Source organism: Sulfitobacter sp. NFXS29 (genome assembly GCF_040148765.1).
In the GTDB taxonomy this organism is placed as follows: domain Bacteria; phylum Pseudomonadota; class Alphaproteobacteria; order Rhodobacterales; family Rhodobacteraceae; genus Sulfitobacter.
Genome location: NZ_JAGDED010000019.1, coordinates 1 through 40,771, shown reverse-complemented (window position 1 = coordinate 40,771; position 40,771 = coordinate 1). Strand labels below are relative to the sequence as shown.

The following is a 40,771-nucleotide window of genomic DNA, read 5'->3' as shown; positions in this document are numbered from 1 at the left end:
ACACAGGGCGTAACGCCCCGCTGTAACAGACCAACTCATTGTAAATAAATGATTTCTTCAGGTCGGAAAACGCCAAAATGGGCATTTTACACCCTCTGTTACAAACATATTGAATGATTTCAATACCTTAGGCTTTGTAACGCATTACGCCCACATATGTCTTAATATCGGCGCACAATGATCAATAGACCTGTCTGTCTCGTATATACACTTTTTCTATATTTCTGTTACAGATAGATAAATATGTATAAATGATAGCTATTTCAGATGCTTACAGGTGTTACTTAAAGTGTTACAAGGCCGTTACAGCGTTACACCGTTGTTTTTAAAGGGTATTTTTTCACTTGCCCCCCTTCAGAAGCCAGATCTGCCCCTCCGCCGGTCGCAAATGGACTTTTTGCTTCCCACACCTCCACCCTCGATGCCATGAACTCGGTGCGTAAACTGAGGTCCCCCGATGGATGTCAGACCCCGCCCTTCCGAATTTGCGCTCTGCAGGACGGGTATCCGGCAGGAGCGAAAGGCTAGCACCCCGTCATTGCCATCGCCGAATTCCGCAGACGTCCGCGACTACATCAGAAATTTCGAGTAGGGACTGCCCAAGCACTGGAAGACGTGAAAAACAGAATCGCGCAGTCAAACCGAGCAGAGCATGGCCCCAAAGGGTCGTTACTCCGGAAGGCCCTTGGAGCGCACCTCCGTTTCAGAAGAATTCAGGGCAGGGAAATCTACGATGAAGGTCGTCCCCTCCCCTTCGGCAGTCTCAAATGTGATCTCCCCAAGATGCTGGTCAACGATCGCTTTCACAATGCTCATTCCCAGCCCATAGCCCTGGAGCGTGAACGTGAGTCTTTCGACACGCTACACCCCATATCTCTACGTGAGCTTCGACTTCGCTGATGAAGGCTCCAACTTCGATCTGAGCGCGGACCAGAAAGCGGCCTTCGAAAAAGCCATTGAGACCGCGTCAAAGGCCGATGCCATCGCGGCCCAGGCCGCCCTGATCGAAGATGTGATGGGGTGGTTTGAAAAATATTGGCTTGAGGCGACCACCGCAGATATCTGCAATCTGCAGCGCCTCGAGTTGGGCATCAAAGATGAAGACCTCTTTTGGTGCCGCCCTGACATTGGCGAAGATGAGCAGTGTATCGCGGTCTATGACGCCGGTGACGGCGAAATGCTGGTGTGCATCGAAGGGTCCAATCTTATTGAAGAGGAAGAGGACCCTTACGGCTACATCACCTACGAACAGTACAATGACGTTCCGGACACGCCGGACGATTATGCGCTGATGAAAGAGGCCTTTCTGGTCGCGGCGGGCATCCAGGCCCCCTTTGCGGGCAGCCGCTCGAATATGGATCAGCCCTGGTAAACAGGGGCTTTCTACGCTCCTGCCCCCGCTCTTTCTCTTTTTTTAGGCAGAGCGGGGTTTGCCCCAAGCCCCCCTGCCCCGATGCATCAGCACTGCGCGCACAGACCGTGACGTTATCCACATAAGAAGCCCCCTCCAAACCTATTCATCTCAAAACCAGCGCGTAGCTCCCCCCTAGACACCCCAATAAGGAGTAGGCGCAAATTGCCGAACATGCCCATGCCGGATCAGATCAAACACAAACGCCGCCGTTCAAAGGCGGAACGCCAGGAGAGCGCCGCAACCTCCCGCACCTATGATGCGAACAAACGCGCACAGGGCTTGGTGCGCACCAGTCACTGGGTGGCCAAAGAGGACCTTTCTGCCGTCAAATCCTTCATTGCCACCCGCGCGCAGCTGCGGCGCGACCGCCTGGCGCAGACACAGGTTTTTGCGGAGCTTGAAGCCTTGAAGCCCTTCAAAAAGACCCCGCGCAGCTCAAAACACGACCCCCGCCAGACAAGTTTCGACTTCGACTAGGAAAGCCCGGCAGCTTCTGGGGGGCTATTGGCGCCCGCACCTATGCCATAATTTGCCCGCATTCCCTTAATAAGGGAACTAAATGAGCCAGACCGAAGCGATCAACAGCAGCAACGTGAACCAGCGCCCCCGTCTTGGTCGCAGGCTGCGCATCGGTTTCTCAGGGGCGCTATTGGCGCTCACAATGTTTCTCGCCGGAAATCACTTGGCCGCTTTAGACAAAGCCTCTCACATGAGATCCTCGCGCGCCCATGCAGCAACGCCTATCGCAGCCACGGATTTGAGCAGCACAACCCAACTGGCCACCCCCTTTTGCACGGATAAGGGCGTGTTCAATTGACCCGCCCTCTCACCGATCTTATCTGCACGCAGGCCCCGTCACGCCCCCGGCCAATCCCAGCACGGGGTATGACGCCGCCAGATCAACGATAACATCAACGCCGCCGCAAAGATCGGTAACTTCAGGTAAACCGACAGGCCAGACGGAAAGGGTGAGATGCCCCCCGACACCCTCGGGTCTAGGCCAATCGTTAAGATATCCACGACGGACCCAGAAGGCAAAATGCGGCGACAGCGACAGCGCAAGTCTACCCTAACCACCCCACTTGACGGGGTTGGTGTACACTTAGCATATCTAAATGGTTCAGATGGCCACTCTCCTTTAGGAGAAACCATGGAAGGTGGACACAGTCATGGCACAGCACCACCGGCTTACGGGCGGGTCTAGAGACGATCACGAACTGATCCATCAGAAAGGACGACTGTATCCATCGGGATATCCCATGGCATCGGAAAAATTGTCGGAATGAGACAATTGGAAAATCCGACACCGATAACCTTCGGGAAAGGATCGAACTGCGCCAAAGTCCGGTCGTAATATCCCCCGCCATTGCCGAGCCGAAAACAGGCGTCGTCTACGCCCAACAAGGGCGAGATTACGACGTCCGGCACCCCTTCTGCGCCGCGCGCGGGCACCGGAATGTTCCAAACGCCGCGCGCCATCGCACAACCTGGCTGCCAAGCGCGAAAGCTCAATGGCGCACCTTTCTCCGCGACAACCGGGAGCAAAATAGTTGCGCCCGCGGCATGCGCCTTGGCCATCCAGTCGCGCAGGTCCGGTTCGCCTCGAATTGGCCAGTAGACTGCGATCCTCATACCCTGCTGCGGAGCAACGAGGGTTTCGAGCTTTGCGGCCAAATTTTGCGTCTCTTCGGCACGCCGCGGAACGGATAAGTGCCGCCGTGCCTCTAGCAGACGGGCACGCTCCGCCGCCCGAAACCGGGCCACATCCCGCATCCTTATTGGATCGACTGGGGTCCCATCGATCAGCAAATGCGCCATGCACGGGGCCGATCCGCCTGTCTCACCATCCTGCATGATCGTCCCCTCCCCGACCCAACATCAGTGATGCCTGATAGAAGATCGGGGTTTAGGTGCCGCCGCGCAAGGGCGTCGATCAAGTCCGTTCGCGGGAAAAAACCATCGTAGACATCACCTGCGCCACCGCGCGCAGTAACCACCGGCAATCAATATCTCTCCAATGTCACGTCCATCGGGCAGCCGGCAAACGCCGACTTCGCGATCATAGCTACGGCGTCCTTCCAAGCTGCATCGAAGCTGAACGCCTTTGACAAGCCTGGTGATGTGCCGCGTTGCGCGATCGCCAGATGCACTGCCGCGTTCAGCACAGTCGAGATTGGCAATCCGGATCGGGATGAGACCCACAACAATAGTATCACCGTCCCGGACACGGGTAACTGTGTCGACAAGCTGGCCGCCAGACGATGCAGCTGCAGGTTCTCGTATTCCATGACGACCCTTCCACGCGTTACCGCCAGTCCATGCGCCTCCCCCTCTTAGTATGCGCGGTTTGTTGGGCTCCTGCGACATGCCAATCTGCTGCTCAGGACGCAGCACGATCGCCGATAGCAAGACTGCGCATCCAATCATCGGCAGAAAAAATGACCAACCGTTTTTGCGGCGGCGGAAATTTGTGACCTTTAACATGCGGGCCAGTTTGCCGGGAAAATCGGGCAGAAATTCGGCCAAATAGGTTCAGGCGAAGTCCGGTTTGAAAGCGGTCATCCTCCCTCTGCGATGCAGCGCCCCCTTCTTGGAGATCAACGCGCCATAGCACGCGGCGGCTGAAGCTTAGGTTGTTTCACTGGCGTGCCGAGCAGTTCAATCAGGGGCCCCAAAAACTTGACTGGTGTCGAGTTTTACAGAACCCTTAAGTGGTAACACTCACTGGGAGGCGGCAATCCATCTAGGGGAGGTCTAACGTGAACAATTTCTTTCTCGGCTGCGCTGCCGTGCTCGCCTTTGCGAGTTCTGCTGCTGCACAGGATATCATGGCGATTTATGACGCGCGGCTCGATCCACATGATCTTGTCAACTCGAGCGGCCAGCCGTTGGGCAGCGTCTGCGCTGCAGTTCAACAAGACCGGGCCAATTACCACAGGTTCAAAAACCGCGGGCAGGTCGACGACTCCGATCCGATCTTTGCTGACAAAACAATGCGAGCGCGGATCGCCGGGAATTGTGTCATCAAGCCAGGTCATGAACACCTGCACACAGCCGTCTTCAGTGGCATTGGATACGGAATTATTGTGCGCGTAGAGGTGCTCAACGATGCTGGGACATTGAAAGTCCGGGTCAGTGAACGCGCCGGCTAGCTTTTACAGTTCAAAGAGCTTTGGAGCATCGATTGGCGCGTGAGCTGGCTGGCCATGACCTCCCCCGAAGCTCGGCGGCCCCTGGTTGGGCATGCTCGTGAAATGCCCCTCAAACCCAAAGCGATTACATGATATCATGTAATCTCCTTATCACCCCAGAAGACGAGGCGCGTTTGATCTTCTCTCAGCACCCTTTTGATAGGCCGTGCTGACATCAGCGCTCTCGTCAGCACTCACCCCATAAAACCAGGGAGCTATCGATCCCGCCTGCCTGCAGCCCATTCCTCCAAGATACGTCGTATCAATTCCGGCCGCGTTGGCAGATCCTCCTCCGCCCGGCGCGCTTCATCAAGCGTTTCTATCAGCGCTGTCGGCATCCGGACCATGACCGGAGCGGTGTCCGTTTTGGGTCTTCCACGTGATTTCATAATATTACTTATTGACAGGTTGATTTCTTAGTATCATATATAAACACATGGACGGCGGAGGCGCAACTCCACCGCCCATGCTCACCATTCTGACTACGAGGATATCATCATGGCTGCTAAAACCTCTACCACCCCTACCCGCGCGGCTGAACCGCTCAATCGCTTGATCCGGCTCGATCGGCTGGAATTCCGCAAGCTCTTGGACCTTTATTTTGAAGCCCTGCGGGCGGATTGGATGTATCACGAGACCCGGCAAAACCTCGGCGCCAAGGCAGCGACGGATCAAGGGCATGCCGCGGCTTCGGCTTGGAGCGCCTGCACAATGTCGCTTCTCCTCCTGCAGGACATGCGCACCGTCGACCCCGATCTCCGCGCGGCCGTCGACGTTCTGCTCAAGACTTGCCCCGATCAGATGCCAAGCAGCGGTGACCTCATGCGCTGCGGAACCGAGATGCTCGCGCTCGCAGACAAACACAAACGCAGCGGTTCAGACCTGCTCCCGCTTCTCGATGAGGCCTTTTGCTTGCTTGAAGCCTATCACGGCAATCAAGCGCTGATGTCAGCGCAGCAGGCTGCCGGTTCCGGGGCGGCTTAATCCGAGCGCCTTAATTTGTAGGCTCACGCGGCCCCCACCCCCAACTTTACGCATCTTCGCACACCGGGCGCTGCGCTCTGTGCCATTGGTCATGTCTTTTTCTTCGGAGTCCTTTATGCTCCTTAGCAAATTCACCTATCCCTTTCCCATCGATGGGAAGTTCCAGCACGTCTTCAAAGGTCCCCGCCCCGCACATTGGAAGGACGCTGCGACGCAAAAGGGTTTTGAGTTGATCGGCCGCGCTAAAGATCGATTGCACGTCGTGCTCGGCTGCAAGGTTTGCGGAGCTCCAACCCTAAAACGCGTCAGCGTTGTCCTCGGTCACAATCCAGAATGCCCGCATTGCATCCAAGCGCGGCGATCGGCGGCGGCCCGGGCCATCGGAGCCGAGCTAGTCGGGGCGGACCCCAAAGGTAATCGCCATTATGGCCTCTTCCGGTTTGGCGGCGGCCACACGGATCGGCGTCAGTATCATCGCATTGAAGCCGCTGCAGCGGGCGGGCATCAGGCAAGCTGCTCTGCATGCATTGAAGATCGGTACGCGGAAGAAGCGCAATGCCACGAGTGGCAACTCATTGGCCCCACGGTACGCAAGGGGCTGAATTATCGTCGTTATCAGCACGTCTGCGGTCATTGCCAAGACGTCGCAGTCGTCAATATGCGCAATGGCGATCTGGATTGCGCAGACTGCGGTGAAACCTGGGCCTCCAAGCCTAGCGAGATCTATATTCTCGCGTTCACGCTCCCTACTCTTCCAGTGATCAAGCTCGGCTACAGCAGCAACTCAACGTTCCGCATGCGACAAGTCCAACGTGATCCGGATCTGACGCGCGGCTCTCTCCTGCGCAAAATCGACGTTGAGACTGGGCACCGTGCGATCTGCGTCGAAAAGGCCCTTCACAGCCATATTCGCCGCAACCGCCCCGATCTCATCGTGCCGCCGGAGCTCTTCCGCGACCACATCCGCACCACCAGCGAGCTCTACCATCGCCACGGCAAGCCATACATCGAAGCGCTCCTAGATGCCGTCGACGGCGGCTGGGACCCCCGCGGTCAGAGTGCTGCAGCTTAAGCGCTCGCGGAGGTCGCAGACCGGCGGCCTCCCTTGCCCCTTTAATCCCGGGCTCTCGAGCAGGCTTCCCTGCCCTCCGACCACCCACGTCAACGCTCGCTGCGGCCACCTTTTGCGCTGCGTCGTTCTGGTGAGACATACCGAACCGCAAGCCGTGCAGTCGGCCCATGGATACTCTCATGGGCACTTCATTTCCCGCACCGATTGTCAATCGGCAGGCAATCGTGGGTCCGACTCAATTTCTGTGGCGTCTTTCATGCGGAATGCGGGCCAAGAGCAGGTCGATACCCGCGGCACCGTACAACTGTCGTTTCAGTATTTTCAGCCGGTTGATCTGGCCCTCTGTCTGACCGTTGGACCAGGGCTCTCGAAGCGCCGCCTCAACCGCGTCGAGATCCGCAGAGAGACCGCGCGAAAAAGCCGCCAGTCCAGACGCCTTTGCCTTATCCAACCAGTCAGCCAGCCCGTCTTCCGCGCCGTTGCGGACCATGGAGGTGAAGGCCTCAAGAAGCCGACGATCCTGCGCCAGTTGCGGGAGAGCGTGTTCAATCTGAGCGACCTGAGCGACGAAGATGCTGTCAGCTTTCGAGAGATGATGCCGACCAGAAGTCATCATGCGAGCGATCTTGCGACTTGGAGGGCATTTGCCTGAGCCCTGCGCGATGGCAGCTTCAGCTCGTCGCTGGCGTGTGACCCATTCGCCGACCACGCGGAGACTTCCTTGAAAACCGTCCGCTCGCAGCCGGCGCCAAAGTTCAGCGCCATTGCGACATCCGTCTTGCCAATACTGTTCGAGCTGCGGGAACCAAGGGGTCAGGCTGCTTTGCTGCAGCCTGAAGACGTCATCCCGTTCACCGCGCAGGACGCGCCGAACCAGACCTCGGCTTAGACCCGTGATCCGGACGATCCGCTTGAGGGGCACGCCTTCGGCTCCCATCCACTGGATCAGCACATTGGTTTTCTGACGCCGTTGAAAGCCTTCGAATTGCAGGCGTTCCGCCGCCGTCAGAATATCGGGATCCAGCTCGGCGCGGCAGACAGTTCTTCGTATGGCCGACATCGCTCGACGGACGCTGGCCAGAAACGCATCGCTCGCATTCTGCAGGAGATGCCAACGGTCAGCAACTTGGGTCGCATCAGGAAGTGCTTCGGAAATCGCTTGTCTGTATCCGCCATTCCGGTCTCGCGCGACGATTTCGATCTGCGGATGCTAGCGCAGCCAGGCGGCGACGGTCGCAGGCTCGCGATCCGGCAGTAGGTCGATGACGGCACGGCGTTCGAGATCGCAGATCAGCGTTCCATAGCGCTGTCCTTTGCGCCAAGCCCAGTCATCGATCCCGATGACGCGCGGTTCATGGCCCATGGTCCGCACACCTGACGCTGCCCCGCGGAGAAAGGTATCCTTGCTCACACAGAACCGAAGACGGCGTCCAAGTGCCTGAGCTGGCCGACCGCCCATCGCGCGCCCGAGGTAGGTGACGAGGTCCTGAAATCGACCGGTCCGACGACCATGACGACGCGCAAGGCGGTCTGGCACTTTCTCACTGAACGTCGTGAGAAAACAGTGCGGCGCAACACAACGGATTCTTCGCACCGACAAACGCACCTGAACTGTGCGACCATGCGCTGGAAAATCCATAAGGTGCCGGACGTAACGTCCATGCCGACGAAAAGACCGCTGCCCACAACCCGGACATATCACTTCAGCGTCCATAACTTCTGCATCAATCGCAAGGATCGCGCCGTTCACGTTATATCCGGTGGCGCGAAGACCTTCAGGCAACAGGCTGGTGTCAAAACGCATTGTCATGGTGATCATCCCCTTCAGCATCTACGCCAAATGTAGGAGTGGGGCCGTCAAACTTCACACAATGTGCGCCGGGGCCAAAATTGCATGCTTGTTCACACTCCGGGCGGGTTGCAACGGTTTGTGACATGCCAGTCTGCCGCCAGAAACCGCTTCTTGATATCTGCCCGCCACTGTTCCGCAAACGGCCCACGCTGTCACAGACTAGAGACCTTCGACGCTTGGAAGGAAGCCGCAAGCAGCTAACGCTCAATGACCGACCAATCCTTCGCTGCCGGCAAGTTAAGTTGACGACGCTGCCTGTACATTTCCCGCATATCTGGCACGTTCGTTATCCGTGATAATGTACAACATCGGCGCAAAAATCGCCGTATCACCCGGCACGGCTACGAGCAGGCAGATAGATTCGGTAAAAATCGATCCTGGTAACGCTTTTTACCGATTTACAGGTTCCAAATGTCCATGGATCCCACTTTCGGACGGTATGTAAGCTCTGCTTCAAGAACCGCTTTATGCCAATTTGCGCTTCGATCGCCGCACCAGACAAACTGACGCCCCACATTCAGGGACGGCAAACTCAAGCCAAAGTGAAGTGCCTGTGAATAAGACGACTGCGTGGTATTATTATATATTTCAAAGCACTTGCATCCGTTCTTTGTTCGTTACATTAACTTCTTGTGATGGCGCTCCTTGTTTATGTCTCCGGTTTTTCAGACACAAAATCCGTAATTCTTCTTGAGATTCAGATCTACCCGGGCCATAGCTTGTAACAAGATAAACACAAAAAGACCGCAAAAGCCGTTTCTTGATCCCTAAACACTCGAGAAACGCCAATTGAAGGTCGAGGTGACGGGCAGACAAGAATGATAAACGCACTTCATGATAAGCTACGCGCAGACTCCGGAAGGCTATCGCAGGCGCTCGACAATATGTCGAAGCTCTTTCTTGCTCCAAAGGAAGAGAAGACCCTCAGGGCCTTCTCGGCAGCGGAGGTTGCAGAGCTACTTCGGGTTAGCGGGGGCTACCTGCGCAAATCGCATTTTGAAGGCAAAATTCCTGAAGTTGCCCAGAGCACCGGGAACAAGCGCTCCTACACCGCTGAAGACGTTCTGAAGATCCGAAAGATCCTCGATAAGAACGCCAAGGATCCCCATCATTTTCTTCCAGGACGCAAACCTGGTGATAAGCTACAAGTCTGGTCGACCGTCAATTTCAAAGGGGGCAGTTCGAAAACGACCTCATCGGTTCATCTTGCATTTCGACTTGCGGCGCGTGGATATCGCGTTCTGTGCATTGATGCCGATCCCCAAGCTTCCCTGACAACCTTCTTCGGGTATCAGCCTGAGCTGGATTTCAAGGAAGGCGGAACGCTCTATGACGCGCTACGCTATACAGACGGTGATACGATCCGCGTCCCCATCACAGATGTGCTGCGCAAAACCTATGTGCCAAACCTTGACCTCGTACCGGGCGGCATCATGCTATCTGAGTTCGAGACCGAAACGCCAATGGCGCTCAGCCGCGGCGAACAGCCCGTTTTCTTCAACAGGCTGGGGGATAGCCTCCGTCAGGTCGAAGACGACTACGATATCGTCATCATCGATTGCCCGCCACAGCTGGGCTATCTGACTATGGCGGCCGTATGCGCGTCCACGTCTCTACTAATGACCGTGATCCCTGAACGGGTCGATCTTGCCTCGGCAAGCCAGTTTCTCAACATGGCCTCCGGTGTTCTCGAGGTCATTCATGGTAACGGTGGGATCGCAAACTACGATAATTTCGCCTATCTGCTGACCCGCTATGACACCGGAATCAGTACGCAGGTCGATCTTGCTGATTGGATTCGGCAACTGCTGGGCGATAGTGTGATCCCTACTCCTTTCGTAAAGTCCTCGGCAATCAGTGAAGCCGGGCTTTCGCAAAAGACGATCTTCGAGGTGGATTTGGCCGGCGCCAAGAACCGCAAGACCTATAACCGCGCGCTTGAAAGCGTCATCGGCTTTTCAAACGACGTCGAGAAGATGATCCAGGCCGCTTGGGGAAGGAATGTATCAAATGAGACGTGATCTGCTCGCTAAAAGCCTCAGTCAACTCAACGAGGAGCCTTCGCCATCCGAAGCTCTCGCGCAGCCCCCCTCCCCTATCGTGGAAGAGAAGACTAAAACGCCAAGCGGACCTAAGTCCTTACAAGCCATGTCCAATGTATTGAGCCAGGTCTCTTCCCAAGCCGCTCAAATGGTGGATACACGTGAGATCGCAAATTCCGCGCTGCAGGACCGTTTTGATACGAGCGATGGACTTGACGATCTGATTGGATCGATCAGGGCTTCCGGACAGGAGATCCCGGTTCTGCTACGTTATAGGCGCGGCGCCGGTCAGCGGTATGAAGTGGTCTATGGGCGGCGGCGTATCGCGGCTTGCCGTGAGCTTGGCATTCCGGTGCGCGCGCTCATCCGTGAGATGGAAGAGCGCGATGCCCTCATGTCGCTTGCACGTGAGAACTCCGCGCGCCTTCAGCGGAGCTTCATCGAACAGGCAGTTTTCGCTACGCGTCTGGAAGAGTACGGCTTCGATAAAGATGAGATTTGCGGGCTCCTGGCGGTCGATAAAACGACATTGAGCCGCCTCGCTACTGTGGCCCGTGATGTGCCAATCGAGGTTATCGAACGTATTGGCTCTGGCCATGATATTGGCCGTCGGCCATGGTTGGATCTTCGCAAGGCTCTCAAAGAAGCTAATGTTGTTGATACCAGCAAGCTGCTCGAGATGATCCCTGATGAGGAGGACCCCCTTAAAGCTCTGCAGGGTCTCATTGACGCGCTTCGCACAGCCACCTTGAGCGAAGAGGCGCAGCAACAAGGAGCAGCCGCGGTCAGGCGCACTGAACCGTTGACCGTGGGTGATAAGCCGGTTCGCTTCATCAGGAAGCGCGGGAAGATCACAATCGAGACAACTGAGGAATACGCAACTGATTTCATCGAGTATCTTGAGGACCAGCTTCCTCAAATATTTGACAGCTGGTCAAGCAAATTTCCCAGCGGCCAACAAGCTAAGTCATTGATTATAAAGGATTGACCATGGTCAACTCATCGCCCTGAACTGCAACAAGAGCCATAATGGCCACGTAACAACCATGGAGAAGAACAAAGAGAAAGGAGGCAGACGCAGCGCAAAAAGAAACCCCCCGAAACCGAAGTCTCGAAGGGTCCCATAAGATTTAAGCACCTCATGGATACCTTGCTAGAGAATCGTTTGCAACACCGTTTTCGGTGATTGGTATCTCTTTGCCGTCTGAAAATGTATGAGCTATGCTACAACCACGGTACTTCATGCCGGGGAGCGGAGGAGCCATGCCCCTACCCGCCCTGGACCAACCCCCCAAGTAACTCGGCGCGATCTCATGACCGCGGTCAAAAGCAGCTCACCGAGCTATGGAATGACGCCAAGTACAATCCTTGTTCTTGAAGCGCTATTGAGCTTCCTCCCCTGCCGGGATCGCCAAACAGGCCAAGAGGCCCCGCTTAGCTCCGACGAGCTTCTTGTGGTTTTTCCCTCGAATAAAGCCATCTGTGAACGCGCCAACCGCATGAACGATCGAGTGCTTCGACGCCACATTGCGAAGCTCTGCGATATCGGCTTCATCACGCGCAAAGACAGCGCCACCGGAAAGCGTTTCCCGCTCCGGGTCGGCGGGGTTGTGCGTGACGCCTTTGGCTTCGATCTGTCACCCCTCCTCCAAGTCTACCCCAAGCTGGTTGCCGAGGCAGCAAGGCTCGATCTTGAAGCCGAAGAGCTTCGCTCAGCGCGTTCCGTGGCGCTGGCAATTCGGGCTGATCTTCTGCGCGCACCTGAGCAGTTGAACGCAGGACAGATCGACTTTCTCGCTGAGGTGAAGAAGATACTACGCCGAACTTCATTAAAGAAAGAGGAGGTGTCAACTTTGGTCTACGAAATGCGCGCGCTGAAATCTGCCATTGAAGCGTCTCCTCCTGCCGTGGATGAAGACTGCCAGGTCTCTTCACCCCATCACAGCACCCACTGCCCTGCCCCGGCCGATCAGCTGCGGAATACAGGCCTCAATGAAACCACCCATCGTGAAATTGACCGCGGCCAAAGCTCTGCTGGTTATGAGCTAGAGCATGAATTTGCGCCGGCCCGGTCAGGCAGTTCACCACGCCGAAAAGTCAGCTTTCTGCGCGATGAATGCCCCCAAAGCGGGTTCGCGGAGACGCCGAAAGAGTCCGGCAAGAACGGTCAAATTGTCCGCCAAGTAGAGTCCATAAAAATAGATCCTACTATGAAAGCACCCAACGAATATACACAGCTTGTCGATGCATGGGAGCGTTGTCCAAATATTGCCAGCCTCTACCCGAACGCAGTCCAATCACCGTCTCGTCTGCGGGAAGCGGTTTTTCTATTTGGATCTTTTTTGAGTTTGAAAAATGAAGCCTTGGCGAAAGGTGTCGCTTCAATCGGATGGGCGAACATGCTGAGAGCTTTGGAATATCTGGCTGAAAATGCGGTACGCATCAAATCACCGCCCGCCTATTTCACCTCGATGATCGATGGCTTCATCGCGGGCAAACCGGTCGCAGGCATGCGATGAGTCCGACATGAATATGGCCGTGGCCAAAATTGACCGCGGTCAATTTTCCTGAATTTGATACCATTCTGTCTTGGTATATCGCGTCCGACCTGAAACCTGACCGCAGCCATTCGGGATCAAATGTACATCCCGAAAACTTCGGTGTCCACGGAGAGTAGTTCAGAGGTCTCAGATATGATCGGAGCTTCGATGTCCCGATTGTCCAAAGGCACCGATCTACCGGGAATAAGCTTGCCGTCGACATTAACGTGTTCCGTCGATCAGATTCTCACAAATTTCGCGGCCCGAGCCGAAATGAATTTGCTTACCTGAACAACTACAACAGACATTCTAAATTCTTCTGAGTAGCTCCGATTGTTGCTATCTAGCTTGCGTGAAAAGGCTCAGCCTGTGAAAAAACAGATATTCTCCAAATCCCGAGCTTTAGCAATTCTCCGCCCTGCGGAATCTGGCTTGGCTCGCAGCGGCCCCATTGTTGAGCCAACCCGCATGTTTAAACCGGTTTTCGAATAGTCGGGCTACTTTGCAGATAGTAGATTCGCGAATTGCTGTTTCCGATTGCTGGTGGTCCCGCTCCAGGAGCTTCAACCGGATCAGCAGAAGGGAACGCCGCGTTGGCGAATTGACCGCGGACATTTTTAGATGCTGGGTAGATGACCGGCTCGGCATCCATCCTCAGCCACATGCAATCCGGGATATGATCCGACACGCTTTCACGCCCCTAAGCATGGGCGACGCCCAGAACTTGATGCGGGAACTCCACCCTAACGCTGGCCTGAATAGGAAGGCTCACGCCGCACGGCGTCCAGAAATTATCATAGAGGTTAGCGATGGTTCGTTTTCCGAGGTGCGTGTAGTGCCGCCTACGCTTATCAGAGGTGCCGCGTTTTGGCTGACTGGGCTCAATACCGGATTCGTCGGAGGCAGGTTGAAATCGCCCGCAAAGAAAGCCTGGTTGCCTTCAAAGCTCTCATTTAGCCAAACGAGGCAGGAACGAAGGGTAAGCGCTCCCTCCGCTCGTTCAGCAACCGATTTCTCATATTTTAAGTATACCGCGGCCAAGACGAACTTAAACCCATCGGCGGTCTCGAAGTGCGCAGAGATGGGATCTCGCACGAAGACTTCGCGATCATCCAGATAGAGAACGGCGTTATCGACCCAGTTTATTCGACCTGTGCACTAAAGGGAGGTGTAGAACGCTTTGTAGGAGGCATGGGATAATAGAGCGTCCCATCGCGCCGGTCTTAGCCTTGAGCGCCTAGGACAGTTGATCCGCGCCTTCGACGGTCATGACTTCTTGAACTGAGATCAAGCCAAATTGGCCCACGACCTGTACGACCGCGGTCAAATACTTTCCCTTATCCCATCCTAGAACTTCGATATTCTAACTTGCAACAATGGCGTCCGCGTAGACCGGGGAGGAAAGCTGAAATACAAAGTAGAGTCACAGAGAACTTTCTGATTGTAGTATCCAGTATTATTTTTCCCAGACGCGAGGTGACTTCTTCCTATCGTCTTCCGCGTGGGGCAGGGGCCGCAGAAACGAGATAGCGACGGGAGAAGAGGTTACATGACGGCTGTTCTTAGCCCAAGATCGGCCTCCATTGACCAAGACTTAGCGTTGGCATATATTGCCAACAAAGGAGACCTGTCCCATGGTGACACGCAACGTTGTCTTGACCGAAACCCAAGACCATCTGGTTCAAGCACTAGTGGCGTCCGGGCGCTACCAGAATGTGAGCGAAGCCATGCGCGCTGGCCTGAGGTTGCTCGAGCAGGAAGAGGCGCAGATCGCGGGCATCCGCCAAGGGCTTCTCGAAGGTCTGGCGCAGGCCAAGGCGGGTGATTTCGCTAAGGGCAGCGGCAAAGATGCGATCCGTAGGGCCTTTGCGACTGCGCGCGCGCGTTCATGAGCCGATCCTTCCGGCTGACCCGTCACGCGGAAGCCAGTCTCACCGAAATCGCCAGATGGACGATCGAAACTTTCGGACCGCGCCAAGCAGAGCTTTACGAGGCCGAATTGCTCAACCGCTGTGAAAGTATTCAGTTTGGCCAAGCGCATAGTCGGCGTTGCGAAGCTCTCGTTAATGATGTCGAAGACCTACGGTTCATAAGGGCAGAGGAGCATTTCTCGGTTTTTCTAGATCGCTCGGACGACGTCATCATCGTGGATATCCTCCATTCCCGCAGCGATCTCTCTCGCCATATTGCTTCACTTTCGGCTTTGAAGTCTGAAGACTGCTGATGCACGTTACAATCCGGCTGCCTTCGTCATGTTCACTCTGAACCGGTCGCGTCGACGTTGATAGTGGCGGGTCATTTCGGCCGTAGCGTGGCCGAGCTGCTTCTGGGCATAGCGTTCATCAACCTCTACCGAACTGGCGAGGCCGGCACGCAGCGAATGACCGGAAAATAGCGCGAGCCGGTCTCTTTCGGGCAGGTCGGAACGAATTCCGGCGTCTAGGACCGTGCGTTTGATCAGCCGCACAACATGCTTGTCGTTTAACCTCGCTTCGGATGCCCTTTTGCCATCCCGCGAGGTGCCGACAAAGACCGGACCGAAGTCGATCTTTGCGAAGTGCAACCATTGCTCGAGCGCATGCACGGGGCAGGTTTGATCCTTGGACCCGCGGCCAATCTCGACCTCACGCCAGCCAGTCTTGGCATCGAGGGTGAGCAGGGCGCCCTTGTCGAAGATCTCAATCCAGCCGCCCGAGTCCGGCGTGTTGTCCTGGTGAACGTCTAGGCTGACAATTTCCGACCGCCGCAGACCGCCCGAATATCCGATCAGCAGGATGGCCCGGTCTCGCAGACCGCGCAGGTCGTAGGCCAAGGTGGCCACCATCGCGAGAATGTCCTCGGCCAGGATCGCTTCCTTCTGCAGCGGCGGACAGGCGGGTTTGCGTTTGATCCCGGCCAGCACGGTGGCGATGTGGTGGTTCTTGCGATCGAGGGCAAAGCCGCGCTGCGTATAGTTCCAGGTGAGGCCCGACAGGCGGCGGTCGATGGTGCTGACCGATCGGGCAGGGGAGGGGCCCGCTCCGAATGCCAGGTCGGCGAGGTAGAGCCCGATCATTTCAGGCGATGGCGGCAGAAGCTCCGCGCCCTTCATCCGACACCATCGTGCGAAATGCGCCCAGTCCGCGGCATAGGCTTTCAGCGTGTTGTCAGAAGCCGCGGCGCGTGCGTAGTCGCGAGCGGTATCCGCCAGCCGGTCGAGGCTGCCAGAGCCAGCGACAGCGGGCCGGGCGATGCCGTCGCAATTTTCTTGATCGCTCTCGTCGACGCGAGCATCATCAAACTCATTGGGTGGCGCTGACGTCGATTTTTTGATCTCTGAGGGCATTCTTCACTGAGTCCGGCGATGAAATGGAACTGTTTCGCAGTATATCTTTTCATGTCCGATGATGTAAACTTATTGGACATAACTTTGACCAACAAGATGCGGCGGTTCAGGCGCTATTATCTGGAGATAAGCGCCGCGTAGGTTTAGGCTATCAGAATGAACGCGGCCGCCAAACTTATTATGGGCGATACCATGAGCCTACAGCTTCTTCCCCATTGGATCACTCTGCAAAGAGATGCAGACCCTGAAACTGTTGCTTTTTTATCTGGCGCGGCGCTGGCTACGCTAGATGCGGTGTTACGCGACCCAAACGGTACATTGCCCTGTGCCTTGTTGCGGGATCGAATGGCTCTGGATTCTGCTGTGGCTTGCTTGAAGATCGAGGGTCGCAATGAATCCGGGTCCGATATCCGTGACGCGGTGTGTTTAGCGAGGGCAGGAGATCGGCTGGGACCTGCGGGCGAGATGTTTATGGGGTGGCGTAAGCTGGCGCGGATCAACTTGGGTGTCAGTGGATGGAAGGGGCGGGTGGAGAATGCGCTACCAACAGCGCTGGCCCACGAGGCTGTGTCCATGCTTGGAACTCGATCGGGCACACCGGTGGGACAAGCAAGCGACATCTTAGCAGAGCTGTTGCCCCGGTTCCCACGAGAAGAAGCGGGAGCATTGATGTTGGCGGATGTTGCTTTGGCCCGTGCGGTCGGTTGGGTTCGGCCTGTGCCATTATTGGGGACGCATATGGCGCGCAGGGATATCCGCGCAATTGCGTCTGGGGCGGGTGAACCTAGGCTTTTTCTACATCGTGCGATGGTTGCTGCTTGCGACAATGCCATCCGTTTGGCGGCGGACCTAGACCTGCGCGTTGCAAAGTTGCGGTCCATTGCGCCAAAACTGCGGGCCAAAGGATCAGACGCTGCGTTGGCTTTGTTCCTGAGCCACGATGCGGTGTCACCGTCAGGCATGTTAAGCCCGATGATCCAGGGCACATTGATGCCGATGACGGATCGCGCGGCGCGCCGTCTGTGTGACCGTTTGGTGGAATTGGGCCTCGTGCGGGAACTGACTGGCAGGCCGACGTTCCGACTGTACGGGGTATAAGCATGGCCAAGGAAACCTCTGTGTTAGACACTGAATTAGACGACCTGCCCCCGGAATTGCGCTGGCGTGAATGGATGGGCCGGATTGAAGCGGTGATTTTTGCGAGCGCTTCGCCAGTGCCGCGCGGGGACTTGGCGCGCGTTGTGGGGCAGGGAGCCTCGGTTGACCTGTTGATCGAGGATATTCAGACTGATTTAAGCGATCGCCCCTATGAGTTGGTCGCTGTAGCAGACGGCTGGTTAATGCGAACGCGGACGCGATTTGCTGATGCCATTCGCGCGGCGGCCGATGTGGGCGACCAGCATCTGGATTTGGACGAATTTGAAGTCGCTGTGCTCGCATCGATTGCCTATCACCAGCCGCTGACGCGGGATGGGTTGAAGGATATTTTTGGCAAAGACATCAGCCGTGATCTGATCGGAAGGTTAAGGGCGCATGAGTTGATCGCCACGGGTCCGCGTAGTCCAAGGGCGGGGGCACCCTATACCTATGTGACGACGCAGAAGTTCCTGATGGCGTTTGGGATGGAAAGCCTCCGTGATTTGCCCGACCGCGGCGAGCTAGAGGATGCTGGCTTGGCAAGTTGACACACAGAAGCCTATGAGTGTGCAAATGGTGGGGCTTCTAATGAGCAAATGGTGGATGTTCTAATAGACAAATGGTGGGTTCTCTAATAAGCAACTAGCGGTAAGGAACCAGACCCCTCATACGAGGGGCGTTTTGCAAAGATCGAAAGGGAAGCGCCGGTCCATGAGTGATACAGAAGACTATCTGCCAAGACACCTCATTCCAGAGCTTGAAGACGCGATCGCATCAGCGCGTGTAGTTAACCTCGTCGGCCCGAGGCAGGTTGGTAAGACGACACTTGTAAGAGACCTGTTTGGCAATGGCCGTTTTATCACTTTGGATGACGCTGCAGTCTTAGCCGCCATTGAAGCTGACCCAGAAGGGCAGCTCACCAGTTTAATGGAAGACTTGGACCACGCACCGCTTATCATCGATGAGGCTCAGCGGTCTAAAAAGCTGGCTCTGGCAATTAAGAGGTTGGTCGATACCAATCGACGCAAAGGGCAATTTGTACTTACCGGATCCTCCAATGTATTTACGACCACTGATGTCGCGGACTCTCTCGCAGGCAGGATGCGCACACTCAAGCTCTGGCCCTTGTCAGTTGCGGAAATCAAAAGAGCACCTGTCAGCCGCCTAATGGATTGGGCGATGCAAAAAGACCCGAAGCTGGGACAAGTGGCCGATCCAAAGCCAATCACCCGAACTGATTACATTGATTTCATTCTGGAAGGTGGGTTTCCCGAAACCAGAACGTTGCCAATCAGATCCCGTCAGCGGCAGTATAGGGACTATATTGACGCGGTCGTTGAACGCGATGTGGCAGATATCACGCCGGTCCGAAAACCAGATGCGCTGCGTATCCTGATAGACCAAATGGCGACACGGTCGGCTCAAGAAATCAACGCGTCCGAACTTGCCAAACTGACCAAGCTGCAACGCGTTACGGTCGAGCAATATCTGGACATCCTGATACGATTATCGATGCTCACCAAACTGGGTGCCTGGACATCGGGTGAGGGCAAGCGGGAAATCAAGAACCCAAAATATCACTTCGCAGATTCAGGCATCGCTTGCGCCCTGCGTCGCTTCACTGAAGATACCTTTACCATCGACAACAATCCGCAAGCCCTCGGCGGTCTGCTGGAGAGCTTTGTTTTGAACGAACTGCTGAGAGCCGTCCCAATGCAGGATGCTGACTATCGGCTCTATCACTGGCGCAGTGCGGACCAGCGGGAGATTGACATCCTGATCGACGGCGGCAGCCACCTGGTCTGTGTCGAGGTTAAGGCCTCTGCATCGGTCAACGGTGATGACTTCAAACATCTCAAATGGTTCTCAAAAGATGGGCCTGGCTGCAGCAGGATATGTACTGGGATCGTATTCTATTTGGGCCAAGAAAAGCTCACCTTTGGTGACAGAAGTTTTGCCCTCCCGGTGAGCTCTCTTTGGAGCGACATTAATGTATGAGTTGCCATACCAAGTCACGATGTGACCTGCGTGAGTCTGCTCTCGTCGCGACGTGGCCAAGAGCCTAGTCATCGAAAAATTATAAAGATTTGAACTTCTACTATTGTGATGCTCACGCAAAGCGGCCCTGGCGTGTTCCGCGGCGACCTGAGCTTTTACACCAAGGATGACAGGCTGATCGGGCTGTCGCCGCAGCACGCCGGTGCATATCATTGCCGGAGCCTACGACATGACTTACACCCACGAGGACGCCGCACGTACTGCAAAGGCAATCCCGGGCGCGACCCTGTTCGTTATGGACGAACTTGGCCATTTTTCGATGACCGAACACTCGGAAGGGTTTAGTCCTTTCTTTGCAGGGTAATCCCCCATTTTAGCGGGGGCTTGGTCGTAGAAACTACGCGGCGAGGGGGGGGCGTTGGCCGCGTCGCGCCAGCAGCTTGATGTCATAGGCTTCGTATTTTCTGCCAACTTTACAGGGATCGGGTTTCCGTGGCCGCTCTCCGCTCTACGAATGAGACAGGCCAGTTTGAGTGTGGCACCCGCTGAGCTCATAGGCGTTAATCGCTGAGTTGAACCCGGAGATCCAATAGCCCTTATCGAAAGCGGTCGTCATCTCATCGCGCACGCGTTTTCTTTCGGAAAGCGCCTGATCGAGATCGTTTGAAAGCAGGTCGCCGATGTTTTCAGGGATTTTGATGTGGAGAGCCACGGTTGTATCTTCACTCTCGCCGCTCGATCCTTTGGCGAGGCCTGTCACTCGCTTAGAACCCAAAGTCCAGTCCGCCACGATACGGTCCGACGCGACACCTGCGTTGATGCCCTCCATTTTGCCATAGCAATCTGGCAAATAGGTGTCTGCCGTCGCTCCGAGCCGCGCGATGTTGAGGTTCGCGTTGATGCGACGCAGGGGGTCGAATGTCCAACGGACTGAGGTGATCCCGCGCGCCAGACACCAGTCGCGTTGATACCATTTCAGGTGTGCGCCCAGCCCCATCCCCCGGCTGTCGGGGTGGACGGCGAGGCGGAGGGAATGCTGCACCTGCGGATCCTTGTGTAGATTTCCACGCAGAAGTGAGCCGGGTAAGCAGATAATTTCCACTGAGATTTGAGCCACGGGGGGTGCGGACCAATCTTCTCATTCTCCTTAAGCTCGCTAGACGCCTCACGGTGGCGGACACTCTCCTGTCAAAGAGAACTTAATTTCTGCCTTGAAATCAGTAATGCGCCCACGGGCTATTACAGCTTCATCGGCAGCAAAAAACTGCCATCCTTCATCAACTCGGCCACGGCTTTCTAGCTTCGTTTGATCCTCGAGAATGGCCCGAGCCGAAACCCATTGCTCGTCTAACTTACTCATGGTGACTGTGACTCGCTCGCCAGGCGATGTTTCGAAATCTATTTCCACCCCCAAAAGCTCATCTGCATCGCTTCGCTCACAAGACAGAATGCGGGCAGGGACCACTTGCCCGCCACCGACATCAAGCTCTATCTGCCCCTCACCAAAGATCTCCGGCTGCGGCGCCTTATCATCTGTTGGCGGGTTTGCCGTTTCGCTTGGTTCAATCGGTAGTGCCGGTCCAGCCAGTGCCGCCTGAGTTTCCGGATCCCATGATGGAGCGTGCTCGTCAGGCTTCTTCGGCATGTCTGCCTGGAAGTCGATCCGGACAGGGTCCTCCAGGGACCGGCCGTCTTCAGCACGAAGCGTCGTATCCACGACGGCCGTGTAGTTCGCTTGAGCGTCTGGCAAGCGTGGGGAGATCGTCAAAACCCTCCCTGCGGAGATGAGCGTGATATCTGCGTCCACCTGTGCGCCATCGGCCAGCAGCGTAACGGCACCCAATGTGTCGGCGTCGATGGCCACGTTGAAGTCAAGGCTCGCCCCCTCTCCGGTGCCGGGCCAAGTGAAGAGTGGCAAAAGGGGGGCGTCAATCTCAACCGGCAAGCGCATGGCGCGCTCGGTCAGACCATCGTGGACAATAATCTCGAATGCCGCTCTGGGCCCTGGCATCAGCGCCTGCGGATCAGGCGTGAAGCTCGGCTGCGACAGGAGAACCGCAAGCTTTCGCCAAACCTTCCCGTCGGCGGTAAAGTTTACCGTATAGGTGACCGCGTCACCCGGGACAGGATCCCAAGCAAGGGTATCTCCTGCGCGAAAGGTTGAGCCGGGCCTATGCGAGGTGACCTCTGGAGTCGCCAAGGCGCTGTTGGTGCGGCTTTCGGCAAGTGCTTCATTCCCAAGCCGCAGGACAACACGAGCAGGCTCCCCGACCACCGGCACGGTGACGGCAAAGGGTTGCAACTCATCGCCGTCGAATCCTCCACCGACAGCAGCGCGCGCCAAAACATGACCGGCCGCATCTTCGACAAGGATTTCATGAGGGCCAGCGCCATAGAGTGCCGATCGTGGGCCTGGCGCATTGATGGTCGGCAAGAGCACAGGGCTCTCCTCATCAATCAAGCCGGACACCATCAGCCAGCGCTCATCAAGCGTTTCGGGGCTATCGCTCAACGAGGCGCGCCAAAGAAGCCCATCAGCTGAATGAGATGCTCTGGCATGACGGGTCCTCGATGGATCCAGATGTTGGGCGCGCTCACTGCGAAGTGTGTCAATCATTTGCGGCATTTTCTCGATCAGCCAGTCATATTGATTTTGGTCGATCCAGAACTCAGAGCGAGGCGTCACGATGCAAGGGAACATCAGATTGCGCAATGCCGAGGATTCCGCGTTGCCATCCTCGCTCGATTTCTGCCAGCCGGCCCCGCCATTCAAAGATATCCGCATTCCATCGATGCTTGCCGCTTCTGTGGTGTTTAAGGTTTTACAGATTTCAGCTCTATGAGACTCATTATCGGCGTAGGGCGTGTGAGGAAGCGCAAAAACATGGCCAACCTCATGAGCGATGAGCGGCACGGTGAGGACCGCGGGTTCCGTTCTGCCAAAAAGCGCAGCCGCTGGCATCAAGATCATATTTCGATTGCCACGATGAGATATGCGCAGTGACGACGGATCCGGATGATCCGCGTGTTGTGGATGAGGATCACCCGGGTGGCGGATCAACGTCTTAGGTTGCTCGTAGAGCGCAAAGGCCTGTCCCTCGCCACCCGAGCTCGCAGGGTGGAGAGTGACGAGGATGTCAGATGTGGTTGATGCGGTGAGGTATTCGTCGAAAAGCTCGAACAGCTTCCCTCTGTTGCCGTGGTTTTCGGGGCAGTCATACTCCCCCACACCAGGGAAAGAACAGATAGTCCTCGCAGGGTCGTAGCGGCCCTGGTAGTGACTGGCCACGTCCGCAACCGGATATATCTGATTGATGAATGCGCGCTCGATGCGCGCCGCCCTGTGCAAGGAGGCGGCCACCTCATCCGTCATACCACCGTCCGCCCATTCCAGATGTTCGGCAAAAAAATATGCGATACTCAGCTGATCGATATGCCGCGTGGCATAGTCGACCTCTTGCTCCATTACATCAGGCGCAACTTCGACGTCTTCAGGGTAAGGGTTGTCGGGATGGACCTCGGCCCGAAAGATAGTGGGATTCTGACTGCGCGAGGGCGACCAGTCAAATAGGTTGATCGTATGGAGGCCGTTCTGCCGATCCGCGTCGGTATATTGGTCCGTGCGCTCCACCTTATGCTTCTTCTCGGGAAAGATTGTTTGATCAGTTGCGCTCAGAACTTCGGCACGCACTTTATAATCAAGGACCTGCCAATCAGGGTGAATGTCCTCGAGTTCTTCCCACTCGAAATGGATCCGGGCCGCAGCTGGCTTATTGTAGACTAAGGGCGCGTTGCGCATCACCTGATAGATGCCAAGCCTGACCTCCTCCGGATCGACGATCGTGGAAATATAGAAGACGTGTGGCTCTTCCAGATATTGACGATCCCTCCCGCGGATACCCTCATCACCCCCCAGGATCGCGATCTGGTAAATCACGCCAGGACGCAGGCGATCTCGGGGCGTGATGCGAAGTGATTTGGTGTTTTCCGCGCCTGTTTCATCGACGAGACCGAGATCGACATCTACGAACATGAACTCATTCTCAGCATCACGGGTGAACATGGAAACAGAACCCGGCTCGAGACTTCCTTTTGCAAGCTCATCGCTGAACTCGACGAAAAACTCCGCGCCATCGAGGACGACGTTTTCCCGACCGTTCGCGGGGATCTGATCGACCACTTCGAATGTGTCCGGCTCATCGCACATCATTCGGTCAAAAATCTGCTCTGTTTCGGCGGTGCGATCCAGGGTGAAGTTGGCGCTCAGATTCACCCTGTCTTCATAGGCCTCATCCTGACGGTCGTAATCAAATGTTTGATCTTTGACCGGCGCCACCACGGTCATGAATTCGCCCTCTAGGCTGAGAGTAAAGCGATCATCGCTCCAACGCGTCACGATGCTTGCAGGGCTCTCAATCTCTGCCCCATAGGATCGATGAACCTGAAAGTCACTCCTTCCGGTATCTGCAATCTGGTTGATGAAGGTGACCCCGCCGAACCCGGCCGGCACATCCTCAATGCCGGTCTTTGTCACCATGCCATAGCCACCACCCTCAGGGCCGCAGGGGATGTCGCTGATCAGAATTTCCGAGAAGGTTTGGTCGTCACGATGCCGGTGATCATGCAATATGACGCCGAACATGCTGCTGTTCTCATAACCCCGGCGCGGAAAGACCGCCATTCCGGCCATCTGCCCGTCACCCTGCGAGATCGAGCTGCCGCTGATAGTTCCTTCCCAAGTCCCGACGAGATCGTCGCCATGGAGGACATCATAAGCATCCTCATAGGGCGCATTCGGATCCCCCGTCTGAGCCTTACTGCCCAGAGGAAGGATGGCGGCCGTCAAGGCGAAAACTGCCGCCTTCGACCATGAGATCTTCGTTTGATGGACCATCACATCTTCCCCCTTTTTACTGAAACCTTATAGGTCTTTTTGATCTACCCGCCCTGGACCAGGGGGGTGTCAAAAATCCCTTCGACCTGCTTGCAATCATCAGGATCGATTTCTGAGAAGAAGTCCTCTTTCCGACACATGAGCGCAGAGAAGCTGCCCGATGCGGCGGGGGCCTCACCTTCGAGGGAAAGGTTGTCGAAGTCGACCTGGACCTCTGCCTCATTGCCTTCGCTCATGTAAAACGGTGCGTTCATCCCTTCAGGCCACCAGGACACGGTCTTTTCCATTTGAGATGCGGAGGCGCTATCTCCCATGACGGAAACCTCGAGGGAGAGGACATTGTGCATCCTGCTTTCAGCGTCAGGGTCATGGGCCTGAATGGTCACCTTTGTCATAGGGCCGAAGGATTGGAAGGAGGCTGTTGCGCTTCCTTCACTGGGCACCGACAGGGTTTCTCCCTGATAGGCGGTCCCATCAATGCTTGCCTCAATCGCGCCGATTGGCTCGGCCGCCTGAGCCATGCCGGGCAGCGTGAGCGCGAGAGAGGCCCCTATGATGGCCCAAACCATCGCATTACGTCCTTTGGTCATGTCGGAAATCCTTTCTGTTGTCCGGCATTACGGGAATGACCAGTCGCCATGCTCGATACGGAAGATCCGGATCGGTGCTCCTGGCTGTCCGGGATCTGCCCGCAGATAAAACACCGCGGTATGTGTCTGACCGAAGTTTGTGATGTCCACGTTCAATGTGATCGTGCCCCGCAGCATCGGGTTCTCAGGATCCGGCTGGGGCTCATCCACAGAGCCGTTAAAGTCTTGAGCCCCATAGAGCGGGTCAGCCCCAAGCGGTTGAGCGTGTAGGGCCGCGGCTACTTCCGTCGTGAAATAGTTGGCCGCATTCTCCGGTGAGAGCGGCTGTGGTCCGCCCTTATCCGCAAAGTAATGCGCCTCGTAGAGTGCCCGCACCAGGTCCTGAGCGTGGGAGATCAACTGATCGGACGACACGGCGTCCGAGCCAACTGTCGGAGAATCCACCGGGATATAGCCGTCCGCAGCCAGGTATCGCTGGGACACCCAACCGGCCTTTGACAGATCGGCTGACCGCATCAGGCACCAAGGTGAGGGCAGGGCCTTGTATTCGGCATCGGTCATATTGATGTAATGTGCCATGGTAAAGTAAGGCACGCAGGTGACTTGGTGCAGTCCGCGCGCATCATGCGCAAAGGTCTCGATGATCGAATAATCGGTGCCGGGCCCCATTCTGGCATTCAGCACATCATTGGATGCTACGCCGCGAACCTGCCAGGCATCAGGCCCATGCCCATCAATCTCCGCGTGGGCTGCGGTCGATAACCCCAAACATACGACGGCGCTGACAATAATCTCGTAGGGTATAAATTCTTTGGCCATTATATAACCTCTGCGAATTTCTCTAAGCGAAGTGTTCCGGAGTGAGAGCATCAAGACACATGCGAAACTCAGAGCGCTTTCAGTTACCGTTTGAACGAATCAACAATAGCAAGCTCATCCTGCCGACGCCCCGTTCTTTTGGAGGGGGCTGCTTTTAAATGGGGGTATCCGCATATCGTTTTGGTTTGATACGCGGGCAGTAGCGAATTCGCCAAATTGATGCCTAAATTTCCCGGTAAAGTGGAAGGCATGTTAAAAGCCAGAAAATATCGCCGCCGCAAAAACGGTTTGTCATTATTCCCACCGGTCATCGCCTGCGCCGTCTTGCTACTGGCGACAGCGCAATGGACTGAACACCAGGATGTCGTGCCGCAAAAAAACAGCAAACCACGGATATTAAACGGGGGAGGCGCATTGACTGACGGTGGCGCTTGGAATGGCAGCCTTAGAATACAAGACGTTACGGCTGCATTGTCCGGTGCGCAGCTTGTTGACACCGTTACCCACATCCGAGATGGCGATACCGTTGTTGTTGGTCTAGTTCCGATCAGGCTGGCTAACCTCGACTGTGCTGAAAGCGGCACTAAATCTGGCGATCGCGCGACGCACCAAATCACAAGAATGGTCAAAGGCGCTCAGCTTCGATGCACCTTGGAAGGGCGACGTAGCTATGATCGCGAAGTTGGCGTTTGCAGCTTACCCGACGGACGTGACGTTGGAGAGATATTGATCGCAGGCGGCTTTTGTCAGCGTTGGCGAGGATGAGCCCAACTCAACCGATGCTGCGGTAGCGTCGATCCCGCTATGCAGGAGCGTTTGGAAGTTCGATCCCGGGAGTGTGCAAGCCGCTGGGCGAGCGTGTGAACATCTCGAAACCGTCGGATGTCACGCCAATCGAATGCTCGAATTGTGCAGAAAGGGATTTGTCGCGAGTTACGGCCGTCCAGTTATCTGCAAGCACTTTCACCTCGCCGCGCCCCAGATTGATCATCGGCTCAACCGTAAAGATCATGCCCTCTCTCAGTTCCAATCCGGTTCCAGCTTTGCCGAAGTTCAGGATGTCGGGGCTGTCATGAAAGACTTGTCCGATGCCGTGGCCGCAAAAATCGCGGACTACCGAGCAGCGTTCGGAATATGCGTAAGTCTCTATTGCATGGCCTATATCACCTAATCGCGCCCCAGGGCGCACAGCCCGGATCCCCCGCATCATCGCCTCATGGCTAATCTGGATAAGACGCTCAGCCGCGCGTTTCGGTTTTCCGACCACATACATCCGACTTGAATCGCCATGCCACCCGTCCAGGATTAGTGTGACATCAACATTCACGATATCGCCGTCGCGTAACTTCTTCTCGTTGGGGAATCCGTGGCAGACCACATGGTTGACCGATGTGCAGCAGGCATATGGATAGCCTTTATAGCCCAACGTTGCCGGTGTGGCGTCGTGCTTGGCCGCGAAGTTAAGTACGAAGGTATTGATGTGCGATAAGGCTGTGCCAGCGCAGATTAGATCGGCTATGTCGTCGAGACACCGCGCAGTTAAGTCACCTGCGCGGCGCATACCCTCAAAAGCGTCGGGGGCCCATAAAGTTTGATGCTCTCGGTTCTACGGGCATGTTCGGCCTTCGGTGCAGCAAAAACGTTCATATATCTATCCATAAAAAGCTCCTCTAAAATCTCTTCGTGGCAACCGCAGTCCGATTGACCTTGAGCAGCTGCGGAGGTATACGAATCATATACGCTTCATATGCACTAAAAATGGGAGACGCGTCGATGGGTATCGTAAAAATTGGGGACGAAATGCATGAAGAACTTCGCAAGTCCAGTTCAGTCATGTGTCGCTCGATCAATGCGCAAGCTGAGTTCTGGATGAAAGTGGGCATGCTTGCTGAAGCGAACCCAACTATTCCATTTACCGAAATCATGGCGCAACAACTCAGGAACGCCGATGTGCAGGTTCCGGAAATCGAAGCTGCCTAAAACCTAACGCTGCCATTTCTAGGCAGGGAGCGATCCTCTGTCTGGCATCATCAAACGGCAGCTCCATCCGCTTTGCCGGGCCACAGAAGGTCTTGATGAGTTTGTCGTAGCGGGTGCGAAGCCAGTTAAACAGCCTTACGACAACCGAACCGCCATAGGCCCGGCAAGTATCATCGCGACAAGATCAATTTGTCTATTTGTGCCGGTCTTCTGAAACAGATTGCGCATGTGGAAAGATACTGTCGTCGCAGATATACTGAGCTTCTGGGCGACTTCTGAGGAGCGCGCCCCGCTTGCCAGTAGTGCGGCGATCCGCGCTTCAGTGGGGGTTAAACTGAAGAGATCGATCAGCAGCGCTTCAGACACCATTTTGGACTGGGTCGGCGACGACAGGAATACTGCGATCTCTGCGCCATTCCTGCTCGGCTCAAGCTCGCAACCCAATTTCCCAATCAGGGCGGAGATCGAGCTGTCATGCGCGTGCAGTATCACGCCGCCCACCTTTTCAGTTTCTGGCGCCTTCACCTCATCAATCGTGCGACGCAGCGCCCTATTGCAATCAGGATCTGTGGCCGTCAGCTTGTCGCGTTGAAGTGAATAGTAATCGGCCTCATGTGCCATCTTTTGCGCCGCCCTGTTGGCGTGAATGACTTTCCCATCGCTGTCCAGCAGCACGATACCAAGTGCGATCAGATCCAGCACCGGATGGCCTGCGCCGCCTGCCAGATCTGCTAAGGCCGCCTGAAGATTGGCGACATCATTCTCAATATGGCCTTTAATTCTCGAGACCTGGCGCAGCCTGGCGGACACGGTGGCCAGCAGCAGATCATAATCGACCGGCTTTATAAGATAGTCGTCAGCACCGCGAACTTTGCCTTCAATTATTTCACGTGGTTCCGACATCGCAGTCAAAAAGACGAATGGGGTGGCGGCCAGCTCGGGGCGCTTTGCGCGCATTGCGGCTAGCAGCCCGTAGCCATCAAGCTTTGGCATCGTGATATCACATAGCACCAGGTCCGGCGTCGTGCTCATGATCAGCAGATCAGCGATTTCCCCATTCGCGGCCGCCAGGGCGCGGTATCCCGCCTCTTCGAGCTCTTCGACAATATCGCGACGCAGGGCGGGCTCGTCTTCCACCACGAGAACCAGAGGCGCAGGGGCTTTCATTGATATCGTGTCTATCATTATTATGGCCCTTCATAGCGGGGTAGGGTGAAGCGGAACAAAGTGCCCACATCGCTGTCGCGCAGATGTACATCACCGCCCTGCATTCGCGCCAAACTCCGGGCAATAAAGAGGCCAATGCCAGTGCCTTGCGTGCCGACGCTGTTTCTGCCGCGAAAGTTGGCGTCAAAAAGCTGGCCACGGTCTTCCTCAGCGATGCCCGGCCCTGCATTCGCAACATCACAGTGGAGCTGCGCGTCTTCACCGTGCAAATTCACTGTTATGGCGGACCCTTCTGGCGCATATTTGGCGGCGTTGGACATGAGGTTCTCTAGCACTTGTTCCGCGTGGGCAGGGTCGCAGAGAGCTACAGCTTTTAAATTGGGAGGACTGCGGGTCTCAATTCGCGCTGCAGGCGCTGCGGCCAGCTGTCTGGCGCAGACACCTTCCAGTAAGTCTCTCAAATCACAGGCCACCGGTCGTGCGCCTACCTGCCCGGTTTGAAGCCGTGTCGCATCCATCGTGCTAGCCACCAGGCGCGTGAGACCGGCGATCGCATTGCGCGCACCATGTGCGCGCTCGCTTACCTCTGCTGCGTCAGCACGGTCTCCGCGACGAATGAGGCGCTGCAGGGCTGAATCTGCGACCGCCAAGGGTGTGCGGAATTGATGCGAGATCATCCCTGCGAAATTACGGTATAGGTCCGCTGCAGACCGCTCGCGTGTAAGCGCCTCATCTAGCTCTCGGGTGCGCTCAGCCACGAGCTGCTCGAGGTGCTCACGGGTTTGCGCCGCCTTCAGTCGCGCAGCATATCGGTCGCTTGCATCATGCATAAATACGATTGCTCCGACGACACGCCCCTTATCGCACATCGGCGAGAACCGAAGATCAACATAGAGTGCCGGTTCCTCTGCATCACGATAATACGGCTGCAAAGAGATGCTGCTGTCTTTACCTCCCAGTGACGCCTCAAGCGCCTGTTGAACATGGCTAGTGCTGAAGAAGCCCGAGATGTCAGATAGCTTACGGCCAACAGCTCTTTCTGCAGTCTGTCCGGTCATCGCCGCTATCGCGGCGTTCCATATCGTGCAGCGCCCTGCGGCGTCGATCGCCAGAATGCCTTCGACGCTGGAGGAGACCAATAAGCCTGAAAAGTCCCGCTCCCGGCGCAGCATATTGGTGCGCTGTTGCGAAAACCGTAGCGCGAAGAACAAGGACAGGATCAGGATGCCGCCGGTGACGGTGATCCCCAGCAGGGAGGCGATAATCTGGCGAAGCTGATCGCGAGATGTTTCTAACCGTCCTCCCAGATCGTCCCATTCGCGGATCATGGTTTTATTGGCCGCCCGGGAAAAGAACGTCGTTATCGGGGTGATCACGCTGCGCAGCTCACGCGCAGCAGTCGGGGAAACCGGGGCAGGGGGCACGGTAAGGGTCTGCAATGATGCCCGCAATTCAGCTAGCTCATTTTGCAGGCCGATCTCCTCCATGAACCGCCGCTGTGGTCCTGCATTCAAAAGCGCGAAGCGGCTGCGCAAAAGGTCGAGCCTGAGCGCGGTCTCATTGGCATCGGCCTCGCCCAATTCGGCGCGCAGGGTCGTCTCAACCAAGCGGCGTGCAGCGCTATTGGTTTGATGCATGACCCAGAGCATATTGTGCTCCGCGTCGACGCGTATATCATCCGCGACCCGGACCATGCGGTTGAGCGCAAATGTCAGAAGCACCGCAAAGACCAGGATTGCGAGTATCGGCAGGATCAGGGCAGGCCCGGGCCGACCGAGGCGCGTCATTTGACCTCAAGCTCCGACAACTGCCAGACCCAGCGATAGTCATAGCGAATGTCTTGCAGTTCCCGATGGCCGTCGCGCGGGTAAACGATCCAGAGCGGCCCTTTATCGGCCCGCTCCAGTTTCATGTCATTCATGCTGTAGCCCACGATTACATCGAAGTTCTCAGCATCCGACCGCGGGATATCGACCGTATAATCGTTCAAAGCGGTCGCGCTGATAACATCCCCTGTGGCGCCCATTTGGTCGAGAAAGTCGCGCAGCAATACCCCGGTAAAGCTGTGAACCCCATCAGTTACGACAGTCGACGTTTCGATGGTGGTCGCGGGCATGGCGCGCAGATCGCAAATTGTAAATTGCGCCGGAGCCCCGTCGATCTGACCGGTGACCTGCAGAACCACCTGTTTATCGGCGGCCAATGGCGCCCCAATCAGAGCAAAGCAAGTTGAGATAATGAAAACCGCATAGCGCATAAGACCCTCATTTCTTTTAACCAGTTCAGCAGTCTTCCAGCCGTCATGCAACCATAACTAGAATTTTTCCGCATTTCCCCGTCCAAACGAAGGGGGCGCGCCCCTCTTTCAGCCGCTATCGGGAGGTTGAGCTGTAAGAGGATCACCGCGCTATGCGTCTTTTCAAAACCGTTTCCGCCTTTGCCGGGCTGCTGGTTCTGCAATCATGCGGCACACCGGAGTACCGCACCGAACGAACCCATTGCGAAGCGGAGTGGCTGCTGAAAGTCCCGCCGGTCTACCGCAGAGAACCGGTTACAAAATATCGGTCAGTCCAGCGGCCCAGTGGTGAGACAACCTGTGAGACCGCAGGAACAACGACCACCTGCAAGCCGGTGATGAAAACGATCTCGGTGCCTTACATTACCATGGAGCGGGTCGACATCCGCAAGGCGCAGCGGGATCCGCAGATCGCCTCCTGCGCCGCACGCGCTTGTGCGGCGAAATACGGCAATTCCAAATGCGAGATCTAATCCGATGCGCGCTTCCCGGCGCAAGCCAAGCGGATCGAGGATCTGATAGAGGGGAATAAAAATGTGGAATTTCAGTATTGGTCGCGCGCTCGGCCTTATGGGGCGAACTCTGCCCTTCATTCTATTGCGCATGGCGGTCTGTTTCGGGATTACGCTGGGCTATATCCTGGTGACAGGTATGGGCGCAGGGGTCGGCTGGGGTATTGGCGGATTTGGTGATGCTGATTTCCGCGCCACGACCACCGCATGGGGCGGCTTTGCCGGTTTTGGCATCTTTGGCGCCATCATGTACTGGGCGCGTGAATACATCCTCTACATTGTCAAAGCTGGTCATATCGCGGTGCTCGTAGAGCTGCTCGATGGCAAACAGTTGCCGCAGGGCCGCAGCCAAGTTTCCCATGCTTCGGCGGTGGTCAAAGAACGCTTCCCGCAGGCCAGCGCGCTGTTCCTGATGGATCAGCTGATCAAGGGCGTGGTCCGGGCCATCAGCGGGCTATTGCGCGGCATTCTCACGATCCTGCCGGTGCCGGGAGTGCAGCAGCTTGCCAGCGTCCTCTCAGCATTCTTGCGCATTGCCGTTGGATTCGTAGATGAAGTGATCCTCGCCTATGCGATCCGCACGCGGTCAGACAATGCCTGGATGTCCGCACGCGAGGCGCTTGTGCTCTATGGGCAGAACTACAAGCCAATGCTCAAGAATGCGGCCTGGCTCGCCTTGGTCGTCTACGGGCTCAGCTTCTTGGTCTTCGCTCTGATGCTCGCTCCGGCGGCTCTGATTGTCTACCTGGTGCCCGGCGCCTGGGCCGCAGGAGGCGTTGTCCTTGCATTGCTTTTCGCGTGGAGCGTCAAAGCGGCTCTGCTCGAGCCCTTCGCCATCACCTGCATGATGCAGGTCTATTTTGATACCATCGAAGGACAGACCCCAAAACCGGAATGGGATTCAAAGCTTGAGCAGATGTCGGGGAAATTCCGCAAGCTCAAGGAGCGCGCCTTTGGCAGTGGTGGGGCCGCGTGCACCGATCCAACACCCCAGCCTGTGTCTCAATAGAGAGTTTGGAGTGCAGATATGAGAGCAATAGCTTGCACCATCTTCGTGCTGGCAGTCGGCGCCCCAACAGTGACCGCAGCCGAGGCTAACATCATTTGCGAGGGCACCTATGAGTTCTTCAACGGGAAGGACACGCTGACCGCCCTGCCGGGTCACGCGCCGCCAAACGGCGCAAAGGCAGCAGAGCTTTACGACGCTTACAGGGGCGATTGGCTTGGCCATCTTATAGGAAAACCGAAAAGCGAAGGTATTCACGAAATTAAAGTCAGCCAGTGTGGGCGTCAGTTCATCTTATCTCAAGGCGCGAAGCAGATGCTGTTTTTGCAATCCGTCATGGATGACACGCTTTATGTGGCCCAGGACATCGGGCCCCCCAACGCTGAACTGACCCTGCGCGTTGTCGACCATAAGATTTTGGTAGGGGAGGTAGCCGGGAAAGCGCATGGGTTTGCTTTCAACATGCCCGTCGCTCTAGACCCCCGCGATGTCACAAGTCCCAATATGACCGGTTGTTCAGATGATCTCGCGCCCAAAGAGAGAGAACTCGATCGTCTCACCATAGATCCGGGGATACGCGATGAGGCGATCGAGATTGTAGCTGCTGAACTGGGGATCCCGGGGGACCGGGCGGACCGCTACATTTCAGCCGCACGGACGGTGGCAAAAACCCGGCAGACCGATAGGGTTGTGACTGTGGTCCAGCCGGGTGAGCCGGGATGCCCGATTGAGCTTACCGGGGTGAAGACCTGCCGGATCTACCCGCCTGACACCTCGACCATCGTTGAGACCAATGTCTTACTGGATGATGAGGGTATCCTGCTGCCGGTCAAGCCGCACAGCCCGGAGCAGTCGCGCGTCGAGGTCGATGACCCCATGGCGGCAGATACCTGTGCTCCGGTGGCGAAATATCCGCCCGCCAGTCAGCGTCTTCGTTTCAAGTTTCTCGCCGTCGAAGAGGCTGGGCTGAACGATGTGCAGGCTATGCTCGTGGATGCAAAAACCGACCGCGCGCGCCGCGCCCATTACGCAGAAGGAACGCAGGACGGCAAACCTGGCCGGGCTGAGGCTGCAAAGGAAGCATATGCGGCTGTCGGGTCACCGGTAAATGGGCTGCATGAGCTGCCGTAACGATCAACTTCCGCGCTGATATTCTTATTTGAAAGAGGGCATTACATGAGACTGATCACGTCAAAGCTGGCAATTACAGCAATTTCGAGCGGCATTTTTTATGCCGCGGCGGCGCAAGCTGCAGAGGATGTCGTCATCGTCTATGACGCGTCCGGCTCGATGTGGGGGCAGATCGATGGCACCTCCAAAGTCGAGATCGCTCGCGATGTGCTGGGAGATCTGGTTCAAGGCTGGAGCGCGCAGACGAACCTTGGGCTTGTTGCCTATGGCCACCGCAGCCAGGGCGATTGCACCGATATTGAAACTCTGGTCACTCCGCAGCCTATCGATAAGGACGGATTTCAGGCCCAGGTGAGCGCGATCAAGCCGGTCGGGAAAACGCCGATCTCGGGCGCCATCGAACATGCGGCCGATCTTCTGGCCTACCGCGACAACCCGGCAACCCTGGTGCTGATCTCGGACGGTGTTGAGACCTGCAACGCAGATCCCTGTGCGCTTTCAGCACAACTGGCAAAGCAGGGTGTGAAATTCACCGCTCACGTCGTGGGCTTCGACCTGCAGGATGATGCCCATGCCGGCCTTGCCTGCATCGCCGAGAACACGGGCGGCGTCTTTCTCCCGGCGAGAAATGCAAGTGAGCTGCATGACGCTCTGGACCAGGTTCAAGCAGCGATGGTGCAACCAGAACCGGCGCCTGCGCCAGAGCCGATCGAGCCGGAGGCGACCATCGCCGGGCCAAAGAGCGTAGCGACCGGTGCTGTTTTTGATATTGAATGGAGCGCGCCAACCAATACCCGCGACATGGTAACGATCCTGCCCGTCGGCACCAAAGAAGGCGCCACTGGCCCCTACCGCCGCGTTGGCGATAAAACCACAGGCCAGCTTACCGCTCCCGCCGAGCCGGGGCTTTACGAGTTGCGCTATATTCTGAACGAAGGCGCGAAGACCCTCGCTACCACGCCCATCGAAGTGACCGCCCCGGATGCGACGATCAGCGGGCCTGAAGCTGTGACCACAGGCGCGGCCTTCAGTATCGAATGGGGTACGCCAATCAACCACCGCGACATGGTGACGATACTGCCTCTGGGCAGCAAGGAAGGCAGTACCGGACCTTACCGTCGTGTTGGCAATGAAACGACAGGGCAACTCACAGCGCCAGCGGAAACCGGACTTTATGAGCTACGCTATATCCTGAACGAAGGAGCCAAGACCCTCGCCACCGCGCCCATCGAAGTGACCGCCCCGGATGCAACCATCAGCGGACCGGAGACTGTAACCACAGGCGCCGCCTTTGAGATCGAATGGCAAACGCCAATCCACCCGCGCGACATGGTCACAATCCTGCCTACGGGCGACAAGGAAGGCACCACTGGCCCATACCGCCGGGTTGGCGACAAAACTACAGGGCAACTCACGGCGCCTGCCGAGCCAGGGCTCTATGAGTTGCGCTATATTCTGAACGAGGGGAGCAAGACCCTCGCGACTGCTCCAATTGAGGTAGTAGAAGCTGAGATTGGCATCTCTGGTCCCAGCACATCACGTGCCGAGACCGATGTGGAGCTTACGTGGTCTTCGACTATCCATCCGCGCGATATGATTGCTCTGCTGCCCATGGGCGCCAAAGAGGGCGAAACCGGCCAATACTTCCGCGCGAACGACCGGACCCAGGGCATCCTGAAAGCACCATCGGAACCGGGGTTGTATGAGATTCGATATATCCTGAATGAAGGATTGCGCACCCTCGCCAGCGTTCCGCTTGAGGTCGTCCCAGCAGATGCGCCAATGGATGCGGGTGCGGGGCTTTCCGCGCCTAAGACAGCAGCCCCAGGCGCGCCGATCACAGTCAACTGGACCGGAGGGGGAAGCGGCGCCGATCAGCGTATTTCCCTCGCCCGAAAGGATCAGCCTGACTTTGCTTGGATCACCGCGCAGAAAGTGACGGAGGCCAAATCTCTGACCTTAAACATGCCGGAACAGCCGGGGCTCTACGAGGTGCGTTTCCTCGACATCTCGGAGCAAGAATTGCTTGGCCGCTCTGTTGTGGAGGTGAAGTGATGCGGAGCTTTTTTCTCTGGGCGGCTTTGGCGCTCGCTGCCGCCTCTCCTTTGCGGGCTGAGATCGACGGCCACGGCCCTGATGCCTACCGCGTGACTGGGGTCGCGGCGGACGATGTGCTGAATATGCGCATGGGGCCGGGCACCCAGTATCTGGTTATCGACAGCCTGCCGCCTGATGCGCGCGGATTGCAGCAGGTTACCTGTGTACCCCTTCAGATCCCCTCGATTTACAACAGGCTGACCGAAGAGCAGCTGAACAACCTTCCGCAACGCTGGTGTCTAATGCGGACAGGTGACTTCCTGAAGGCGGGCTGGGTCGCGCAGCGCTACCTCATGGAAGACGTGGATCTGCCGAACGATACGGCCGGGAATGATCCTGACAATATGCCGGTACACCGCAGCGGTGATGCAGTGATTGATGCAGCCGCGCGGTTGGTGGGAGACCTCTACGCGTCATATGAAGGTCAAAGCAAAGCAAGGCTAAGCCCTTTTAGCCCTACTCAGGCCCCACGGTTTTTCTTTTCCGACATTGTGCCGAGAGTTGCGGGCCATGGAGCAGATGTTCTCTATGACGCGCAGGACTTTCAGGGCCGTATAACGAAGATCGCTGCGGACCCGGATCAGCCTATGCTGCGCGGGATGGTGACGATCATCGCGGATTACACCAACTTTGGACACGCCGACCGCGCCACCTTCCGACTGCGCGCCGATACCGCTCAGCCCGGCGCGCCGGTTCGTATCTTCCGCGTCGATCATAATAGCTGGAGTTTTCCGTAATGAGCTATCTTGCGCAAACCACAGTGGCGTTGGCGGCTTGTGTCTTGACGGTGAACAGTACCGCAGCTGAGCCTTTACCTTGCCAGGGGCGCTACAGCGCACAGTCGGGCAACGTAACCCTCTCTGCGGAAGGCATGGTGCATGTGGAGCCGCGCAACCGAAGCGAGGGCACCATCGATCTCACTTATGACGGTTGCGACAGGATTACCGTCGCGGGCCAGGGGATGCGAATGCAGATCACACGCTCAGCAACCTCGGGCTGGACCGGAACGCTGGCCGCGGGCGGTGCTACCCGCATTTTTCATTTCAACGCCGTAACGCCACGCCTGATCAACAGTTGGATGGAGGCGTTCGGAGGCGGGGTGACCGTGCAGCGCGGGATGAAGCTGACCCTTCTGCAGGGGACAGAAAATCAGCCTGAAGACTGCGTCTTTGACGCAGATCAGCAGAATTTCAGCCGCGAGAATGCGGCGGCTCAGGCCTTCATGGAAGCGAATGGCCTGGTCCCGCCATCGCCAGACTTCTCGCTGCAAGATTATTTCCGCGCGACCGTGGTTGAGAACCGGACGCAAACGGAAACTCGCAAGGGCAGCGCCCGGCATATTCGCTTCATGCTAGGCGACGACGGTGCGATCCTTCCGGTGGCGCGCGCCGCGGTAAGGTTCCGGGAAATCTGCCGGGCGGAAGCCGGGACACTCGCACCACCACGCCGAATGTTGGATTTCAAGATCGTGCCGATCGAGAACCCGGACGGCTACGCCATATTCGCACGGGTCATCGACATCGAGACCGGCAAAATCATCGCCCAGCGGGAAGGCCACGTCACCGGAACTGATGCGGAGGCTATGACCCTGGCCATGCAAGACGGGGCCGCACAGCTCATCAATGACGGCGTCGCCTTTGGCCCGCTGAGTGATGGCGCGGCCCGGTGATATTTTCATAAGAAAGATTGAAGGAGCCAAAATATGAATTTCGATAAACCCGGTCGCAGGCAGCGTCTCTCACAGCTGGGGTTCCTGATGCGCCACACCTTCAGCATTCTAGGACGCAACCGCGCGATATTGGCACCGCTCTTTGCTATGTGGATCTATGCAGCGGTAATGGTTTCAGTGTTCTTCGCCGGGATCCTGCTCATTGCTATCGGGACAGGCGGAGGCGGCTGGCTTTTGCTCGGCGGCCTACTGATGTTCGTTTACAAGTTTTTCTTTTACAACCGTGCCGAACTGACATTGAGCCGACTTACCTTCGACACCGCAGCCGGCGAAACGCCCACCCGGCGAGACGCGACCAGCGCGCTTGCAGGGCTTGGTGCGCAAACCCGTCGTCTGGCCCTTCTCGATATTGCCGCGGCATGGATCGCCAGCCGTAAAAACAAAGAAGGCGGGCTTATGGGGATGTTGCTTGGCGGGCTGGGTGAGATCTGGGATCTGGCTAACCATTTCCTGCTGCCGGCCGTGGCAGTAGACCGGCTTACTCTGCGCGATGGTATCGCCCGGCTGAAGCGGCTGAAAGACCATGTCCCCGAAACGCTCATCGGTGTCTTTGGCATCGACATTATGGGAGGTGTGGTCGGCACGCTTATGGGACCGCTATATCTCTTTGGCGGTCTGGCCGCGATCGGCTGCGGCCTGCTCTTCGGTGATGGGATGCCGGCAGCATTCTCTGCTGGCGCGTTGCGCGAGCTATCTCCGGACATCCCCGCCTTTGGGCCAATCGGGCCTGATACCGTGTTTAACTGGTTGCCAGTCTTCATCTTCGCGTTTCTTGGTTTCGTGCTGCATGGACTGTTTGCCCGAGCGGTGACTTCTATCAAGGTCATCTATTTCACCCTGTTTTACAGCCGCATCATGCATGGCGAAGCGCTTGATCCGGACATCCGCGCAGATCTCGAAGGCTATCTGGATCTCGATGAGAAGGAGTTTTCTTCTGCAGAGGCTCCGACATAGAAGGGCGTAAAGAGCTCCGTTGCGCTTGCGCGACATCCAAGTCCGCCGCGTAAAGCCATACGCTGGGGAAAAGGTGGGTTGGCTGCTATCGCCCTTCCCCCTTCGGAGAGCCATCGCGGGTCGCGCTACTTGACCTCCTATTCGACAACTTACTGCCAAGGGTCCGCATCGCGGACCCTTTTCTGTTCGGATTTTCACGACCTGTGGATGGGATGGTTCGATGAGGATCATGACGCGTTCTACACCGAAGACAGCCATCGCACCGACATTCCGATGCTAGAACGAGAATGGAACACCTGTACGGATCTCTTCGCGGATCGCGGCGTCATGGTAGATATTCTCATGGCATCAGATCAGTATGAGACCCGTGAAGCTGCGGATGCGGCTATGGTGGCATATGTCGATGAGACCTATGGGGCACATATCATCGAGTTAGGGGGCGAAAAGCTGCATATCTATGCGCCGACCGGCTACGGGGTACATCACGCTGACTTTGCATCCAAAATTAGCGCGCAAGAGATCGATTACCCGGAGTGGCGGGAGGACTACTACGTCTTGTCAAAGGAGCCGCTGACCTTTCAAGAGGATCTGCTTGAGCCGGAAGATTGGACGGAAGGGCGCATCACCCCGAAGAGCCCCGATGCCGAGACGGATGCGCCGGAACCTTGAGGCCAAAATCCTTGAGCTTTCCGGCTCGACAAGGATCGCTACCTCAGGAGCCCGTATCGCGCTTAGCCATTCTATTGTTGGCCTCACGCTCAATCTCGTCAAAGATATCGCTTACCCCGAGACCACTGAAAAGGTCTTTCGGGGCAAGGCCCCGCTCTTTCAGCACCTGAAGAAACATTCGGTTGCTTTCGCGCTCAGCTGCTTGCTGTTCTGGAGGGAGAGCCGCAAACCGACGTCTCTCGGCCGCGTCTTCGCGTTCTGTCTGATTGTCCAAGATCTCTTGCTCACGTTTTGAATCCGCCTCAAGGCGGGCCCGATATGCGGCGATCCGTGCAGGTTCTGCATTTATTTCACGCTGCTGCTTCTTCAGCCCCTTCTCGACACGCCCTTCAATTGACGGCAGGTCATCTGGCCAGGGCACACGCCCAGAAGTCATCCGCATCGCCCCTACTTCAGCCAAGACACTGTCTTCAACGGCGCCAAGCGCTGCTTCTGCATCTGGGATCTCTTTTTGGAGCTCTGCGATACGCCTTGTTCGGTACTCGAACTCCTCGGTGACGCGTAAAATTCGGGTCTGAACAGGATAGCTGTCGACGCTCTTCCCTCCGTAGTGCAGGAAAGCATAGGCTTTCGGGTCTCTATTGAAGGCCTTCAGCTCGGCTTTCGCTTGAAGACGGCGTTTATTGCAGTTCACAAGATTGTCGCGCAGGTCTTTAACGCGCGCCTGTGCTGCGCGGATCCGGGCCGCCATTTTTTTGGGAATATCGGGTTTTGATAAGGACATGTCCGCCTCCTCTTTGAACAGAAAGGGGCTATGTTGCACAAAACCAGCGGGGATTCATGTCGTGAATTCAATATGGTAGCTTGCTCGCATGAGCAAACCAACATCACCTACCTATAAGACGACGAACTGGAATGCCTATAGTGAGGCGCTGAAGCGCCGCGGATCACTGACGATCTGGTTCGATCCGGAGATGAACTGGGATGCCGAACCCTCCGGCAAGAGGGGTAGGTCGCGGACATTCAGTGACGCCGCGATCCAAACCTGTTTGACGATGATATCACGAGGAAATGCTAGTCTTTCAGGCGGTATATTTATACTCAAGTCCTAACCAGGCACCGCTCGACAAAAAAGGTCGCAATCCCAATCGTAGACTTTAGAGCGTGAACAAAAACAGACATTGACCTTCGAATATCGCAGCGCTACGATTTGCGGGGAAGGAATGATTATGACCTCCCAAGCCTAACTTATGAATGCTGATGACGACGTTGAAGTGATCTTCTCAGACCTGTGCGCCGACGTAGAAATCGACGGGCACATTCTGACGGTCGAAATTTACAAGACAGACATCGATCCAGGCTGGATCCTAGA

Annotated in this window: 39 protein-coding genes and 2 pseudogenes; 26 read left to right on the top strand and 15 right to left on the bottom strand. The window is 56.5% G+C overall.

Features of this window, described 5'->3' with window-relative positions; translation table 11 throughout:
• Nucleotides 1-669 precede the first annotated feature (669 nt).
• Complete coding sequence (locus tag J3456_RS18980) at nt 670-816, bottom strand: ATP-binding protein (RefSeq protein ID WP_349581792.1); 147 nt, start codon at nt 814-816, stop codon at nt 670-672.
• Nucleotides 817-844: 28 nt separating this feature from the next.
• On the opposite strand from J3456_RS18980, the gene J3456_RS18975 reads away from it, so the two are divergent.
• The 3 genes from J3456_RS18975 to J3456_RS18965 all read left to right on the top strand — a co-directional run bounded on the left by J3456_RS18975 (nt 845) and on the right by J3456_RS18965 (nt 2,231).
• On the top strand, nt 845-1,372 hold the full coding sequence (locus J3456_RS18975; RefSeq protein WP_349581790.1) for a hypothetical protein: 528 nt from the start codon (nt 845-847) through the stop codon (nt 1,370-1,372).
• A gap of 204 nt (nt 1,373-1,576) precedes the next feature.
• Nucleotides 1,577-1,891 carry a hypothetical protein gene (locus J3456_RS18970; RefSeq protein ID WP_349581788.1) on the top strand — a complete coding sequence of 105 codons (315 nt, stop codon included), beginning with the start codon at nt 1,577-1,579 and terminating at the stop codon, nt 1,889-1,891.
• 82 nt (nt 1,892-1,973) lie between these two features.
• Nucleotides 1,974-2,231 carry a hypothetical protein gene (locus J3456_RS18965; protein ID WP_349581786.1) on the top strand — a complete coding sequence of 86 codons (258 nt, stop codon included), beginning with the start codon at nt 1,974-1,976 and terminating at the stop codon, nt 2,229-2,231.
• 383 nt (nt 2,232-2,614) lie between these two features.
• Here J3456_RS18965 and J3456_RS18960 read toward each other — a convergent pair whose 3' ends face one another.
• Complete coding sequence (locus J3456_RS18960; protein WP_349581785.1) at nt 2,615-3,268, bottom strand: 5-formyltetrahydrofolate cyclo-ligase; 654 nt, start codon at nt 3,266-3,268, stop codon at nt 2,615-2,617.
• Nucleotides 3,269-3,417: 149 nt separating this feature from the next.
• The gene (locus J3456_RS18955) at nt 3,418-3,702 is read right to left on the bottom strand and encodes a hypothetical protein (protein WP_349581783.1); all 285 of its coding nucleotides are present in this window, start codon (nt 3,700-3,702) and stop codon (nt 3,418-3,420) included.
• A gap of 471 nt (nt 3,703-4,173) precedes the next feature.
• Here J3456_RS18955 and J3456_RS18950 point away from each other — a divergent pair, with 471 nt between their 5' ends.
• Nucleotides 4,174-4,566 carry a hypothetical protein gene (locus J3456_RS18950; RefSeq protein WP_349581782.1) on the top strand — a complete coding sequence of 131 codons (393 nt, stop codon included), beginning with the start codon at nt 4,174-4,176 and terminating at the stop codon, nt 4,564-4,566.
• A 254-nt stretch (nt 4,567-4,820) separates the two neighbouring features.
• Here J3456_RS18950 and J3456_RS18945 read toward each other — a convergent pair whose 3' ends face one another.
• On the bottom strand, nt 4,821-4,943 hold the full coding sequence (locus tag J3456_RS18945) for a ribbon-helix-helix protein, CopG family (protein ID WP_349581796.1): 123 nt from the start codon (nt 4,941-4,943) through the stop codon (nt 4,821-4,823).
• A gap of 160 nt (nt 4,944-5,103) precedes the next feature.
• On the opposite strand from J3456_RS18945, the gene J3456_RS18940 reads away from it, so the two are divergent.
• Both J3456_RS18940 and J3456_RS18935 read left to right on the top strand, forming a co-directional pair.
• Nucleotides 5,104-5,589 (top strand): hypothetical protein, encoded by a 486-nt coding sequence (locus J3456_RS18940; protein WP_349581781.1) that lies wholly within the window; start codon nt 5,104-5,106, stop codon nt 5,587-5,589.
• A 115-nt stretch (nt 5,590-5,704) separates the two neighbouring features.
• The gene (locus J3456_RS18935; protein ID WP_349581780.1) at nt 5,705-6,661 is read left to right on the top strand and encodes a hypothetical protein; all 957 of its coding nucleotides are present in this window, start codon (nt 5,705-5,707) and stop codon (nt 6,659-6,661) included.
• Between the two features lie 235 nt (nt 6,662-6,896).
• Here J3456_RS18935 and J3456_RS19495 read toward each other — a convergent pair.
• Nucleotides 6,897-8,471, bottom strand: a pseudogene (locus J3456_RS19495) (ISL3 family transposase).
• 860 nt (nt 8,472-9,331) lie between these two features.
• On the opposite strand from J3456_RS19495, the gene repA reads away from it, so the two are divergent.
• The 5 genes from repA (at nt 9,332) to J3456_RS18900 (ending at nt 15,319) form a co-directional block, all read left to right on the top strand.
• Nucleotides 9,332-10,534, top strand: coding sequence for a plasmid partitioning protein RepA (gene repA, locus J3456_RS18920; protein WP_349581778.1), 1,203 nt, complete (start codon nt 9,332-9,334; stop codon nt 10,532-10,534).
• Nucleotides 10,524-11,543, top strand: coding sequence for a plasmid partitioning protein RepB (gene repB / locus J3456_RS18915; RefSeq protein WP_349581777.1), 1,020 nt, complete (start codon nt 10,524-10,526; stop codon nt 11,541-11,543). Before repA ends, repB begins: the two co-directional genes overlap by 11 nt.
• Before the next feature lie 226 nt (nt 11,544-11,769).
• The gene (locus tag J3456_RS18910) at nt 11,770-13,074 is read left to right on the top strand and encodes a helix-turn-helix domain-containing protein (protein WP_349581776.1); all 1,305 of its coding nucleotides are present in this window, start codon (nt 11,770-11,772) and stop codon (nt 13,072-13,074) included.
• 1,655 nt (nt 13,075-14,729) lie between these two features.
• The gene (locus J3456_RS18905) at nt 14,730-14,987 is read left to right on the top strand and encodes a type II toxin-antitoxin system ParD family antitoxin (RefSeq protein ID WP_007121495.1); all 258 of its coding nucleotides are present in this window, start codon (nt 14,730-14,732) and stop codon (nt 14,985-14,987) included.
• Nucleotides 14,984-15,319: a type II toxin-antitoxin system RelE/ParE family toxin gene (locus J3456_RS18900; RefSeq protein WP_349581775.1), complete on the top strand. Its 336-nt coding sequence runs from the start codon at nt 14,984-14,986 to the stop codon at nt 15,317-15,319. Before J3456_RS18905 ends, J3456_RS18900 begins: the two co-directional genes overlap by 4 nt.
• A gap of 6 nt (nt 15,320-15,325) precedes the next feature.
• Here J3456_RS18900 and J3456_RS18895 read toward each other — a convergent pair whose 3' ends face one another.
• Nucleotides 15,326-16,420: a tyrosine-type recombinase/integrase gene (locus J3456_RS18895; RefSeq protein WP_349581773.1), complete on the bottom strand. Its 1,095-nt coding sequence runs from the start codon at nt 16,418-16,420 to the stop codon at nt 15,326-15,328.
• Nucleotides 16,421-16,576: 156 nt separating this feature from the next.
• Here J3456_RS18895 and J3456_RS18890 point away from each other — a divergent pair, with 156 nt between their 5' ends.
• From J3456_RS18890 to J3456_RS18875, 4 genes are all read left to right on the top strand, one after another.
• Nucleotides 16,577-17,518, top strand: coding sequence for a DUF1403 family protein (locus J3456_RS18890; protein WP_349581772.1), 942 nt, complete (start codon nt 16,577-16,579; stop codon nt 17,516-17,518).
• 2 nt (nt 17,519-17,520) lie between these two features.
• A complete protein-coding gene (gene scpB / locus J3456_RS18885; RefSeq protein WP_349581771.1) occupies nt 17,521-18,105 on the top strand; it encodes an SMC-Scp complex subunit ScpB in 585 nt (194 codons plus the stop codon).
• Nucleotides 18,106-18,268: 163 nt separating this feature from the next.
• On the top strand, nt 18,269-19,555 hold the full coding sequence (locus tag J3456_RS18880) for an ATP-binding protein (RefSeq protein WP_349581770.1): 1,287 nt from the start codon (nt 18,269-18,271) through the stop codon (nt 19,553-19,555).
• Between the two features lie 229 nt (nt 19,556-19,784).
• Nucleotides 19,785-19,919, top strand: a complete 135-nt coding sequence (locus J3456_RS18875; protein WP_349581769.1) for an alpha/beta fold hydrolase — start codon at nt 19,785-19,787, stop codon at nt 19,917-19,919.
• Nucleotides 19,920-20,063: 144 nt separating this feature from the next.
• Here the strand turns inward: J3456_RS18875 and J3456_RS18870 are convergent, their stop codons facing one another.
• The 4 genes from J3456_RS18870 to J3456_RS18855 all read right to left on the bottom strand — a co-directional run bounded on the left by J3456_RS18870 (nt 20,064) and on the right by J3456_RS18855 (nt 25,858).
• The gene (locus tag J3456_RS18870; RefSeq protein ID WP_349581768.1) at nt 20,064-20,597 is read right to left on the bottom strand and encodes a hypothetical protein; all 534 of its coding nucleotides are present in this window, start codon (nt 20,595-20,597) and stop codon (nt 20,064-20,066) included.
• A 123-nt stretch (nt 20,598-20,720) separates the two neighbouring features.
• On the bottom strand, nt 20,721-24,449 hold the full coding sequence (locus J3456_RS18865; protein WP_349581767.1) for an Ig-like domain-containing domain: 3,729 nt from the start codon (nt 24,447-24,449) through the stop codon (nt 20,721-20,723).
• A 44-nt stretch (nt 24,450-24,493) separates the two neighbouring features.
• On the bottom strand, nt 24,494-25,039 hold the full coding sequence (locus J3456_RS18860; protein WP_349581766.1) for a hypothetical protein: 546 nt from the start codon (nt 25,037-25,039) through the stop codon (nt 24,494-24,496).
• 27 nt (nt 25,040-25,066) lie between these two features.
• Nucleotides 25,067-25,858 carry an SH3 domain-containing protein gene (locus J3456_RS18855; protein WP_349581765.1) on the bottom strand — a complete coding sequence of 264 codons (792 nt, stop codon included), beginning with the start codon at nt 25,856-25,858 and terminating at the stop codon, nt 25,067-25,069.
• Between the two features lie 219 nt (nt 25,859-26,077).
• Between J3456_RS18855 and J3456_RS18850 the strand changes: the two genes are divergently transcribed.
• Nucleotides 26,078-26,623: a thermonuclease family protein gene (locus J3456_RS18850; RefSeq protein ID WP_349581764.1), complete on the top strand. Its 546-nt coding sequence runs from the start codon at nt 26,078-26,080 to the stop codon at nt 26,621-26,623.
• A 37-nt stretch (nt 26,624-26,660) separates the two neighbouring features.
• Here the strand turns inward: J3456_RS18850 and map are convergent, their stop codons facing one another.
• Nucleotides 26,661-27,419, bottom strand: a complete 759-nt coding sequence (gene map, locus J3456_RS18845) for a type I methionyl aminopeptidase (RefSeq protein ID WP_349581763.1) — start codon at nt 27,417-27,419, stop codon at nt 26,661-26,663.
• A 212-nt stretch (nt 27,420-27,631) separates the two neighbouring features.
• Here map and J3456_RS18840 point away from each other — a divergent pair, with 212 nt between their 5' ends.
• Nucleotides 27,632-27,838 (top strand): ParD-like family protein, encoded by a 207-nt coding sequence (locus J3456_RS18840; protein WP_349581762.1) that lies wholly within the window; start codon nt 27,632-27,634, stop codon nt 27,836-27,838.
• A gap of 135 nt (nt 27,839-27,973) precedes the next feature.
• Here the strand turns inward: J3456_RS18840 and J3456_RS18835 are convergent, their stop codons facing one another.
• Genes J3456_RS18835 through J3456_RS18825 form a run of 3 tightly spaced genes read right to left on the bottom strand, consistent with a single transcriptional unit; the run spans nt 27,974 to nt 31,262 of the window.
• Nucleotides 27,974-29,023, bottom strand: coding sequence for a response regulator (locus J3456_RS18835; RefSeq protein WP_349581761.1), 1,050 nt, complete (start codon nt 29,021-29,023; stop codon nt 27,974-27,976).
• A 2-nt stretch (nt 29,024-29,025) separates the two neighbouring features.
• Nucleotides 29,026-30,792 carry a sensor histidine kinase gene (locus J3456_RS18830; RefSeq protein ID WP_349581760.1) on the bottom strand — a complete coding sequence of 589 codons (1,767 nt, stop codon included), beginning with the start codon at nt 30,790-30,792 and terminating at the stop codon, nt 29,026-29,028.
• A complete protein-coding gene (locus tag J3456_RS18825) occupies nt 30,789-31,262 on the bottom strand; it encodes a putative pterin-binding protein (RefSeq protein WP_349581759.1) in 474 nt (157 codons plus the stop codon). Before J3456_RS18825 ends, J3456_RS18830 begins: the two co-directional genes overlap by 4 nt.
• Nucleotides 31,263-31,414: 152 nt before the next feature.
• On the opposite strand from J3456_RS18825, the gene J3456_RS18820 reads away from it, so the two are divergent.
• From J3456_RS18820 to J3456_RS18785, 8 genes are all read left to right on the top strand, one after another.
• Nucleotides 31,415-31,774: a hypothetical protein gene (locus J3456_RS18820; RefSeq protein ID WP_349581758.1), complete on the top strand. Its 360-nt coding sequence runs from the start codon at nt 31,415-31,417 to the stop codon at nt 31,772-31,774.
• A gap of 130 nt (nt 31,775-31,904) precedes the next feature.
• Nucleotides 31,905-32,822, top strand: coding sequence for a hypothetical protein (locus J3456_RS18815; protein ID WP_349581793.1), 918 nt, complete (start codon nt 31,905-31,907; stop codon nt 32,820-32,822).
• Between the two features lie 69 nt (nt 32,823-32,891).
• Nucleotides 32,892-33,950, top strand: a complete 1,059-nt coding sequence (locus tag J3456_RS18810) for a hypothetical protein (RefSeq protein WP_349581756.1) — start codon at nt 32,892-32,894, stop codon at nt 33,948-33,950.
• A 45-nt stretch (nt 33,951-33,995) separates the two neighbouring features.
• A complete protein-coding gene (locus tag J3456_RS18805) occupies nt 33,996-36,005 on the top strand; it encodes a VWA domain-containing protein (RefSeq protein ID WP_349581755.1) in 2,010 nt (669 codons plus the stop codon).
• A complete protein-coding gene (locus J3456_RS18800; RefSeq protein WP_349581754.1) occupies nt 36,005-36,784 on the top strand; it encodes an SH3 domain-containing protein in 780 nt (259 codons plus the stop codon). The genes J3456_RS18805 and J3456_RS18800 overlap by 1 nt, the downstream gene beginning before the upstream one ends.
• The gene (locus tag J3456_RS18795; protein WP_349581753.1) at nt 36,784-37,716 is read left to right on the top strand and encodes a hypothetical protein; all 933 of its coding nucleotides are present in this window, start codon (nt 36,784-36,786) and stop codon (nt 37,714-37,716) included. Before J3456_RS18800 ends, J3456_RS18795 begins: the two co-directional genes overlap by 1 nt.
• A gap of 33 nt (nt 37,717-37,749) precedes the next feature.
• Nucleotides 37,750-38,730, top strand: coding sequence for a hypothetical protein (locus tag J3456_RS18790; protein WP_349581752.1), 981 nt, complete (start codon nt 37,750-37,752; stop codon nt 38,728-38,730).
• A gap of 207 nt (nt 38,731-38,937) precedes the next feature.
• The gene (locus J3456_RS18785; RefSeq protein WP_349581751.1) at nt 38,938-39,399 is read left to right on the top strand and encodes a hypothetical protein; all 462 of its coding nucleotides are present in this window, start codon (nt 38,938-38,940) and stop codon (nt 39,397-39,399) included.
• 43 nt (nt 39,400-39,442) lie between these two features.
• Here J3456_RS18785 and J3456_RS18780 read toward each other — a convergent pair whose 3' ends face one another.
• On the bottom strand, nt 39,443-40,183 hold the full coding sequence (locus tag J3456_RS18780) for a hypothetical protein (protein WP_349581750.1): 741 nt from the start codon (nt 40,181-40,183) through the stop codon (nt 39,443-39,445).
• 88 nt (nt 40,184-40,271) lie between these two features.
• On the opposite strand from J3456_RS18780, the pseudogene J3456_RS18775 reads away from it, so the two are divergent.
• A pseudogene (locus tag J3456_RS18775) lies at nt 40,272-40,457 on the top strand (transposase); the annotation flags it as partial.
• Nucleotides 40,458-40,771: the final 314 nt, after the last annotated feature.

What these genes read in the sequence shown, in the direction of transcription:
- J3456_RS18980 (WP_349581792.1), bottom strand. Translation starts at nt 816, where the DNA reads ATGAGCATTGTGAAAGCGATCGTTGACCAGCATCTTGGGGAGATCACA.
- J3456_RS18935 (WP_349581780.1), top strand. Translation starts at nt 5,705, where the DNA reads ATGCTCCTTAGCAAATTCACCTATCCCTTTCCCATCGATGGGAAGTTC.
- J3456_RS18890 (WP_349581772.1), top strand. Translation starts at nt 16,577, where the DNA reads ATGAACGCGGCCGCCAAACTTATTATGGGCGATACCATGAGCCTACAG.
- J3456_RS18840 (WP_349581762.1), top strand. Translation starts at nt 27,632, where the DNA reads ATGGGTATCGTAAAAATTGGGGACGAAATGCATGAAGAACTTCGCAAG.
- J3456_RS18965 (WP_349581786.1), top strand. Translation starts at nt 1,974, where the DNA reads ATGAGCCAGACCGAAGCGATCAACAGCAGCAACGTGAACCAGCGCCCC.
- J3456_RS18795 (WP_349581753.1), top strand. Translation starts at nt 36,784, where the DNA reads ATGAGCTATCTTGCGCAAACCACAGTGGCGTTGGCGGCTTGTGTCTTG.
- J3456_RS18800 (WP_349581754.1), top strand. Translation starts at nt 36,005, where the DNA reads ATGCGGAGCTTTTTTCTCTGGGCGGCTTTGGCGCTCGCTGCCGCCTCT.
- J3456_RS18855 (WP_349581765.1), bottom strand. Translation starts at nt 25,858, where the DNA reads ATGGCCAAAGAATTTATACCCTACGAGATTATTGTCAGCGCCGTCGTA.
- J3456_RS18905 (WP_007121495.1), top strand. Translation starts at nt 14,730, where the DNA reads ATGGTGACACGCAACGTTGTCTTGACCGAAACCCAAGACCATCTGGTT.
- scpB (WP_349581771.1), top strand. Translation starts at nt 17,521, where the DNA reads ATGGCCAAGGAAACCTCTGTGTTAGACACTGAATTAGACGACCTGCCC.
- repA (WP_349581778.1), top strand. Translation starts at nt 9,332, where the DNA reads ATGATAAACGCACTTCATGATAAGCTACGCGCAGACTCCGGAAGGCTA.
- J3456_RS18955 (WP_349581783.1), bottom strand. Translation starts at nt 3,702, where the DNA reads ATGGAATACGAGAACCTGCAGCTGCATCGTCTGGCGGCCAGCTTGTCG.
- J3456_RS18895 (WP_349581773.1), bottom strand. Translation starts at nt 16,420, where the DNA reads ATGCCCTCAGAGATCAAAAAATCGACGTCAGCGCCACCCAATGAGTTT.
- J3456_RS18940 (WP_349581781.1), top strand. Translation starts at nt 5,104, where the DNA reads ATGGCTGCTAAAACCTCTACCACCCCTACCCGCGCGGCTGAACCGCTC.
- J3456_RS18900 (WP_349581775.1), top strand. Translation starts at nt 14,984, where the DNA reads ATGAGCCGATCCTTCCGGCTGACCCGTCACGCGGAAGCCAGTCTCACC.
- J3456_RS18830 (WP_349581760.1), bottom strand. Translation starts at nt 30,792, where the DNA reads ATGACGCGCCTCGGTCGGCCCGGGCCTGCCCTGATCCTGCCGATACTC.
- repB (WP_349581777.1), top strand. Translation starts at nt 10,524, where the DNA reads ATGAGACGTGATCTGCTCGCTAAAAGCCTCAGTCAACTCAACGAGGAG.
- J3456_RS18860 (WP_349581766.1), bottom strand. Translation starts at nt 25,039, where the DNA reads ATGACCAAAGGACGTAATGCGATGGTTTGGGCCATCATAGGGGCCTCT.
- map (WP_349581763.1), bottom strand. Translation starts at nt 27,419, where the DNA reads ATGCGCCGCGCAGGTGACTTAACTGCGCGGTGTCTCGACGACATAGCC.
- J3456_RS18815 (WP_349581793.1), top strand. Translation starts at nt 31,905, where the DNA reads ATGGCGGTCTGTTTCGGGATTACGCTGGGCTATATCCTGGTGACAGGT.
- J3456_RS18785 (WP_349581751.1), top strand. Translation starts at nt 38,938, where the DNA reads ATGGGATGGTTCGATGAGGATCATGACGCGTTCTACACCGAAGACAGC.
- J3456_RS18875 (WP_349581769.1), top strand. Translation starts at nt 19,785, where the DNA reads ATGACTTACACCCACGAGGACGCCGCACGTACTGCAAAGGCAATCCCG.
- J3456_RS18820 (WP_349581758.1), top strand. Translation starts at nt 31,415, where the DNA reads ATGCGTCTTTTCAAAACCGTTTCCGCCTTTGCCGGGCTGCTGGTTCTG.
- J3456_RS18850 (WP_349581764.1), top strand. Translation starts at nt 26,078, where the DNA reads ATGCCTAAATTTCCCGGTAAAGTGGAAGGCATGTTAAAAGCCAGAAAA.
- J3456_RS18945 (WP_349581796.1), bottom strand. Translation starts at nt 4,943, where the DNA reads ATGCCGACAGCGCTGATAGAAACGCTTGATGAAGCGCGCCGGGCGGAG.
- J3456_RS18880 (WP_349581770.1), top strand. Translation starts at nt 18,269, where the DNA reads ATGAGTGATACAGAAGACTATCTGCCAAGACACCTCATTCCAGAGCTT.
- J3456_RS18865 (WP_349581767.1), bottom strand. Translation starts at nt 24,449, where the DNA reads ATGGTCCATCAAACGAAGATCTCATGGTCGAAGGCGGCAGTTTTCGCC.
- J3456_RS18825 (WP_349581759.1), bottom strand. Translation starts at nt 31,262, where the DNA reads ATGCGCTATGCGGTTTTCATTATCTCAACTTGCTTTGCTCTGATTGGG.
- J3456_RS18780 (WP_349581750.1), bottom strand. Translation starts at nt 40,183, where the DNA reads ATGTCCTTATCAAAACCCGATATTCCCAAAAAAATGGCGGCCCGGATC.
- J3456_RS18805 (WP_349581755.1), top strand. Translation starts at nt 33,996, where the DNA reads ATGAGACTGATCACGTCAAAGCTGGCAATTACAGCAATTTCGAGCGGC.
- J3456_RS18835 (WP_349581761.1), bottom strand. Translation starts at nt 29,023, where the DNA reads ATGATAGACACGATATCAATGAAAGCCCCTGCGCCTCTGGTTCTCGTG.
- J3456_RS18960 (WP_349581785.1), bottom strand. Translation starts at nt 3,268, where the DNA reads ATGCAGGATGGTGAGACAGGCGGATCGGCCCCGTGCATGGCGCATTTG.
- J3456_RS18910 (WP_349581776.1), top strand. Translation starts at nt 11,770, where the DNA reads ATGAGCTATGCTACAACCACGGTACTTCATGCCGGGGAGCGGAGGAGC.
- J3456_RS18790 (WP_349581752.1), top strand. Translation starts at nt 37,750, where the DNA reads ATGAATTTCGATAAACCCGGTCGCAGGCAGCGTCTCTCACAGCTGGGG.